Origin of the sequence: Draconibacterium orientale, from assembly GCF_900111425.1 — a bacterium.
Lineage (GTDB): Bacteria > Bacteroidota > Bacteroidia > Bacteroidales > Prolixibacteraceae > Draconibacterium > Draconibacterium orientale.
In genome coordinates, this window is sequence record NZ_FOHT01000036.1 from 1 (window position 1) to 57,671 (window position 57,671).

The window sequence follows — 57,671 nt, forward strand, 5'->3', positions numbered from 1 at the left end:
GCTTCCTTCAGATTACACCTCACGATGGACACCCTTGCCTTCGGCTAATGGTTGGCACTACAAACCCCCATTCAGGACTTTCACCCTATAGCTATTTACCATGCACGGCACACCAAAAAAAAAACCACCCGGTTTCCCGGATGGCTTTTACTATATTCTTTTGCTTTTTATTAAGCGTTCAAAGTATAGCGATCGAAAGCTGTTACTGTTAAGTCAGCATCAGCTTGCTTCAAGTAATCTTTTACAGCCACTTTTCCGTCTTTAACGAAAGCCTGGTTTAAAAGTGTTACATCTTTATACCACTTGTTCAACGAACCTTGAGCAATTTTTTCAAGCATTGCTTCCGGTTTACCTTCTTTGCGGTATTTTTCTTTAGCGAACTCTAATTCCTTATCAATTTCAGCTTGTGGAATAGAAGCTTCGTCAACTGAAACAGGAGCCATAGCAGCTACCTGCATTGCGATATCTTTTCCTACCTGAGTATCAACAGCTTTGTTGAAAGCAACCAGCGTTGACAATTTGTTTCCAGGGTGGATGTAAGGAACTACAGCCTCGTCGGCTAAACATTTATAGTACGAAAGGTCAAGTTTCTCACCTGTTACACCAGTTTGTTCAGTAACTTGTGCTTCGATGGTTGAACCGTCAATCTCAAGGGCTTTCAACGCTTCCAAACTTTCAGGCTTGGCTTCCAATGCTTTTGCAAGAATTTTCTCAGCAAATGCTACAAAGCTTTCGTTTTTGGCAACAAAGTCAGTTTCGCAATTCAATACAACGATTGCACCGAATTTACCGTCTTCAGTTGCTTTTGCAAGAGCTACACCTTCAGCGGCGTCTCTGTCTGCACGTTTGTTAGCAATTAATTTACCTTTTTCGCGGATGATTTCCAGTGCTTTATCGAAGTTACCTTCTGCGTCTTTCAGGGCATTTTTGCAATCCATCATCCCTGCACCTGATACTTTACGCAATTTTACTACGTCTGCTGTTGTAAAAGACATAATTAAAATTTCTTTTAAATGGTTTATATAATCCTGAACCTTTACTTACTCTTCAGAAGCTTCTTGTGCTTTTGCTGCCTTCTTTTTAGGAGCTTCAACAGTTTCGTCTTCTTTATCTTTCTCAATTTTGCGCTCGCTCAAACCAGCTTTAATTGCGTCGCACATCTCACCCACAATAATGCGGATTGATTGAGAAGCGTCGTCGTTAGCAGGAATTACAAAGTCGATATCATCAGGATTTGAGTTGGTATCAACGATAGCAAATACAGGAATTCCTAATTTTTTTGCTTCGCGAACAGCAATTTTTTCTTTCAATACGTCAACCACAAATAATGCAGCTGGCAAACGGGTAAGGTCTGAGATTGAACCCAATACTTTATCCAGTTTCGCACGCTGACGAGTAATTTGAAGTTTTTCGCGTTTTGAAAGGTTATCCCAACTTGTGTCCTTCATCATTTTATCGATGGAGATCATTTTTTTAACCGCTTTACGGATAGTTGGGAAGTTGGTAAGCATACCTCCTGGCCAACGCTCAGTTACGTAAGGCATTCCTACCTCTTTAACTTGCTCGGAAACCAGTTCTTTGGCTTGCTTTTTAGTGGCAACGAATAACACTTTACGACCCGATTTTGCAATTTGTTTGATGGCAGCAGCAGCTTCATCAATTTTTACAACTGTTTTTTGCAGATCGATAATGTGGATACCGTTTTTCTCCATGAAGATATAAGGCTCCATGTTTGGATTCCACTTTCTTTTCAGGTGACCGAAATGTGCACCTGCTTCCAATAATTCTTGAAAATTTGTTTTTGGCATCTGTTTACTTTTTCTATGCTCTAAAAGCAACCGCTGAGTAGTCCGTCAGCCGACGGAATCACAGCCGTTTTAGATCCATATAATTTGATAAATAATAATCTTAACGTTTTGAGAACTGGAAACGTTTTCTTGCTTTTGGTTGTCCAGGTTTTTTACGCTCCACTTCACGTGGATCACGGGTAACAAAACCTGCAGCTTTCAACTGTGGTCTTGACTCCGGATCGATTTCCATTAACGCGCGGGTAACAGCCAAACGGAAAGCTTCTGCCTGACCTTTTGGACCACCACCATCAAGATTTGCTTTAATATCATATTTCTCTGCAACTTCTAAAAGATTTAGTGGCTGCATAGCAATGTATTGCAATGTTTCTGCTGGAAAGTACTCTTTCAGTTCCCTTTTATTAATGGTAATATTTCCTTTACCTTCGCTTACGTAAATACGAGCAACAGCTGTTTTTCTACGTCCGATTGTGTTTACTACTTCCATTATTTAATCGTATTTAAATCAACAACTTTTGGTTTTTGAGCCTCAAATTTGTGCTCGGCACCAACTACTACATGCAAATTTCGGTATAAAGCGCTACCCAATTTGTTTTTAGGCAGCATACCTTTTACGGCTTTCTCAACCAAACGCTCAGGATATTTAGCTAAAATATCTTGAGGAGACTGAGTACGCTGTCCACCCGGGTAACCTGTGTGACGAACATATACTTTGTCCGACATTTTTTTACCGGTTAATGCTACTTTTTCAGCATTAATAACAATTACGTTATCGCCACAATCTACGTGAGCTGTGAAATTTGGCTTGTATTTACCTCTTAACATTTTGGCAACTACACTTGCCAAACGTCCCAATACCATATTTTCGGCATCAACAACTACCCACTCTTTGTTTGCGGTAGCTTTATTTGCCGAAACAGTTTTATAACTAAGTGTGTCCACTTTTCTAATTTTTTATTGTTTAAAACACTTCTGATTTTACTATTCGCCGCCTATTTTGTCTCAACGGAATTTTTTCGACAAACTGCTTTACTTCAAGAAAATCAACTATTTACACTCCTTATTTCTAAGGATAATAATCGGGACTGCAAAAGTATTCTCTTTTTTTGGATTTCCAAAGAAATAACCGTCAAAATTTCAATTAGTTAAATGATTTTCTGACCAATTCAAAGTCCTTTTCCGAAAATGGTTCAAAATTGCCATTCCGTGCATGATTCGCAACAATTTCTTCGGATGAATTTAATGTTAACACTCCGATGTAAAAAAGAAGCCCGGGCGAAATTAATGTCGCTCACAAAATTATATACATTTGTAATTGACAGAAATTTTGTTGCAGCATGAGCAAAAAACCTAAAAAGTTTAAAAAGCATTTTTTCAACTCCTGGATTACTTCGTTAACCAGTATTACGCTTGTGCTTATTCTGCTGGGCATGCTAAGTTTCATTCTTGTTAACAGCAAAAAGCTCTCGGATTATGTGCGCGAAAAAATCGGGTTCACCCTCGTTTTGGCCGACGACTTACGCGAGACTGAAATCATTCGGTTACAAAAAGTTTTAAGTGCCGGCGATTTTGTAAAATCGGTTAATTACACCGATAAAGAATCGGCTGCCAAAGAATTAACAAAAGAATTGGGCGAAGATTTTCAGGGATTCCTGGGCTATAATCCGCTATTTGCTTCGCTTGACATTAAATTAAATGCCGCCTACACACACACCGACAGTCTTCAGGTATTGGAACAGCGGTTTTTGGAATATCCACAGATAACCCAGGTTTATTACCAAAAAAACCTTGTTACGCTAATTAACGAGAATGTGAGAAAAATAAGCCTGGCCCTGCTGATTTTAAGCGGACTGCTTACTTTTATATTCTTTGGCTTAATTAATAACACCATTCGCCTGTTGATTTATTCTCAGCGTTTTACCATAAACACGATGCAAATGGTTGGTGCCAGCAAAGGTTTTATTCGCAAACCATTTTTAATTAAAAGTTTATTCCTCGGTGCACTTGGCGGAATGCTGGCCAACACCATTCTTATTGGCAGTATTTATTTTTACAAACAGGAACTTTACGGACTGATAAATTTTGCCGACCTGCAAACAATCGCGCTCATTGCAGGAATTGTTTTTTTACTGGGCTTTACCATCTCGTTTTTATCAACGTGGCTGGCGCTGGGCAAATTCCTTCGAATGAGATTTGATGAATTATTTTATTAATTATCTTTACCCCACCAATTACAGAAAATAATGGCAAAAAAAAGTAACGAAGTTAAAGAACGAACAGGCTTTGCATTGGGCAAAGAAAACTATAAACTAATGGCAATTGGTTTTGCCGTAATCGTTCTTGGATTTATATTAATGGCCGGTGGCGGAAGTGACGACCCGAATGTTTTTAGCGAAGATATTTTTAGTTTTCGCCGTATTACACTGGCTCCCATCCTGTTGCTTCTTGGGTTTGGGTTTGAGATATACGCCATTATGAAAAAACCAAAAGACGATTAATTCAATTTTTTATGACCGAACTCCAGGCATTACTACTCGGCATCATCCAGGGACTTACCGAATTTCTTCCCGTTAGCTCCAGCGGACATCTTGAAATTGGACACGCGCTTCTGGGAATTAAAGATGAAAACAATTTACTTTTTGTATTAACCGTTCATGTGGCAACCGTACTGAGTACCATTCTTGTTTTCAGGAAAGATATTGCATTGCTGTGTAAAGATCTTTTTGCATTTCAATGGAACGACTCAACCGAATACATCAGCAAATTGCTGTTTTCGTCAATCCCAATAGTAATTGTCGGCTTTCTGTTTCGCGATAAGCTGGAAGCCCTTTTTACCGGCAATTTATTTTTTGTTGGCTGCATGCTGCTTCTTACTGCCTGCTTACTTACACTTACTCAATTTGTTAAAAAAAGCGATGGAAAGATCACCTTTGGTAAAGCATTACTAATTGGCCTTGCCCAAACCCTGGCCGTTTTACCGGGAATTTCGCGAAGTGGATCGACCATTGCAACAGGTCTTCTGTTAAAAGGTAAAAAAGAAGATGTTGCCCGTTTTTCATTTCTTATGGTTTTAATACCCATTTTAGGAGCCGCCTTTCTCGACATTATTACAGGCGAATTAAAGTCAACCAAAGTAGATTTACTCCCCTTACTGATCGGATTTGTAAGTGCTTTTATTTCAGGATGGCTGGCCTGTTCGTGGATGATAAAAATTGTAAAACGCGGTAAATTAATTTATTTTGCAATTTATTGCGCTCTTATTGGGCTAATTGCTATCTTTGCAGCCTGATTTTTCAAAACAGGCTTAATTTACTGGAAGATAGATTCTTAATGCCCGATTTCAAAAAAAAATACGATTTCCCTGGCGGGGAAATTTTACTATTCGACAAAGAACTGGAATGGACATCGTTTGATGTGGTTAACAAGATAAGGTATAACCTGTGCCAAATGATGGGAATAAAAAAGTTAAAAGTTGGCCATGCCGGAACACTTGATCCGCTGGCAAGCGGACTGGTACTTTTGTGCACAGGCAAAGCCACAAAAAAAATTGAGGAACTGCAACTGGGCGAAAAAGAGTACATTGCCACGTTAAAAATCGGTGCAACAACTCCATCATTCGATCTGGAAACTGAGGAAGACAGCCGGGCCGACTATTCGCATGTTACCCGCGAAAGTTTTGAAAAAATACTGCCGCAGTTTATTGGTGAGATCGACCAGATACCACCGGTTTTTTCGGCCGTAAAAGTAAAAGGAAAGCGCGCATTCGATTATGCCCGAAATGGTGAAGATGTAAAACTTAAAGCAAAAAAAATTGTTATAAGAAGCATTGAAATTGAATCATTTAATCTTCCCGAAGTAAAACTAAAGGTTGTTTGTGGCAAAGGAACTTACATCCGATCGCTGGCACGCGACATTGGCGAGGCATTAAATTGCGGTGCCTACTTAACCGGATTAATACGAACAAGAATTGGCGATTACAAAATAGAAGATGCATTTAAAGTCGATTTTTTTCTGGAAAACTTAAATTTAGGTGAAACCAATTGAAAATATCACCGTATAAAGTGATTCTGAATTAAAAAACCAACTGACTGTATTATCTTTGCAGATCGCTTAAAAATGACTATTAATAAATAAATTACAATATGAAGTTATCAAAATTCAAGTACAATTTAGAACAGGAAAAGATTGCTTTGCACCCTGCCGATAACCGTGACGAATCAAAATTAATGGTGCTAAACAGAGCAACACGAACAATTGAACACAAATTGTTTAAAGACCTGCTTGATTATTTTGATGATAAAGATGTGATGGTTTTTAACGATACCAAAGTGTTTCCCGCACGTTTGTATGGTAACAAGGAAAAAACCGGAGCAGAAATCGAAGTTTTTCTTCTTCGCGAATTAAACCGCGAGCAACGTTTGTGGGACGTACTGGTTGATCCGGCACGTAAAATACGTATTGGAAACAAGCTGTATTTTGGCGACGACGACCTACTGGTTGCCGAGGTAATTGACAATACCACATCGCGAGGCCGCACTTTGCGCTTTTTGTTTGATGGCCCGTACGACGAATTTAAGCAAACACTTTACAGCCTTGGAGAAACACCACTTCCAAAATTTATCAACCGCCCGGTACAACCCGAAGATAAAGATCGTTTCCAGACAATTTTTGCAAAACACGAAGGTGCCGTTGCAGCGCCAACAGCAGGTTTGCACTTTAGCCGCGAATTGCTAAAACGTTTGGAAATTAAAGGTGTTGATTTTTCGTACGTTACTTTGCATGTTGGCTTAGGAAACTTCCGCAGCGTAGATGTTGAAGACCTTACCAAACACAAAATGGACTCGGAGCAGATTTGGATTAAAAACGAAGCCTGCGAGATGGTAAACAAAGCAAAACAGGAAAAACGGAATGTATGTGCCGTGGGAACTACGGTAATGCGTACACTTGAAAGCTCGGTATCAACACAAGGATTTTTGAAACCATTTGAAGGATGGACCAATAAATTTATTTTCCCTCCTTACGAGTTTAGCGTAGCAAACAGCATGATTACCAACTTCCACCTTCCTTACTCAACATTGCTGATGATGGTTGCCGCATTTGGCGGATACGATTTTGTGATGGAAGCTTATGATATTGCTACTAAAAACGATTACCGTTTTGGCACTTATGGCGATGCCATGCTGATTATTTGATCGATAACTTTACACAACAATAAAAAAAACCACGGAATTTATTTCGTGGTTTTTTTATTGCATTTCTGAAGCCATTTTGGCGATTCTTCAATTATTCCAATTCGTAGCACAGCAGGTTACCGTCTTCATCGCCTACTACCAGACTCAGCGGTCCTCCATTTTGTAATTGCCCGATTGCAAATTCACTGTTACCGTTCAACGGAAATCCGTCGTACTGTTTTCCCTTTGCATCAAACAAATAAATCTCGTTTTCATTCGTATCGGTTAAACCTATCATTTTTTGAGTGGCTGTAAAAGCATAAAGATTTACCGCTAACAAATTATTGTCAAACTCTTCTTCAAACAGTTTATCCCCATCTTCGTTGAAAACATACAAGCCATCCTTGTCAATAAATACGAACTCTGGCTTTCCATCGCCGTTAATATCATCCACTTTAAACCGATGATCGGATGAAAATTTTCCGGTTTTCTTTTGTGCAAATTTACCATCGAAGAACAGGTAAAAAACATCTCCATCGCGGCTGGTAGTAACCATTTTAGGCACACCTTGCGTGTTTAAAGCCATTTCATTTGCCGATGGTGCAAATTTTGCCGATGAATTAACCCGCATTACTCCCCTGCGGTTTTGGATATAAACCTGGTTTTCGTCGCTAAAAACAATATAATCTTTATTGCTCACCCTGAAAAACGCTATCGGGCTGGTTACCGTTCCGCTGGTTTTATCAAACGACCAACCGCTGATAATTTTCCCTTCGTGACTGTATGCATAAACCCTTTTATCCTGGCAAGCCACAAAATAACGGTATTGGTTATTGTTGTTGTAATCGAACACATTTACACCATTGGTAGCCGGCGATTTTAAAATAATGGGGAAATTGGCGACACTGGTTCCGTTTCTGTCGATCAGGTATATTTTTTCGTTGGTATTAAAGAGATACTGCAATTTGCCGTTGTTGTAATAATCCACCTGGTGAATTTGCCCCATAATCTTTCCGCTTATGGGGGCGCTCCAAATAATTTTACCATCGGCATCAACCAAATGCAGCTGATTATTTACGTCCTGAACAACTATTTCCTTCTTCGCTTTATTGGTATGATTGATTACCAGTTGCGGTTTTAACGCCACTTCGGCTCCCAACCGGCACTGCCATTTTGCACGCACATCGTTTTTCGCCTTTTGCTGATAGCCCAAATTCAGCGCGTTAAAATAAATGTTGTTTTCGCACACCACCTGCCAGCTTATGGCATTAAACTTTCTAAAAACAGCTTCATTCTTCTCCAGCCCCTTGTTTATTTCGGAACTAAACAAATCGTGGCGAAGCGCATAAAGCTTGTTTATGTTGCCATACACATTCAGGTTCGCTTTGCTCTCGGCCGCTCTGCTAATCGTTTCATAATCGGAATCTGTTCGTAATGTTTCTCCCGAATCCATATCGTCGAGGTATTTTTCCAATTCTTCTTTTGAACTGGCAAAAATTAGTTGATCATCACGAAAGGCAGCAAAGCGCGCACGTACAAAATCGAAAGCTCCACCCAGCCAGATGCCTGGCAACGAAGGATAAGGGAATTGGTAAATTCGGTAGTTTTGTTGGTCTGACGAGCGAAATGTGCTCACCAAACTTTCGAGTTCACTATCTTTTCGTTTGGCATAATTCGTCAGCATCCCTTCAAAAACCTCCTGGCTTTCTTTTCCCGACTGGCCATTTAAAATCAACAGCGAGCCCATTTCTGCTTCAGTAGGAACAGTAGTTATGGCTGCCAACACCTTGTCTTTTACCAGGCTTCTAAATTTCTCACGACTGTCGGTACGGAAATTCTGCTCCATCATTTTTATCTTCTCTTCCCGGTTGTAATAAGCCTCGGAATGCACAAAATAGTTTTCCAGGTTCTTAAAAAACAAGTCTCTGTTTGAAAAAGAAAATCCAATATAAAACGATGTTGATTTTGGTAACAAACGATCGGCATTACAACTCACTGCTTCCTGCCCCTGCAAAACCGAGAGGAAATGATTCAGCGAATCGTCGGCTGCGGTAATTCCGTTTAGCGTTAAGCGGTTGTCGTGAAAACTTAAATCGAGCTCACTCCAGCTGGCATAATCTTTTATTTTTAAAACATCGCGTTTGAGATTGATACGGTCGGTTTCGCCAAATTCATTTTCCTGTTGTTTTGTTGTTGAATTCAAAAGATCCGCCCAAAGCTCAGGAAAACGCCTGTGGTTAATGTACCCGGCTAGCTCCGATTGATTGGCAACCGTACGGTTTACCAAATTAAAGTATTGGTTGTCGGTAATTCCCGGCACATCCAGTTGCCTGATACATTTTTCTACCAGAATAACTTCGGGGCTTATAATTACCAGATTTCCGGCAACGCTATAACTCAGTTCATTGTTTCCATCCGAATCAAAAACATCAATTATAGCATAACCGTTATAGTTACGTTTTTGGAACGAGGTTCGCGAAATTCCGGTGAGTTTCTCAATTAAAAGTTCCAGTCCCTCGCGTTCTTTTGCACTTTTTAAATTACCTATGATAACCGGATGCAATACGTTCTTCCCAACAAAATCGAGTGCCAGTACAACCGGTCGTTTTCCGAGCTGCTTCTGAATTTCGGGTTCACTTTCAATTACGCTCTGAATGCCCGAAATCTCGTTTAATAAGTTATTGAACCCGGGAATCCCGGCTAATTCGATTACTACCGGATTATCTGCAGGAATAGCCTTGAGCCCGTCGGCCTCAAGAAACAGCGGCACCGACAAAGGCACAGCTTTATATAACGGCGACTCTTTGGTGAAAGCCACTTCGTCTTTTGCGAAGTACAGAAATCCGGCCACTGCCCCGGCCAAAATAAGGAGTATGATTATGAGGTACCGCTTCATTTTTTAATCTTTTTGTCAAAAGTAATAATTAGGAAACGCTTGGTACTACCTTTTTCGTTTATGAAATTAAACATTGATTGTTAATAATTTAAGGGTAACAAAAAAGGCCGGAAAAACCCGGCCTTCTTATCTTGCTATATAATGTATCTTACAGTGTCTTGGCTACTTCAACTTCATGGTAAGCTTCAATATGGTCGCCAACCTTAATGTCGTTAAATTTCTCGATATTCAAACCGCACTCGTAGCCGTTTTTCACTTCTTTCACGTCTTCTTTAAAACGTTTCAGCGATCCGAGTATTCCGTCGTAAATTACAATTCCATCGCGGATTACACGGGCTTTCGAGTTGCGTGCAATTTTTCCGTCGCGAACAATACAACCTGCAACAGTTCCCACTTTCGTAATTTTAAATACTTCCAGTACCTCAACGGTTCCGGTAACTTCTTCCTTAATTTCAGGAGAAAGCATACCTTCCATTGCCGCTTTAATCTCGTTAATAGCATCGTAAATAATCGAGTACAAACGAATATCGATTTGTTCTCTTTCGGCCATTTTACGTGCATTTAACGACGGACGAACCTGGAAACCAACTACAATCGCTTCTGATGCGGCAGCCAGCGAGATATCAGATTCAGAGATCTGACCAACTGCTTTGTGAATAATGTTGATCTGAATTTCTTCGGTTGATAACTTGATCAATGAATCAGACAGTGCTTCGATAGATCCATCCACGTCACCTTTAACAATCAGGTTCAACTCCTGGAAGTTACCAATTGCAATACGACGACCAATCTCATCAAGTGTAATGTGTTTCTGCGTACGCAAACCTTGCTCGCGTGCCAGTTGCTCGCGTTTGTTGGTAATGCTTCGTGCTTCGCGCTCATTCTCCATAACATTGAACTTGTCGCCCGCTTGTGGTGCTCCGTTCAATCCAAGAATAATTGCTGGCTGTGCAGGTCCAACATCTTTAATGTTTTGGTTACGCTCGTTGAACATTGCTTTTACGTGGCCGTAATACTGACCGGCAATAATAATATCGCCAACGTGCAGTGTTCCGCTTTCAACCAATAATGTTGATACGTAACCTCTACCACGGTCGAGCTCCGATTCAATAATGGTTCCCTGTGCCTTTTTGTTGGCATTTGCTTTCAGCTCGAGCATTTCGGCTTCAAGCAATACTTTTTCAAGAAGATCATCGATACCAATTCCGTTTTTGGCCGAAATATCGTGCGACTGGTATTTACCGCCCCACTCTTCAACCAGGTAATTCATATTGGCCAGTTCTTCTTTTATCTTTTCAGGATTTGCTCCCGGTTTATCGATCTTGTTAATGGCAAAAACAATTGGAACTCCCGCTGCCGATGCGTGGTTGATCGCCTCAATAGTCTGTGGCATCACGTTATCGTCGGCCGCTACAATAATAATTGCAATATCGGTTACCTGAGCACCCCGTGCACGCATTGCGGTAAACGCCTCGTGACCCGGAGTATCAAGGAAAGTAATCATTCTGCCATCTTCCAGGCTTACGTGGTATGCACCAATGTGCTGGGTAATACCACCGGCCTCTCCGGCAATTACGTTTGTACTACGAATATGGTCGAGCAGCGATGTTTTACCGTGGTCAACGTGTCCCATAACAGTTACAATTGGCGGACGAGGCATCAAATCTTCCGGTTTATCTTCCTCTTCCTCAATCGCTTCTGCAATTTCAACGCTAACGAACTCTACCTTGTACCCAAATTCTTCGGCCACTACGGCGAGTGTTTCAGCATCGAGACGCTGGTTGATGGAAACAAACAGCCCCAATGACATACATGACGAAATAATTTCGTTTACGCCAACATTCATCATGGTAGCCAGTTCGGCAACAGTAACAAACTCAGTTACTTTAAGAATGTTCTGGTCCAGCATTTGCTGTTCCATATCTGCCTGCATTCTTTCGCTGGCAGCGGCGCGCTTGTCGCGACGGTGTTTTGCTCCTTTTTTTGTTTTGCCTTTTGTTGTTAAACGGGCAAGTGTATCTTTAATTTGCTTTTGTACGTCCTCTTCGTTAACCTCTTTTTTAAGTGGTCGTTTTTTCTTTCCTGGCACTTGTTTGTTTGCCTGGAATTTTCCTCTCGGACGATCGCCGGGTTTCTGCTGTTGTCTGTCAACACTAACCTTTCCGGTGTCTTTAGAAATACGTTTTCTGCGCTTTTTTCTATCCCCCTGATTTCCGGCTTCCTGTTTCTTTTCAGGAAGATCGATTTTACCAAGGATGGTTGGGCCATTGAGCTTGTTAACTTTTGCTTTTATAAAGCCTGAATTCTCATCCTTGTCTTTATCTTGCCCCTGCCCCTGACGTTCGGCAATTCGCTGTTTCTTGCGCTCCTGGCGCTCTTTCTCGCGCTCTTCTTTTGTTTTTTTGGCAGGGCGTGTTTTCTGATTCATATTGCTCAGATCGATCTTGCCCACTACCTTTATTTTGTCATCCGACTTTGGTGCAGTTGTTTCAATAAGGTCTTCCACTTTTTCTTTTGGTGTACTTTCGGCTTTTGGTGCAGCTTCCTCTTTTTCTGCTTTCGGCGCCGGTTCTTCTTTCTTTTCGGCTGCAGGCGCCTCTTTTACTTCTTCTTTTACAGGAACCTGTTTTTCAGGTTTCTTTTCTTCGGCTTTAACTTCAACCGGCTTTTCTTCAGCAGGTTTCTCTTCAACAGCTTTCTCTTCAACAGGTTTTTCCACCTTCTTTTTCGGTTTGTTTAACTTGTCGAGATCAATCTTGTCGAGCACCTTAACATTCAGCTCCGGCTTTTTAACAACTTCTTCTGCCGGTTTTTCTTCAACCTTTTTCTCTGCAGCAGGCTTTTCAGTTTTTGGTTCTTCTTTCTCCTGACTTTCAGCCTCGGGCTCCATAGAAATTACTTCTTTCTTTGGACGCTGACTCTTCAGGTTCATTTTTTCCGACTCTTTCTTGATGGTAATATCTACTTTGTATTCCTTTTCAAGAAGTTGCACGGCGTCTTCTGCAACTTTAGTATTAGGGTTTGAATCGATTTCGTACCCTTTTTTATGCAAGAACTCAACAATGGTATGAATACCTACGTTGAACTGCCTTGCAAGTTTACTAAGTCTTGTTGTTTTGCCTGCTACCATATAATTCTTTATTTACTTTTCTAATTTGTATGAATAAAAACCAATCTGCGTTGATGGCTATTATTCAAATTCTGAACTAAGGATTTTCAGAACCTCATCGATTGTTTCGTCTTCCAGGTCGGTTCTTTTAATCAATTCAGCACGCGGAATATTTAATACGTTCTTTGCGGTATCGCAACCGATTCCTTTTAATGCATCAATTACCCAGCTTTCAATTTCATCTGCAAACTCATCCAGGTTCACATCTTCGTCGTCTTCTTCCATCTCACGATAAACATCGATCTCGTACCCGGTTAACTGGCTGGCCAAACGAATATTTAAACCGCCTTTACCAATTGCCAGCGAAACCTCTTCCGGCTTCAGATATACTTCCGCTTTTTTATCGTCTTCCAGAATTTTTATCGAATTAATTTTCGCCGGATTCAGCGATCGTTTAATAAACAACTGAAGGTTCGACGAATAATTGATAACATCGATATTTTCGTTACGCAACTCGCGAACGATACCGTGGATTCTCGATCCTTTCATTCCCACACATGCTCCAACAGGGTCGATTCGTTCGTCGTACGATTCAACCGCAACTTTAGCACGCTCGCCCGGTACACGAACAATTTTCTTGATGGTGATTAAGCCGTCGAAGATTTCCGGAATTTCCAACTCGAACAAACGCTCGAGGAAAGCCGGTGCTGTACGCGACAAAATAATTAGCGGGTTGTTATTTCGCAATTCTACTTTATATACAATGGCGCGAACGTTATCGCCTTTACGGAAATAATCGGATGGAATTTGTTCTGATTTTGGAAGGATCAATTCGTTTCCTTCATCGTCAAGAATCAGAATTTCCTTTTTCCACACCTGATAAACTTCACCGGTAACAATATCGCCAATTTTGTTTTTATATTTTCCGTAGATATGGTCTTTCTCCAGCTCCAGAATTTTACTGGCCAGGTTCTGACGCAAATTCAAAATGGCACGGCGCCCAAAATCGGCTAATTTAACCTCGTCGGTAACTTCTTCGCCTACTTCGTAATCGTCGTCAATTTTCAGCGCATCGCTCAAAGTTATTTGCAGGTTCGGATCTTCGATCTCGTCGTCTGCAACAACTTCGCGGTTTCGCCAAATCTCAAAGTCGCCCTTATCAATATTGATAATCACATCGAAGTTCTCATCAGTTCCATACTGACGGATAAGCACGCTACGAAAAACGTCTTCCAGCACGCTCATCATTGTAACCCTGTCAATGTTTTTCAGCTCCTTAAATTCGGCAAAAGTATCTATCAGGTTAATATTTTCCATCTTTCATCGCTTTATTTAAATGAAATAACCGCTTTCGCACTTTTTATTTCGTCGTATTTTAAAATATGTTTTTTTACTACCATTTGCTTTTTCTTGTGCCCCTCCACTTTTTCACGTTTCGAGGTTTCAAGTACTATGCCATCATCACTGTTTTCCAAAAGCAGCCCTTTCAATTTTTCATTGTCGGCTGTTAAAACTTCAATTTCTTTGCCGGTATATTTTTCGTATTGTTGCTTTACTTTAAAACTCTCGGTTAGGCCCGGAGACGAAACCTGCAACGAAAAATCCTCTTCATCCCTGTCGAGATTGTGCTCTACATTACGACTAACAGCAATACATTGTTCGATAGTAATGCCGTTAAATCCGTCAACGTACACATTAATGTCGTTGGCCGAACTTATCGTCACATCAACAATAAACATCTCATCATCAAGACGTTCATTCACCAAATCTATTACTTTTTGTTTTGCTATCATTTCGTTGTATGTAACAAAATAGGGAACCAACGGTCCCCTAAAAATTTCGCTTTTTAGAAAATTCTCGGCAAAAATAGTAATATTATCCAACATTAACAAATATACGCTCCTACATAAAATGCTGATTTTAAAGTAAAAAAATCATCAACCGCATTCTGTGCATAACAAATTCATTTTTACTTGCCTTTGCGTTTTATTTCCTAAAAAAAAGACTGTCATTTGCATTAGCGAAAGTTTTATAGTTTTAATCCAATTGAAAAACAGCACTGTGCAACAAGTCCAGCTTAATAAAAAGAAAATAATAAACGACCCCGTTTTCGGATTTATCAACCTCCAGTCAGACATCATATTCGATCTGCTGGAACATCCTATATTTCAACGGCTTCGCTACATCAAGCAGCTGGGATTATCGTACCTGGTATTTCCGGGAGCTAATCACACACGTTTCGAGCACGCCATTGGCACAGTACATTTAATGCGCCAGGCCATTTCGGTGCTAAAAATAAAGGGGCACGAAATTACCGAAAAAGAAGCCGAAGCTGTTACCATAGCCATTTTATTGCACGATATTGGCCATGCTCCTTTTTCGCATGTGCTGGAAAATACGCTGGTAAATATTTCGCACGAAGAAATTTCGCTGATGCTAATGCAGGAGTTAAACCAACAGTTTAACGGCAAACTTGATTTGGCCATTAAAGTTTTTACCAACAAATACAAGAAACAGTTTTTGCACCAGCTTGTTGCCAGCCAACTGGATATGGACCGACTGGATTACCTGAGCCGTGACAGTTTTTTCACCGGCGTGGTTGAAGGCACCATTGGTATCGATCGCATTATAAAAATGCTAAATGTGCACAACGACCAGCTGGTGGTTGATATAAAAGGAATTTACTCGATTGAAAAATTCCTGATCTCGCGACGACTGATGTATTGGCAGGTTTATTTGCACAAAACGGTTGTGGCTGCCGAATTCCTATTAATAAATGTGTTGAAACGTGCCCGGGAGATCATCACAAACGGTGGCGAATTGTTTGTAACCCCCACCCTGAAAATTTTCTTAACAAACAATTTCACTCCTGAAGATTTTCATGCAAACATTAAAATACAAGGAAAAAATGTACTGCAGTGGTATACGCTGCTCGACGACAACGACATTTTGATCTCCATAAAAGAATGGCAAAATCATCCTGATCCGGTTTTGTCGGAAATGGCAAAAAGTATAAGCAACCGAAAATTGCCGCGTACAAAGTTCAGCGATAAACCTATTTCCCCAACCAAAGAGCAGAAGTATTTAAAGCAAATCGGAAAACAGTTGATTTCCGATCCTGAACTGGCAAAATACTTCCTGATGACAGGTGTTATATCCAACAACGCCTACAGCAAACACTACGAGAATATTTCGGTTTTATACAAGGATGGGACAGTGAAAGAAATCAACGATGCATCGGATATAAACTTGTCTGCACTCGCCAAAACGGTGAAGAAGTATTTTGTGTGTTATCCTAAAGAATTGGACATTTACTAGTTAAAACCTATATTTGCATCGCCAAAAAAACAGATAATGGATTTTAAAGCTACGGATATCGCCTCTTTTTTGAATGGAGAAATTGTTGGTGATGGTGATGCAAGAGTATCAAATGTTTCAAAGATAGAGGACGGAAAACCAGGCACTTTGGCTTTCCTTGCCAATCCGAAATACGAGCACTACATTTATGAAACCAAAGCCTCGGTGGTATTGGTTAATAAAAGTTTTTCTCCAAAAGAAGATATTTCAGCTACCCTGATAAAGGTTGATGATGCCTACCAGGCATTTGCATCGTTACTTGATTTGTATGTACAGGCAAAAGCCAGTATGAAACAGGGAATTGAACAACCTTGCTACATTGCAGAAAGTGCAACGCGTGGTGAAGACGGTTACGTTGGAGCCTTTGCCTACATAGGCAACAATGCTAAAATCGGGAATAACGTAAAAATATACCCGCAGGTACATGTTGGCGACAATGTTAAAATTGGCGACGATTGTATTCTTTACCCGGGCGCAAAAATTTACGACGATTGTGTTATCGGAAACCGCTGTATCATTCACTCTGGTGCGGTGATAGGCTCCGATGGTTTTGGTTTTGCCCCACAGAAGGACGGGACTTACAAAAAGATCCACCAAATTGGTAACGCCGTTTTGGAAGACGATGTGGAAATTGGCGCGAACACTACTATCGACTGTGGCACAATGGAATCTACCATTATCAGAAAAGGCGTAAAACTCGACAACCTCATTCAAATCGCACATAATGTTGAAGTTGGCGAAAACACTGTTATGGCTGCACAAACCGGAGTTTCCGGATCGGCCAAAATAGGTAAAAACTGTATGTTTGGCGGCCAGGTTGGTTTGGGTGGGCACATTACTATTGGCGATAATGTTACGCTTGGTGCCCAGTCGGGCGTTGTTTCAAACCTTAAAAGTAATCAAACTCTTCTTGGCTCTCCGGCCATCGAAATCAGAACGGCCATGCGCGCCTATGTTCTTCTGAAAGACCTTCCGGAAATTCGCCGCGATGTGCTTCAATTAAAGAAAACAATCAATCCAGACAAAAAAAATTAAGAAATATTTCACTTTTCAATGGTTGTAAAACAAAAGACATTAGAAAACTCTTTTAAGATTGAGGGGAAAGGCTTGCATACCGGTGTTAATGTAACAATGAATTTTTTACCTGCACCGGAGAACCATGGTTTTAAATTTAAACGTGTTGACCTGGAACACCAGCCAATTATTGACGCTGATGTAGACCTGGTAATCGACACTTCGCGAGGAACACTGCTTGAAAAAGATGGTGCACGCATAGGAACAATCGAACATGCACTTGCCGCCTTGGTGGGAATGGATCTCGACAACGTTCTTATTGAAGTAAATAACGAAGAAGCTCCGATTATCGACGGAAGCTCGAAATATTTTGTTGAGGCCATTGAGAAAGCGGGCGTTGCTGAACAGGAAGCGGAACGCGATTATTTCGAGATCAGCGAAAAAATCGAGATGTTCGACGAAAAGTCAGGCTCGCACATCATTGCGCTACCCGACAACGACTACAGTTTAAATGTAATGATCTCGTTTCCGTCGGCAGTGCTGAACAATCAATACGCTACGCTCGAGTCAATTAAGGATTTCAAAACAGAAATAGCCGAGTGCAGAACGTTTGTTTTCCTTCGCGAGATTGAATTTCTGCTCAGCCACAACCTTATTAAAGGCGGCGATTTAAATAATGCAATTGTAATTATTGATAAAGAAGTAAGCCAGGACGAACTCGACCGTTTGGCCGATCTTACCAACCATCCGCGTGTTGAAGTAAAACCACAGGGTATTTTAAATAACCTCGACCTTCATTTCGACAACGAATGTGCTCGCCACAAATTGCTTGATGTAGTTGGCGACCTGGCTTTGCTGGGCAAGCGTATCAAAGGCAGAATTATTGCATCGAAGCCAGGACACGGGCCAAACACCATGTTTGCCGCCACCCTGAAAAAGCAGTTAAAAAAAGAGGCTGATGCGGCTCCAAAATGTAATCCGAACGACGAGCCATTAATGGACGTTAACCGAATCCGGGAGCTACTTCCGCATCGTTACCCGTTTTTATTGGTTGACAAAGTAGTTTGCATTCACGAGGATGAAATTATTGGTATTAAAAACGTTACGGTAAACGAGCCTTTCTTCCAGGGGCATTTCCCCGACGAACCGGTAATGCCGGGTGTATTACTGGTTGAAGCTATGGCCCAGTGTGGAGGATTACTCGTGTTAAGCAAGCAGGAAGGGCAATTTTCAACCTACTTTATTCGAATTGACAATGTTAAATTCAGAAAAAAAGTTGTTCCGGGCGACACACTGATTTTTAAATTAAAATTAACTTCGCCGATTAGAAGAGGAATTGCCAACATGAAAGGCACAACATATGTTGGTGATAAAATTGTTGCCGAAGGAGAATTTATGGCGCAGATTGTAAAAAAATAGAAATTAAAAGACAGTTAAAAAGTATAGAATGAAACAACCATTAGCTTATGTCCATCCCGATGCAAAAGTTGCTGATAATGTAGTTATCGAGCCTTTTGTTTCAATTGATCATGATGTTGTAATCGGTGAAGGGACAAGAATTGGTTCGAGCGTAACGATTTTACCCGGAACCCGCATTGGAAAGAATTGCAAGATTTTTCCTGGTGCTGTAATTGGTGCTGCACCTCAGGATTTAAAGTTCCAGGGCGAATATTCAACCGTTGAAATTGGCGACAACAACACCATTCGCGAGTTTGTGACTATTAACAGAGGAACCTCGGCAAAAGGAAAAACTGTTATTGGAAACAACAACCTTTTAATGGCTTATGTACACGTTGCTCACGATTGTAAAGTTGGTAATAACATTATTTTAGTGAACAATGTACAATTGGCCGGCGAGGTACAGGTTGATGACTGGGCCATCCTTGGTGGCATGTCTGCCGTTCACCAGTTTGTAAGAATCGGATCGCACGTTATGATTTCGGGCGGTTCGTTGGTTCGTAAAGACGTTCCTCCTTTTATTAAAGCAGGTCGCGAACCACTTTCATACGTTGGTATTAACTCAATTGGTTTACGCCGCCGCCAGTACAACAACGATAAAATTCGTGAAGTACAGGACATTTACCGTTACATCTACCAAAAAGGATTGAATACGGCACAGGCTGTTGAAATTATTGAGGCAGAAATGGCGGCAACTCCTGAGCGCGATGAAGTTTTACTTTTTGTAAAAGACTCGAAACGTGGTATTATCCGTGGTTATTTCCCGGATTAATTACCATTCAAAAAAATATCAATTAAAAAATGCCACCGGATTTCCGATGGCATTTTTTTATTATTGTTTATTACTATAATTTCCCGTGGTTCCAGCCCTGGGCTTCCAGCGGAATTGACGAGCCACCTGTTGTTTGCAGATTTACGCCTTCCCCCGCCTCTGTCATGTGACCGATAACAGTAAAATCAGGATCATTTTTTATTTTCTCATAATCCTCTAACGGCAGTGTAAACAACAGTTCGTAATCTTCGCCACCGTTCAAAGCTGCCACCAAAGGATTAATATTTAACTCCTCGGCCATTTGTTTGGTTTGGTAATCCATCGGTACTTTATCTTCAAACAAACTGCAACCAACGCCCGAGTTTTTGCACAAATGCATAATTTCCGACGACAAACCATCCGAAATATCGATCATCGAAGTAGGTTTTATTCCCAGTCGTTTAAATGCCGCAATAATATCGCCCCTGGCCTCGGGTTTTAACTGGCGCTCCAGAATATAATCGTAACCATCCAGTTTGGGCCGCATATTCTCGTTCACTTTAAAAACTTCATTTTCGCGCTCCAACAACTGAAGTCCCATATAGGCGCCCCCCAAATCGCCCGACACACACAAAATGTCGTTTGGTTTTGCACCGCTTCGCATTACAATATCGCCTTTTTCAGCTTCGCCAATAGCTGTAATACTCAACGTTAATCCGGTTAACGAACTGGTAGTGTCGCCACCTACCAAATCAACTTTATACTGCTCGCAGGCCAGGTGAATTCCTTCGTACAATTCCTCCAAAGCTTCTACCGAAAATTTACCGGAAACCGCCATGCTTACCGTTACCTGTTTGGGTATAGCATTCATGGCAAAAATGTCCGATAAATTCACCACCACAGCCTTGTAGCCAAGGTGCTTCAACGGAACATACATCAGGTTAAAATGAATCCCTTCAGTTAGCAGATCAGACGATACAACAACTTGTTTTTCTTTAAAATCAAGAATGGCTGCATCGTCGCCAACTCCTTTAACCGTGCTCTCGTTTTTTATCGTTATCGCTTTCGTTAACCGGTCAATTAATCCAAATTCTCCCAGCTCTGAAATATTCGTTTGTTTTCTTTCTTTATTCATTGTTAATAAAAGACAAATTGGTATGTTTTTATACACTTTTCACCTGCAAAAGTACCTATAGTTTTATATCTTTGCAATTTATACGTGAACAGGAACAAAAAAGCGTTGTTATTTAATCGAAATTGCTGTTATTTATGGCATTATGCTTCGGGAATTAAAGGAGTAGAAATACCAGCGAAAACATTCCGGCACCATAAATGAGATGAGTAGCAAGCTTTAAAAGAGACGCAAATTTTTTAATCATTCAAGAGAGAGAAAGAGAGTCAGAAAATGGAAGAACAAGATAAAATATTGAATGACGTAACGCAAGGCGAATACAAATACGGTTTTATTACCAATATTGAAACTGAAATTATCGACAAAGGCCTTAATGAAGACGTAATTCGTTTAATATCTGCCAAAAAGGAAGAACCGGAATTCATGCTGAATTTCAGGCTGGAAGCTTACCGGAAATGGCTGAAAATGAAAATGCCGAACTGGGCTTATTTAAAAGTTCCGCCCATCGATTTTCAAGCAATAAGTTATTACGCGGCCCCAAAAAAAGGCCCAAAATATGAAAGTCTGGACGAGGTTGATCCGGAACTGCTGGACACCTTTAACAAGCTGGGAATTCCGCTTGAAGAGCAGAAACAACTGGCAGGTGTTGCTGTTGATGCTGTAATCGACTCGGTTTCGGTAAAAACAACTTTCAAAGAAACGCTGGCCGAAAAAGGAATCATATTCTGTTCGTTCTCGGAAGCAGTAAAAGATCATCCTGATTTAGTAAAAAAATACCTGGGGCAAGCCGTACCTGTTGCCGACAACTATTTTGCAGCTTTGAATTCAGCTGTATTTAGCGATGGCTCGTTCTGCTACATTCCGAAAGGCGTTCGCTGCCCGATGGAATTGTCAACTTATTTCAGGATAAACGCAGCCAACACCGGGCAGTTTGAGCGTACACTTATTGTGGCCGACGACGACAGTTACGTAAGTTACCTCGAAGGTTGTACCGCACCAATGCGCGACGAAAATCAGTTGCACGCGGCAGTTGTTGAAATTATTGCACTCGATCGAGCTGAGGTAAAATATTCAACCGTACAAAACTGGTATCCCGGAGATAAAAACGGAAAAGGCGGTATTTACAACTTTGTTACAAAACGCGGCATTTGTCGTGGCGTATCGTCAAAAATCAGCTGGACACAGGTTGAAACCGGATCGGCAATCACCTGGAAATACCCAAGTTGTATTTTGATGGGCGACAATTCAATCGGTGAGTTCAACTCGGTGGCAGTTACCAACAACCATCAGCAGGCCGACACCGGATCGAAAATGATCCACATCGGGCGCAACACCAAATCAACAATTGTATCGAAAGGTATTTCGGCCGGTAAAAGTGAAAACTCGTACCGTGGTTTGGTAAAAGTAATGCCAAAAGCCACCAACTCGCGAAACTTCTCGCAGTGTGATTCGTTGCTTTTGAACGACACTTGCGGGGCGCACACTTTCCCGTACATCGAAGTGGGGAATAAATCGTCGGTTGTGGAGCACGAGGCAACAACATCGAAAATTGGTGAAGACCAGATTTTCTATTGTAACCAGCGTGGAATCGACACTGAAACTGCAATTGGAATGATTGTGAACGGTTATGCAAAAGAAGTGCTGAACAAACTTCCGATGGAATTTGCCGTTGAAGCCCAAAAGCTGCTGCAAATTAGTCTTGAAGGTAGTGTAGGATAAACAAATTTTAAATAACTCAGGGCGAGAGTTCAAGCTCTTTCCCGCAACAGTATAGGATTAAAGATGTTAAAAATTAAAGACTTATATGCTTCCGTCGAAGGAATGGAAATCCTGAAGGGAATCAATCTTGAAGTTAAACCCGGCGAAGTTCATGCGATTATGGGACCTAACGGTTCAGGAAAAAGTACACTTGCCAACGTACTTGCCGGCAAAGAAGAATATGAAGTTACACACGGAGAAGTTATTTACGAAGGGGAAGATCTTCTGGAAAAATCTCCTGAAGATCGTGCCAAGGACGGAATCTTTTTAAGTTTCCAATACCCGGTCGAAATTCCTGGCGTACCGATGGTAAACTTCCTGAAAACTTCGGTTAACGCACACCGTAAGCACAAAGGACTAAAAGAACTTACTGCCGGCGAGTTCCTGAAACTGATGCGTGAAAAAATGGATTTGGTTGATATGCATACCAAATTGACCAACCGCTCGGTAAACGAAGGATTCTCGGGTGGCGAGAAAAAGAAAAACGAGATTTTCCAGATGGCACTGCTCGAGCCGAAACTGGCAATACTTGATGAAACCGATTCAGGACTTGATATCGACGCATTAAAAACAGTGGCCAACGGAGTTAACGCGCTAAAATCGCCCGAAAGAGCAACAATTGTAGTAACCCACTACCAGCGCCTGCTCGATTATATTGTACCCGATTTTGTGCATATTCTTTACAAGGGAAAAATTGTGAAAACGGCAGGAAAAGAACTCGCTCTTCATCTGGAAGAAAAAGGGTACGACTGGATTAAATCAGAAAACGGAAATTAACATGAGCGTTTTAGTTGACAGAACAGATTTATCGCTAAAATATACCGCACATTACACCGAAGTAAAAGACGAACTTTTCGCTAACTCGTCCGATATCTTGAACGCTCAACGAAAAAAAGCGTTTCAGAACTTTGTGTTGCAGGGTATACCAACGCGAAAAAATGAAAATTACAAATACACCAACCTGAATCTGGCTTTTACGCCCGATTTTAAATTTATCCACACCAGGGAGGAAAAGAAAGCCGATATGGGCGAGGTTTTTCGTTGCGATGTTCCGCAACTGAATACGAACCTGGCACTGGTTTTTAATGGTTGGTTCTACAAAAACGAGACAGAAAAAGGAGATCTTCCCGAAGGTGTTATTCTCGACAGCCTCGACAGTATTTCGAAAGAAAGACCGGAGCTGCTGGAGAAATATGCCAGCCTGGCCAATGTTGAAGAAGACCCAATGGTAGCGCTGAACACTGCTTTTGCCAAAGATGGTTTTTTCCTTTATGTTCCGAAGAATGTAGTGGTTGAAAATCCAATTCAGATTATCAACCTGTTACAGGACGAAAAAGATACATTCGCTACTCAACGGAATTTTATTTTGGTTGAAGATGGCGCTAAAGTTCAGGTGTTGTTATGCGATCATACGCTAAACCTGAACCAGTACCTGAACAATTCGGTAACCGAAATTTTTGCCGGCAACAATGCAGAGGTGGAGTTTTACACGCTTCAAAATCAGCATAACAAAGCCACAAATATCAATTCGGTATTTATCGATCAGCAGCGCGATTCGCGTGTTACTACACACACTGCATCGCTACACGGAGGATTGATTCGGAACAACCTGAAATTTGCGTTGAACGGCGAAAATGCCGAGGCCAATATGTTTGGAATGGCCTTTATGGACAAAAATCAACATGTTGATAATTTTACCCAGGTCATTCATGCTGCACCGCACTGCGAAAGTAACCAGCTGTATAAAAACGTGCTCCACGAAAAATCATCCGGTGCTTTTGCCGGAAGAATACACGTGGTTCGCGATGCACAAAAAACAAATGCTTTCCAGCGTAACAATAATTTGTTGTTGACCGACGAAGCTACTATGCAAACAAAACCTCAGCTGATTATTGATGCTGACGATGTAAAATGTAGCCACGGTGCAACAGTTGGACAGATTGACGAAGAAGCATTGTTTTACCTGCGTGCCCGAGGAATTAACGAAGACCAGGCACGCCTGATGATGATGAATGCATTTGCCCACGAAGTGGTAAAAGAGATCAAACTGGAGCCACTGCGCGACCGTATCGACGAACTGGTTGACAAACGCCTGAAAGGTGAAGTTTCCCGTTGTCACGATTGTGCTTACCAGTGCGATTGTTAAAATACAAAACAACTTAGCAGGTGACTTGAAGTCACCTGCTAAGTCAAGTTTAATACAAACCAAACTCCCGCGCCAACTCACTATTTACCAAGTCACCATTTCTTTTCCCCAAATAATCTCTAAACGAGGAAAACTCCCAGTCATCCAATCAACTTATAGCTTTTCATTTAATACACTCAATAGATTTGAAAAATATGATCGGGCGCAAAGTTCATAGGCAAATTAAGAATCAGATAAATAGGTATGAATTAAATTTGTATTCCCTTAAAATTACAAAATCTTTTGCATCTTTGCATAACATCGACTGAGCGGATGATTCTGAGTTACCCGCTCAGTAAACAATGAATATATGAATTACGATATCGAAAAAATCAGATCATATTTCCCCATTCTTCAGCAGAAAGTTTACAATAAACCATTGGTCTATCTCGACACGGCTGCATCGGCACAAAAACCGGTTCAGGTACTTTTAAAGCTTGAGCAGCTGCACAACGATTACTATGGCAACATTCATCGGGGTGCGCACTATATGGCCGATAAAGCAACGGTTGAGTACGAAGAGGTACGCGAGAAAGTACAGCATTTTATAAACGCCGCTTCGCGAAAAGAAATAATTTTCACGAAAGGCGCCACCGAAAGTATCAACCTGGTGGCTAGTAGCTTTTGCGAAAAGTATATTTCGGAAGGCGATGAAATCATCGTTTCGGAAATGGAACACCACTCCAATATTGTTCCCTGGCAAATTGCAGCCGGAAAACGAAATGCAAAAATCGTAAAGCTTCCGTTTAACGACACCGGTTTGCTTGAGATAGAACAGTTACCCGAACTGATCACTCCGAAGACAAAACTAATTGCTATTAATCACGTTTCCAATGTATTGGGAACCATAAATCCGATTGCCGAAATTATTAAAACAGCGCACCAACACAATGTGGCTGTTTTGGTTGACGGAGCGCAGGCATCAGCACACCTGAAAATTGATGTGCAAAAATTAGATGTTGACTTTTATGCGTTCTCGGCACATAAAGTTTACGGACCAAACGGAGTGGGTGTTTTATACGGTAAAGAAAAGTGGCTGGAAGAAATGCCTCCTTATCAGGGTGGCGGACAAATGATATCGGAAGTGTCGTTCGACGGAACAACCTTTAACGATTTACCTTATAAGTTTGAAGCTGGAACTCCTAACATTTCGGGTTTGGCTGCTTTTGGGGCGGCAATTGATCTGGTAAACAAAATTGGCGTTGAAAATATTGGCCGCCACGAACACGAGCTGCTGGAATATGCTACCGAAAAACTAAAAGCCATCGATGGATTGAAAATTTACGGTGAAGCACCTCACAAATCAGGAGTGATCTGTTTTAATATCGATGGAATTCACTCGTACGATTTAGGAATGTTGATCGATAAAATGGGAATTGCCATCCGTACCGGCCATCATTGTGCCGATCCGGTTATGCAGCATTTTGGAATAACAGCCTGTGCACGCATTTCATTTGGCATGTACAACACAAAAGAAGAGATCGATATTTTTATGGAGGCGCTGAATAAAGCAATTATGATGCTCTGATTGCACAACTCTGCTAAAAAGAAAATGCCATCCGGAATGAACAAGCAACCGGATGGCATTTTTCATATTGGAAATTCCACTAAAAGTTTCCCTAGTAATTCGATTCTTTAATTTCAAAATAAGACTGTGGGTGCTGACAAGCCGGACACAATTTCGGAGCTGCGGTTCCTTCGTGAATAAAACCACAGTTACGGCATTTCCACACCACTTTATCGCCGCGCTTGAATACTTTCCCTTCTTCAAGATTGTTGTACAAGGTGCGGTAACGGTTTTCATGCGCTTCTTCAACACGGGCAATCAGTTTAAAAGCCATGGCAATTTCTTTAAAACCTTCCTCTTCTGCCACCTTGGCAAATTCAGGATAAAGTTCGGTCCACTCTTCATTTTCACCATCGGCCGATGCTTTCAGGTTTTCCATGGTAGTACCAATTTTACCTGCAGGGTAAGTGGCTGTAATTTCAACCATGTTGCCATCCTCTAAAAATTTAAAGAAACGCTTGGCATGCTCTTTTTCGTTCATTGCTGTTTCTTCAAAAAAAGCGGCTATTTGTTCCAAACCTTCTTTTTTGGCTTGCTTTGCAAAATAATCGTAACGCATACGTGCCTGAGACTCACCGGCAAATGCTTTTAATAAATTCTGTTCGGTTTTTGTACCTGCTAACTTTGTCATTTTTCTCTTGATTTTTTAGTTTTTCTGTTCGCAACCATAAAGATAATGAATTCGCCTTTTGAAACTATATATAAAGTTTGTTTTGAATTAGTCTGAATAAAAGGCATTCCATATTGTCATAAACAAGAAAATTACGATCTTTGCTAACTCTTAAAATGATATTTATGAGCATGGAAGAAATTCAACAGGAGATTATTGAGGAGTTTTCGATATACGAAGACTGGATGGACAAATATGCATACCTGATTGAATTGGGGAACGATTTGGAAGCGCTTGACGCCAAAGATAAAAACGACCAGAACATTATAAAAGGATGCCAGTCGCGGGTGTGGTTGGTAGCCGAATTGAAAGATGGTAAAGTCTATTTCAAAGGCGAGAGCGATGCAGTTATCGTTAAAGGTTTGGTGGCGCTGCTGCTACGCGTTGTTTCGGGCCGTACACCAAAAGAGCTGCTTGAAACAGAGCTGCACTTTATCGATGATCTTGGGCTAAAACAACACCTGTCGCCAACCCGTTCAAACGGTTTGCTTGCCATGGTAAAACAAATTCGTTTATACGCTGTTGCTTATAGCAAGATTGCAGGATAAGGAGGTACAAAATGGACAAAAGAATAGATTTAATAATAAATAACCTGAAAGAGGTTTACGACCCGGAGATTCCGGTTAACGTTTACGACCTGGGCCTGATTTACAATGTTGATATTGATGAAAACAACCAGGCGAATATTTTAATGACACTAACTGCACCGGGCTGTCCGGTGGTTGATGTGTTGGTTGACGATATTACCCAGGCCGCCCAATCGGTTGAAGGTGTAGAAAAAGTTGATGTAGAATTAACCTTCGAACCGCCGTGGGATAAATCGATGATGAGCGAAGAAGCCCGGCTTGAACTCGGATTCTTTTAACGATACAAGGGTTGTATTATTCGTATTACAACCCTTTCTTGTCCGTTTAAAATAGCTATTTTTGCATATTTAATCTATTTTAATTTGATTTTCTATGTATAATTAGCTATCTTCGAAAAAAGGAAGAACTTCAATGGTGAATATTTCAACATATCCGAATATACCAATCGAAACACCGGTTGTACGCGAGTTGATTGGTGAATACCAAGCGCCAAACAGCAAAATAAGCAGCATGGAGAAAGCCGGCGACATTATCCGCCTAAAACGTGGATTATACATTGCCAATCCCCAACTCAACAACAAAGAAATATCACGAGAACTGGTTGCCAACAACCTTTATGGCCCGTCGTATGTAACTTGCGAAAGTGCACTTGCCTATCACGGGCTCACTCCCGAAAGGGTAAATACCATGGTTTCAGCAACCTTAAAAAGAGCTAAAAACTATTCTACTCCACTCGGCATATTTGAATATATAACGGTGCCAGAAGCCTATTTTTCTATCGGAATCAATCAGGTGATAGCCAACGAGGAATATGCATTTTTAATTGCATCGCCCGAGAAAGCGCTGTGCGATTTAATAATTACCACATCGGGTTTACGCTTTCAATCGGTAAAAGCGGCCCGCGAATATTTACTTTATGATTTGCGCATTGATATTAATGAGCGAACCAACTGGAATGTGGAAATTATTACCGATTGTATGCAGTACAACAGAAAAAGACGGGAATTAAACTTTTTGAAAAGAGCTTTGACAAATGACTGATATTTTTAATCAAATGTTGTCGCGTTATTCTATAAAAACGCAGGATGACAGGCTCAATGCCTTGCATGAAACGATGCAACAGGTATGCCTGGCAGGTTTAAATCGGGCTGGGTTCTTTGAAGATGCAGCTTTTTACGGAGGCACTTGCCTCCGTATTTTCCATAAACTACCACGCTTTTCAGAAGACATGGATTTTTCGCTACTGAAAGCAAGGCCCGATTTTTCGATCGAAAATTACTTTGAAGCCATTCAAACTGAATTTTCGGCTGTTGGGAGAACAATAAACATTGAAAAAAAAGAGAAAAAACAAGCTACAGCTATTGAATCGGCGTTCCTAAAAGACAATACCGACATTGTTAATATTCGCTTTAACACAAGCCCCACTGTTAAAATTAAAATTGAAGTGTATAAAAATCCTCCTCAAAACTTTAGCACCGAATACAAACTACTTTTGCTCCCCTTTTCGTTTATGACACGCTGTTACACCCTGCCCTCGTTGTTTGCCGGAAAAATGCATGCGCTGCTTTTCCGCAAATGGAGAAACCGCGTTAAAGGAAGAGACTGGTACGACTTTGAATGGTACATTCGCAATAATATTCCGCTCAATTTTGAACATTTTAAAGCACGCGCCATTCAAAGCGAAGGAGCAGAATTTGAAGATTTAACACATGACCAACTTATTGATTTGCTTAAAAATAAATTTACAACAACAAAAACAGAACAAGTTATTGAAGACGTTCGCCGCTTTGTTACCAATCCACAAAGCATGGAAATTTGGTCTACTGAATATTTTTCTCAGCTGCTTGATTTTCTGCAATTTGAAAAATAAAAAACCGCTTAGGAATATCCCAAACGGCTTTTCTATATCATTTTGCAATAAATGGTTATTCAATCTTCATCGGCTTGTCTACTTTAGCCTTTAACAGTGCAATATCCAACACATCCATAATGGTATTTACAAAGTGGAATTTCAACCCTTTAATGTAAGCCTCCTTAATATCCTCAAGATTTTTCTTGTTCTGCTCCGAAAGAATGATTTCAGTAATTCCGGCACGTTTGGCAGCAAGAATCTTCTCTTTAATACCACCAACCGGAAGTACTTTACCGCGTAATGTGATCTCACCCGTCATTGCCAGGTTTTTCTTCACTTTACGTTGTGTAAATGCCGATGCCAGCGATGTTACCATCGTAACTCCTGCCGACGGACCATCTTTAGGAATAGCGCCCTCAGGAACGTGAACGTGTACATTCCATTTTTCAAAAACGTCAGGATTTACCTCCAGCTCATCAGCATGCGATTTCAGGTATTCGTGTGCCAGCATCGCCGACTCTTTCATTACATCGCCCAGGTTTCCGGTAAGCGTTAAAGCTCCTTTTCCTTTGCTGAGGCTGGTTTCCACAAACAGAATTTCGCCACCAACGGCAGTCCAGGCCAATCCGGTAACTACTCCGGCAAATTCGTTGCCCTGGTATTTTTCTTTCGAATACTCGGTTACACCAAGGTATTCGCGTACGTCGGCTTTCGTGAGTTTTTTATTGTACGATTCCTCGAAAGCAATTTTTTTAGCGATACGACGAATCAGTTTTGCCAGCTTTTTATCCAGCTCTCGCACCCCACTCTCGCGGGTGTAACCATCGATTATCAGCTCAATAATATCTTTCGGAAAAGTGATATCCGATTTCTTTAAACCATGGTTTTCCAACTGTTTTGGAATCAGGTGTCGTTTCGCAATCTCCACCTTTTCCTCTAACAAGTACCCGCTTACTTCAATCAGTTCCAAACGGTCGCGCAACGGCGGTGCAATAGTACTCAACGAGTTGGCCGTAGCTATAAACATCACTTTCGACAAATCGTAATCGTGCTCAATATAGTTATCATGGAATTCTCCGTTTTGCTCCGGATCAAGTACTTCAAGCAGTGCCGAAGCAGGGTCACCATGAAAATGTTTCGACACCTTATCAATCTCATCCAGAATAAACACCGGGTTCGATGATTTTGACTTTTTAATATTCTGAATGATACGTCCCGGCATTGCACCGATGTAAGTTTTACGGTGTCCGCGAATCTCCGACTCGTCGTGTAAACCGCCCAAACTCATTCGGGCATATTTGCGGCCAAGGGCGCGGGCTACCGATTTCCCCAACGATGTTTTTCCAACTCCCGGAGGGCCATATAAACACAGGATCGGCGCTTTCATATCATTTTTCAATTTCAACACAGCCAGGTGCTCCAGCATACGTTCCTTCACTTTTTCCAGTCCGTAGTGGTCTTCGTCCAGCACTTTGCTGGCATGTTTCAAATCAAAATTATCTTTGGTGTATTCGTTCCAGGGCAAATCAAGCAAAGTCTGGCAGAACGTAAACTGCACCGAATATTCTCCGGCTGCCGGATTCAATCGGCCCAGCTTTTCCACCTCGCGATGAAAAAATTCGTCAACATCTTCGTTCCACTTTTTCTCTTTCGCCTTTTCTTTTAGCGCATTAATCTCCTGCTCCACCGGATTTCCGCCCAGCTCATCCTGAATGGTTTTCATTTGCTGGTTTAACATGAACTCGCGCTGTTGCTTGTCCATATCGGTTTTCACCTTTTTCTGAATATCCTGTTTTAACTCCAGCATCTGCACTTCTTTCACCAAAAAACTAATGGCTTGCACACCACGGTCTTTCAGGCTTTCAATTTCCAGCAGCTTTTGTTTGTCATCAACATTAATGTCGGTATTCGAACAAATAAAATTGATCAGGAAAGTAGAGTTCTCAATATTCTTAACCGCAAAAGTGGCTTCGGGCGGCACATTGGCCGAAAACTGCGCAACCTTAATCGACAGGTCTTTCAGCGAACCAACAATGGCATTGAATTCATTGTCATCTTTTGATGTGACATCGGCCAACGGTTCTACGGATGCTTTAAAATAGGGCTCTTCGCTAACCATCTCGTTTATTCGAAAGCGGCGTTTCCCCTGAATGATTACAGAAGTTGATCCGTCGGGCATTTCCAGCACCTTCATAATTTCGGCCACCGTGCCAATTTCGTACAAATCGCCTGCTTCGGGCTTGTCAACCGTATAATCCTTTTGCGCAACGGTACCCAACAATTTGCTTCCCTGGTTTACATCGCGAATAAGCTTTAACGATCGCTCGCGGCCAACGGTAATTGGCAAAACCACACCCGGAAACAATACAGTGTTTCGCAGCGGTAAAATTGGCAGAACCGATGGCACTTCCACATTCTTTAAATCCTTGTCATCGCCATCGGCAATAATTGGTAGAAAGTCTGATTCGCCATCCATCATTCCCGATCCGTATATTGTTTGAAAAGCTGTATTTCTATATTTACCCATATTTCTTATTTATTATAATGACATTCTGTCGCTAAACCGACAGAACAGGCAAAAGATTGCCGGTTTTATGTGCAGGCTACAATAACGCAATTGCCATGCCATTTAAACAGACTGCATACATTGTCGGATTGTTCACCGGAATTGGGGAATTAACCCGACAAAATTGCACTAATGAGTTTGAAGGAACGACATTTCTGAACGTTCAGAAATAAAAAAAGCACTCATCTATCCGACGAATGCTTTTCCTATTATTTGTAAGAAATATTATTTCTTTCTGTTTTCCATGTGTTTACCGTAACGACTCATGAATTTATCAACACGTCCTGCAGTATCCACAAGTTTAGTTTTACCAGTGTAAAACGGGTGCGAAGTGTTAGAAATCTCCAGTTTGTAAACCGGGTATTCAACACCGTCGATAGTCTCAGTCTCTTTTGTATCAACAGTAGAGCGGGTAATAAAAGTATGTCCGTTCGACATATCTTTAAATGCTACCAATCTGTATTCCGATGGATGAATGTCTTTTTTCATTTTTGCTTTATTTTTTATTGAATGGTTACACTCTCTTGTGCAATCCATTCGAAAATTTATATTTCTACTCTAATTTTCGGGCTGCAAAGATATATATTGTTTGCAACTTTCCAAAAACTTATTTCATTTATTTGCTTATCAAACAAGTTGTTAAAACTATGAAATCAATGGTGCTTTTGTCACCTTCTTACTCCGATCGAACATATACCGCATGGTATAATGCGTTTTGGCTTTTTTAGCGCCTGTTGCCTCGTAAATAGCAATAATTTTCGGGTTAAAATCGCCGGCCCACGACAACTCAACTTCTGTGTAATGCCTATGTGATTTCTGTTTCATTATTTGCTCCTGGTGCCAGAAAATTCCAGACTCGATTCCTGCACGCTGGTATTTTGGATCAACCCCCATCAGGAAAATTCGGGTTCGGTTCATCACCTTTTTCTTTTTGTAATAAAAGAACTTCAGAATACCGGCCAGATTGAGCTTTCCGTTCAATTTTATCAGAATCTGGTTGATGTCAGGTATCATGACAAACATAGCAATAGGCTTATCTTCGGCATACGCAAACCAGATCATTTCCGGATCGAGAATTGCTTTCGACTCGGTAAGAAAATCATACAAATCATCTGGATCGAGCGGTTTATAATGCTCGTGGAACGACCACGCCGCGTCGTAAATCGTACAAAAGTCTTTTACAAATTTATCGGTTTGTTTAAAATCGAAATGTTTGAACTGATATTGCGGTTTTTTAGCCACCCAGCCCGCAATTTTCCAGAAACGTTCGGGAAACGGCACCGTGTAATCAAGATGGAAACAATATTGCTCGAAATACACTTCGAATCCAAAACCCCGAAACAGTTTTTCGTAATATTTTGGATTGTAAGGCATGCCAAAACCCTGCGGCATAAAACCATCAACCAGCAGTCCCCAGTTTACGTAGTTTTCGCCAAAGTTAATCGGGCCATCCATAGCTTCCATGCCATTTTCTTTGTTCCAGTCGGCAGCGGCTTTAAAAAGTTTATTGGCTGCTTCCTCATCGTCGATGCACTCAAAAAAACCACAGCCTCCGGTCGGTTGCTCGTAAGTTTTTGCCAGGGTGAAATTGATAAATGCAGCAATCCGGCCAATCAGCTTGCCACTATCGTCAAGCAAAATCCAACGAATAGCTTTTCCATTCCGAAAAGTTTTGTTCTTTTTCGGATCAAAAATTCCTTCAACCATTCCCTGCAAAGGAGCGGCCCAGTTCGGATCATTTTTGTAAATGATGTGCGGTACCTGGTGAAACTGTTTCTTTGTCTTTTTGTCTACGACTTCTAGTAGCTGCATCTCTCAAATTTGTGGCAATATTAGTTTAAAAAACTACAAATTGTACCAATTTTATTCAATAATCGGTGCCCGTACAAATTCTTTCTCCCGATCGAATAAATAACGCAGTGTACAGTGCGTTTGTGTGCGGTCGGCACCAAACGATTTAAACATGGCATTCATCTTGGGGTTAAAGTCTCCGATCCAGCTCATTTCCATATCGTTGTACCATTTTTTGCGCAACATTACTTTCTTCAGATGATGAAAAATTGCCGATTCAATTCCCTTGCCCTGGTAGCCGGGAACTACACCCAAAACAATAACCCGGCACCGCGTTATTGATTTCCGCTTTTTTAAATACAGCAAACGAAGTGCCTGCCATAAATTCAATTTCCCGGTTTTTATTTTTTGTATAATCTGATTCAAATCAAGTATTTGCATAAAAAAGGCTATGGGTTTTCCGTTGTGGTAAGCATACCAGATAAATTCCTCATCGAGAATGATTTTTGCACCCGCCAAAAGATCTTTCAGCAACTGAAACTTAATCGGCTTGTAATTACTATGATTGCCCCATGCTTTTTCATGAATTTCGATAAAATCGCGAATAAACTTGTCCTGGTTTTTAAACGAAAAATGCTCAAACGAATAACCGGGCTTTTCAGCCACCCATTTTGCGATTTTCCAAAACCGATCAGGCAAATCGGGATTGGTAATGTCGAGCGAATAACTGTATTGTTCGTAGTAGGTTTTAAAACCATAGGCAGCAAATAAATCGTTGTAGTACGGCGGATTGTAGTTCATGCCAAAGGTTTGCGGCCGAAATCCGTCTTTTAGCAATCCCCAGAAAAAGAAATTCTCGTCGAAATTTACCGGCCCATCCATGGCCTCCATGCCTTTTCCTTTCAGCCAATCGCGCGCAGTATCAAACAACAGAAATGCTGCTTCTTCATCATTTACACACTCGAAAAAACCACAACATCCTGTAGGCTGATCGTAGCCCGAAGAATAATCATCGTCGTAAAATGCAGCAATCCTACCAATTAGTTTCCCCTTGTTTTTTACGACCCAACGTTGGGCATCGCCTTTTCGGAAACGGCCGTTTTTCCGCGGATCGAACGTATTTTCGATCATCACCCGAAGCTGCGAAATCCAATTGCGATCGTTCTTGTAAATTATTTCCGGTACTTTATGAAAATCATCTACCAGGCGTTTACCGGTAACCTGAATAAGCTCCATGCCTCTCTGGTTTTTGATTGAATAAAGTTCGAAAATAACACTTCGTCTGTAATAATAAAAAAAGGACTTATCCTTTCAGTTGGATAAGTCCCTTTTCTTAAAATTGAATTGAGGTATTTTATATTATTCAATTATTAATCGCGACTGGCCAGTTTTGATAACAGACGCAAAATCTCAAGGTACAACCAGATTAGTGTTACCATTAATCCGAAAGCCCCGTACCACTCCATATATTTTGGAGCGCCTGACTCTGCTGCCCGCTCGATAAACGAAAAATCGAGCACCAGATTTAATGCTGCAATGGCAACAACAACCAGGCTAATTCCGATGCTGAGGTTTGAATTACCGTATAAAAACGACATTTCGGCGCCAAACATTCCGGCAATAAAACTAACAAAATAAACCAGCGCAATACCGGCTGTAGCTGCAACAACTCCCAGCATAAATTTTTGTGTTACCTTAATAATTCCCGAGCGATACAAGAACAACATTACCATAAAAACGGCCAGTGTAAGCATTACGGCACGCAAAACAATATTGGAATATTGTGCCTCAAATATGGCTGATATTCCGCCAAGGAACATCCCTTCGAAAACAGCATAAATTGGTGCTGAAATTCCCGAACTCTGTGGTCGAAAAACCGTCACCAGAACCGTAATAAAACCACCGATTCCGCCAATTGCCAGCCACGGCCCAACGGCTGCCAAACCGCCTTCGATGGTTGTAGCGCCGGCATCAAAAAACTTATTCCAGGTAAAAACCGCACCGGCAATTACCAGCAATAGCATTAATGCGGTTTTATTCACGGTGCCGTTTACAGTCATCACATCCGACTGAATGGTATAATCTCTGCTAAAAGCTTTTTCTTTTAAAACAGGATTTGAAGATTTTGAAAGATTCATCATTTTCTTAAAATTAAACGTTCAATGCCCGGTTATTTTAGATTTTACCGAGACGTGACAACAATAACAAAGAACCTGCCACGAAGTTTCGTTATGACAGCTTTGCAGTTAAAGAAGGTTAATTGTCATAATAATGCCTTGCGAATATCAAGCATCCAGTATCAAGTATCCAGTATCCAGTTGAACGAAGTGAAATCCCGACCGATAGCGCCGGGGCATCCAATATCCAGTATCAACTGCCCCAACCTATTCTTTAAATTGTTCCTGAAAATACTCACTGTTTAATTCTTCGAACAAACTCTCGCCAAGCTTCACCGCATTTTCCGATTCGCTCAGCTGGAATGCTTTTGCCAGCTCGATGCATTGTTCGTTCAGAAATTTCGAGCGGTTTCCCATACCAATTACCGAACGATAAATTGGGGTATATAATTTTTTGTCTTTTGCCAGGGTTGTCAGCTCCTCGAAAAAAGGTTCGAACATCTCGTCGATGGCATTTTTGTCGGCAATTGCCAGCCGGCCAATCAAGTGAACGCCGGTAAAACGCACCAAATGTTTTTTGCCGCGACACCACTCCAGTGCTTTTACAAAAGCAAATTTACTTTTCACCCATAAATTGGTTGAGGCTTGTTCTGCGATTTCTATATTCTCGAAACTTTTGGTCCAGAAATCCATCTGTTCTTCGGTTACCGCTTCCGGATCATCAATCAGTGTTGCCAGAATCATGGTTTCGCGCCACTGTTTGTTCCAGAGTTTAAGCGCCAGCAAATGATCGGCATCGTACGATTGGGCAATTTCGCGCAAATCGAGTAACGACACGCCCCAATTCATTTTGTAAGAAATCCCTCGTTCGTTCATTGCATCAGAAACTTCGCCACTTTGACGCAAACGAATTACTTTTATCAGCTGCTGAAATTTCTTTTCCGTTTCCTGGTTATCGAGAATAAAATCCATGTTTTAAAAAATTAGTTCGGCAAAAATAAAAATTACAATTATTATGGCCGAATAGATAAAGAAAATACGTTTGGGCAAATAGCCCGACAGGGAAATATTTAAACTTTGTTTTACGACTGCTGCCAAATAAATTTTTTCAAACAGATAGGCCACAAACGTTGCCATTGCAATTCCTGCTATTCCCCAGAATTGCACAAAAACAAGGCTCAATACAACATTTAAAATCAGCTCGAATAAAGCTGCTGCCATAATCGGCTTCGATCTTTTTAATCCATTCAAAATAGTTTGAGGAAACATTAATCGACTAATAATCAGCAATAAATAAATATTAAAGATAGTGGCACTTTCCTGAAATTTCACATTAAAAATTACAGGAAACAATGGTTTCGAAACGAGTAACAAAATGGCCGTTAGCGGAAAAAGAAAGTGCATTAACTTTTGTACACTTTGCTTTAACTGTTGTAAGTTTTCAGCTAACAGTTCTTTTTGGGCAAAAACCGGAAGCATTGCATTACTTAATGCATTGGCAAGTAACATAGCTAACGGAAGTTCGCGGGCTCCATAACGAAACACAGCAAAAGTTGCTTCATCAAATCGTGAGGTAACGATAAAACCGTCGATAAACTGCGCCGAGCCACTTAACAAAGTGGCAATAACCAGCGGAAGCCCTAATTGTAAATGCTCGCGAACAAACGATTTCGAAAATACGATTTCGCGATTGGCAAAAAGTGTAATTAACAACCACAAATAGCGCCCAACAAAACTAAACACCAGGCCCTTCATTGCCAGCTGAACACCATACCCCAGCAATACCGGCAAAACAACCAAAACAAATTGCACCGAAAAAGAAACCACCGCATAAATCACAATCGCTTTGTTTCGTTTCGTCAGTAGATAATAATATTCGACAAGGCTTGGTGCAGGACTAACAACAATAAAAATCAGTAGCAAAACAAGCTCAGGAATCGGTTTCCCATTTAACAATACGTTTGAAAAAAAGGATTGAAAAAGGAATAAAAGAGTTGCAGCAAGCACACTAAAACTCTGTATAACAAGCAATGCACTAAAAACATTGGTTTTGTTGTTACTTTTATTCAAACCAATTGGCAGTAATGCTTTTAGCAAACCATTCAACCAGAAAAAACTTACTGCACCGGCTAAAAACACAAAGGTTTCGTACTCACCAATTGCTTTCTGGGTTAAAGTTGTTTTGGCAAAAACAATACCTACCAAAATTAAAGTTGAATAACGTGCCAGCTGAAAGATCTGGAAGGCAGAAATACTATTTATGTATTTTTTCACGGATCGGATTTGAATTTAAAAGTATAAAAATTGCAACACATCCGGCTATAAAAAGCACCAGACTACGCTTACCGAAAAATTGGAAACCGATAAATCTACTATATTTGTTAAAAAACGAACAAAAATGATTCAACTCAAAGGCTGGACCCGCAATACCCTTTTTATTGTCGGACTTCTTTTTATCATTTTTCTGTTGTGGTATTTTAGTGCCATTGTTACCTACATTCTTATTTCGGTGGTGCTATCGTTCGTTGGCCGCCCATTAACCCGCTGGCTGACAAAAATAAAATACAAACGTTTTAAAATCCCCAAAGGCCTGGCTGCTTTTGCAACGCTGGTAAGTTTATGGATTGTTTTTATTTCATTCTTCAGGTTCATTATCCCGCTCTTACTTAGCGAAGTTGAAACCCTGTCGCAAATTGATTTCACCCTCGTTCTCGATTCCATAGAAGAACCCTTATTGAACCTGATGCACTTTTTTAGTAAGGACACCGTGAGTATCGAATCGAAGAATTTTATGGATATTGTTACGGAAAGCCTTGGTGCTGAGATAGATTTTTCGCAGGTATCGAACTGGTTCGGGCTCGTAGCAGGAACAATTGGAGAACTTTTAATCGGCTTCTTTTCCGTTTCGTTTATCACCTTTTTCTTTTTAAAAGAAGAAAGTATGTTCACCACCTTTATCATACTACTGGTTCCTACTCACTTAGAAGAAAAGGTTGCCCACATCCTCAATTCTATTTCCTACCTTTTACGACGCTATTTTATCGGCTTACTGTTAGAAGTTTTTATGGTAATGTTGCTCGATACCATTGGCCTCACCATTGTGGGCATTGAGTTCAATCATGCGGTTGTAATTGGTTTATTCTGCGGAATGTTCAACGTTATTCCTTACCTCGGTCCGTGGATGGGCGCTGCGCTTGGCTTACTTATCGGAGCTGCTTTACATATTAATCTTGATTTTATGAACGAAGTCCTGCCAACTTTGGGATGGATGACCGTAGTTTTTCTTTCCGTTCAGGTAATCGATAATGTTCTTTTTCAACCCCTTATTTATTCCAGCAGCGTAAAAGCACACCCACTCGAAATTTTCCTGGTAATTATGGCTGCCGGAAGTATGGCCGGAATTATCGGAATGATACTGGCTATTCCTGTTTACACTATTATCCGTGTTATTGCTGCCGAATTTTTCGAGAACATGAAACTGGTGAAAAAGCTTACCAAAAACCTCGAAAAAGAGAAAACTGAAGGCTAAAAAAATTCCGTGCCCAATCGATATTAGAAATCAAAAAATCACTTCCCATAAATGTAATCAATCGCATTCCCTAAACATTCTCAGCTATTTAACGTAAAAATTTTCATCATTTTAGAACCTTAAGGTCTTTTTATTGTTAATAGATTAAGTCTGAACAAAAAGGCCTTTATTTTAATACTAAACTTAACAGAATGAGAGAACACTTCTTTTGGGGAGGTTTTATGAAAAAAACGCAAATTTTCATATCCCTGTTCGCATTTGTTACCTTTATTTTGCTTTCAACTAATCTGTATGCCGATTCCGCCGAATCTGTTGTTACTGAAGGGCATTCACACGAAGATGTAAAACGTGGCGAACGCTTTTTCAAAGGTTTATTACCCTTCGATCGTGAATATTCGTCCTGCGTTTCCTGTCATAACCTGAACCGTGTTGACACACTGAACTGGAATCCCTCGGCAATGGACATTGCAATAAAATACGCCGATAAGGATTTTGAATCGTTTCAATCCTCGGTAATGAATCCGGTTGGCATAAAAATGGAAGCTTCGCATGTTAATTTCGATATTTCGGAAGAAGACCTGAAAACGGTAAAAGTTTATTTAGACAATTTGGCGCACACCGGAGTTCCTCCGGCAAAACCAACGCATTACAACCTCATTCTGTTCCTGTTTTTAGGATTGCTGATTACCTGGGCAGTGGTTGAACTGATCTTCATCCGAAAGATTAAATTGAAATTCATTCCTTTAATAATATTGCTTGGTGCTTTTGGCTGGCAGGTAAAAATGATTGTTACCGATGCTATTAAATTGGGCCGTCAGGAAAATTATGCCCCCGATCAACCCATTAAATTCTCGCATAAGGTACACGCCGGCGAAAACGGAATTGATTGTATGTACTGCCACACAACGGCCGAGCAAAGTAAATCGGCAGGTATTCCCGCCACAGATCTTTGTATGAACTGCCATATTCTGATTCGTGAAGGAACAAACAGCGGCAAATTTGAAATTGCCAAAGTAGTTGATGCTGCAGAAAACGGGCACTCTATCGAGTGGAAACGAATTCACAACCTGCCCGATCATGTTTATTTCAGTCATGCGGTGCACGTTGGCTCCGGAAAACTCGACTGTATGCAATGTCACGGTCCGGTTGAAGAAATGGATATTATGCAGCAACACAGCGATTTGTCGATGGGATGGTGTGTAAACTGCCATCGCGATACCGAGGTAGATTTTGGAAATAATGGCTATTACGAACATTACGTGAAACTGCACGAAGAAATGAAATCCGGAGCTATCGACTCGGTAAAAGCAGTTGATATTGGCGCCAATGATTGTATGCGCTGCCACTATTAATCATTCAAGTTTAAAGCAGAATCAAACAAACTATGACAAAATATTGGAGAAGTTTAGACGAGTTAAATAATCCGGCGGAGTTTAAGCAAAACGAAATTAAACTGGAACTGGATGCTAAACGTGCCGTAATTAAAAAGGCTTCCGGCTCATCGCGTCGCGATTTTCTGAAAGTTTTTGGGTTTAGTGTAGCAACCGCAGCGGTTGTTGCCAGCTGTAAACGGCCTGTCGACAAAGCCATTCCCTACCTGGTAAAACCGGAAGAAGTAACTCCCGGAATGGCTAACTATTACGCCTCAAGCTATTTTGAAGCCAACGAATATTGCAGTGTTTTAGTGAAAGTGCGCGATGGACGCCCTATAAAAATTGAGGGTAACGACTTATCACCTGTTTCGCAAAAAGGTACTTCGGCGCGGGTGCAGGCTTCGGTTTTGGATTTGTATGATGACGCCCGTTTTAAAACGCCACTAAAAAGAGGCGAGGCAACCAACTGGGAAGAAGTAGACGGCTACATAATCAAAAAATTGGAGCAGCTAAATAACGACAACAAGAAAGTTGTTCTGCTCACGTCGAGTATAATTTCTCCAACAACAAAAAAAGTAATTGCACGCTTTCAGGAAAAATACGCAAATGTAGAGTGGGTAAAATACGATGCGGTTTCGGCAAGTGGAATTTTGGAAGCCAACCAACAGAGTTTTGGAACGGCATTGATTCCTGATTACCGATTTGAACGTGCAAAAGTGATTGCCAGTTTTGGTGCCGACTTTTTAGGTACCTGGCTTTCATCAACTGAATATACAAAAGGATACGCAGCCGGAAGGAAAGTGCTGGACAAAGGCGATGAAATGAGTCGTCATTATCAATTCGAATCAGGAATGACTTTGACCGGATCAAACGCCGATGTTCGCGTTCCGATAAAACCGTCGGAAGAAAAGACGATTTTAACAGCGCTGTATTATCAGTTATTGCAGGCAAAAGGATTTATGACCATTGCCGGTCCGGGCAGTCCGGTTGATGTAGAAGAATTGGCTGAAGACCTGCTGGCAAACGAAGGGGAATCACTTGTAATTTCGGGAAGCAACGATGTAAATATCCAACTGATCGTAAATGCCATTAATAATCTTTTGGGAAATTATGGTTCAACGATTTTATTCGACAGACCATTATATACACATCAGGCGATAGATGCCGATTTTGAAAAAGTAATCAGCGGATTAAAAAATAAAGAAATTGCCGGAGTCCTTTGCTGGGGTGTAAACCCGGTGTACAATCATCCAAACGGTGAGGAAATAAAGGCACTGATCTCTGGCGCTGAACTCTCGGTTTCGTTCTCCGACCGGAAAGACGAAACAACAGCAGCCTGCCATTGGGTGTGCCCTGCCCCACACTACCTTGAAGCGTGGAATGATGCAGAACCTAAAAAGGGAGTATTCAGTTTGTCGCAGCCAACTATTTCAAAACTGTTCGACAGCCGTCAGGTTCAGGAAACGCTGTTAAAATGGAGCGGCGAAGAACAACCCAACTATTACGAAATTTTAAAAGCAAACTGGGAAGAGAACTTCACCGGCTTGCAATCAAAATATTCCAATTCCCGATTATTCTGGAACGATGCTCTGCAGAAAGGAGTATTTCAAACTGAGATAACTGCTGAGACCCCAAGTTATAGCGAAAATGGATTAGAAAATGCCTTACAACTTGGCGACCAACAATCGCAGGGATGGGAAATTGTTTTCTACCAGAATGTGGCATTAAAAGACGGAAATTCTGCCAACAATCCGTGGTTACAGGAATTGCCCGATCCCATTGCAAAAATCAGCTGGGATAATTTTGCTGCTGTGCCGGTAAAATGGGCCGAAGAGAATGGCGTTCAAAATGAATCGGTGATTACCATAAACGGTATTGAAATGCCGGTATTTGTGCAGCCCGGACAAGCTCCTGAAACCATTTCGGTAGCATTGGGTTATGGCCGCGAAGTTGCCGGAAAAGTTGGCGACGGTGTGGGTAAAAATATGTATGCACTGACATCGATTCAAAACAATGCCAAACAACTTTGGCTAAGTGGTGCCGATGTACAGACAACGGAAAAAACTTTCGAACTGGCTTTATCGCAAACGCACCACTCGATGGAAGGCCGGCCAATTGTTCGTGAAACCAATTTCGATAAATGGCAACTCGATCCGGCTTCGGGTAACGAAATCCGTAAAGAACATTTGGAACACCACGTTTCCTTATATCCTGAACAGGAATTTAAAGGGCATCATTGGGCAATGGCAGTCGATCTGGGAAGCTGCGTAGGATGTGGAAACTGTTCCATCTCTTGCCAGGCCGAGAACAACGTTCAGGTAATTGGAAAAGAACAGGTGCGTAATCGCCGGATCATGCACTGGATTCGTGTGGATCGTTATTTCTCAAACGATGCAGAAAATCCGGATGTATATCACCAGCCGGTAATGTGTCAGCATTGCGACAATGCACCGTGCGAAAATGTTTGTCCGGTTTCGGCAACACCTCACAGCGAAGAAGGTTTGAATCAAATGGCCTACAACCGCTGTGTGGGAACCAAATATTGTGTGAACAACTGTCCGTATAAAGTGCGTCGTTTTAACTGGTTTCAGTATGTGCAAAATCCGGAGTTTGATTACGCATCAAACAGCGATTTGGGACGTATGGTTCTTAACCCTGATGTTACCGTTCGTTCGCGAGGAGTGGTAGAAAAATGTTCGTTCTGTGTACAGCGTATTCAGGAGAAAAAAGCAGAGGCAAAAGTTGACGGAAGAATGTTAAAAGACGGAGAAGTACAACCGGCCTGTGTTCAGTCGTGCCCGGCCGATGCGCTGGTTTTTGGCGATCTGAACGATGAGAACAGCAAAATAAACAAGCTGTTTAAAAACGAGCGGAATTACCATTTGCTGGAAGAATTGCACACCCTGCCATCGGTAGGATATTTAACGAAGGTTAGAAATAAGAAGAGTTAAAAAATATTGAGATACGATTGATCAACATCAAAAACTGAGGACGTCATTCCGAACTTGTTTCGGAATCTGTTTTAAAAGATGCTGAAACAAGTTCAGCATGACGGCAACCACTTTACGAAGTTGACAATTAAGTAAGAAACAAAAAAGCATAAACGCCTATGTTTAATTCAGCCGTAAGGGGAAAGCTAATTGATGGCGACAAGTCATATAGCCAGATATCGAAGGAGATATTAGCGCCCATCCACGCCAAAACGCCACTGTGGTGGTATGCAGCCATGCTGGTGAGTTTAGGCATGTTCGGATTTGGTTTGTATTGTAAATACATTACCATTTCAACCGGAATTGGTACCTGGGGAGTCAACAACTCGGTAGCCTGGGGTTGGGCCATCATCAACTTTGTTTGGTGGATCGGAATCGGACATGCCGGAACCGCATTTTCCATTTTCCTGCTCATTTTACGGCAAAAATGGAGAACCGCCATTAACCGCGCCGCCGAGGCAATGACAGTTGTTGCCGTGTTCTGTGCCAGCCTTTTCCCGCTGTTGCATATGGGCCGCCCGTGGTTGTTTTTCTTTATTTTCCCGTATCCGAATACACGTGGTCCGCTGTGGGTGAATTTTAACTCACCGCTTTTCTGGGACTTTGTGGCCATTTCGGCCTACCTGCTTATATCAGCAAGTTTCTGGTATTTCGGTATGGTGCCTGATTTTGCCACCATTCGCGACACGGCGAAATCGAAAATAAAAAAGGCTGTTTACGGATTTTTTGCTTTTGGCTGGACCGGATCGAGCCGCGAGTGGCTGCGTTTTGAAGGACTGAGTTTTGTGCTTGGCGGAATTGCTGCTGTTTTGGTGGTTTCGGTACACTCGATTGTATCGACCGACTTTGCGGTTTCAGTGCAAGCTGGATGGCACACCACCATTTTCCCGCCTTACTTTGTGATTGGAGCAATTTTCTCAGGATTCGCGATGGTGCTTACCCTTGTAATTACGATGCGCGGCTTATACAATATGAATGATTTCATTACCGACCGACACGTTGATGCGGTTTGCCGCATCCTGATATTCATTTCTCTGATTATGGGAACGGCCTACATGACCGAAATCTTTATTGCCTGGTATTCGGCTTCAGAATACGAAACGTATATGTTCTTTAAAAACCGTTTGTTTGGTGATTATGCCTTTCAGTTTTGGGCCATGTTTACGGCCAACGCTGTGATTCCGCAGTTGTTCTGGTTTAAAGCGGTACGCAAACGCATGTGGATCGTATTCATTATTTCCATCATCATTAATATCGGGATGTGGTTCGAGCGTTTTAACATTGTGGTTACCACGCTTAGCCGCGATTACCTGCCGGCTGCCTGGGCCAACTACTCGCCCACTTATGTTGAAATAGGATTTTTTGTCGGTACGCTCGGAATGTTTTTGGCCGGAGTTCTGTTGTTCTTCCGCTACATTCCAATGATTGCCATTTCAGAATTAAAGAGTGTGGCAAAATTCGACAAACCAAATAACGGACAACTAAAAGCAAAGAGTCATGAGTAAAAAATATATCCTTGGCGTTTTTGACGACGAAGCTACTTTGGTTGACGCTTTTGAGAAATTAAAAGACAAAGGAGTAATGCCGGTTGAGGTTTACACTCCCTACCCGGTACACGAAATACTGGAAGGAATGCCCATAAAAACACGCATTACACACGCAGCTTTCTTTTACGGATTATTTGCCGCGTTGGGTATCCTCGGATTTCTGACTTATGCAGCAGTAATCGACTGGCCCTTACGTTACGGCGGAAAACCGTTTAATGCTTTCCCGTCGTTTATTGTGGTTACTATCGTGGCTACTATTCTCGCTATAACGTTGCTTACGCTTTTTACTTTTTCGGCACGGGCGAAAGTATTCCCCGGCAAAAAAGCAGAGATCTTTCACGAGCGCGCTACCGACGATAAGTTTGTTATGGTTTTTGATGAGGAAGGTATTGCGAACGAAAGTGAATCGCTAAAAGCAATTCTAACTGAACATGGTAAAATTGAATAAATAGATTTTGAACTATGAGCATTGAGAAGAACAGATATAAAATGAAAGATAGACCTATAAAGCAAAGCGTAACTTTTGCCTTGATACTTTTAACTTTTGCCTTGATTTCATCCTGCGACTACAACCGCCGAACAACCGGCTGGCAGTATTTCGATGACATGGTTACCTCGCCGGCCTACGAGAGCTACACGCCCAATCCGAATTTTGCCGACGGTAAAACCATGCAACCGCCTGTTCCGGGAACAATTCCACGAGGAACAGTTCCTTACGCTTATGAGAAAAGCGACGAAGACCGGGCGCTGGCTGCTGCCACACTGGTTAACAACCTGGAACCAAGTAAAGAAAACCTGCAACGCGGCGAAAGAATGTATGGCATTTATTGTATGCAGTGCCACGGCGAGAAAGGCGACGGACAAGGATCGTTGTATGTAAGCAAAAAATACACTTATCCACCGGCCAGTTTGTTAAGCGAAAAAATGATGGACAATCCCGAAGCCGATATTTACCACGTTATTACAGTGGGCTTTGGAATTATGGGCGAGCACGGTTCGATGATAAAACCAGACGACCGCTGGAAAATAGCAATGTACGTTAAAGAAGTACTACAAAATTGAAAAAAATAAAATGAGAAGTACTCTACATACAAAAATATCAGAACAGTTTTGAAGCAGTACAGAGCGTAACATGTTTCGCTCCGGCTCAAATTAAAACATGCTCCCCTTTTGAGGGGAGCTCCCGACAGGGAGAGGGGTAAACTAGTAACAGATTGAAAAAGAACTAAAGCAACAGATATGGAAGACCGATTAACACTTTCCAATAAGTTTAAAATGCTTACCTACGCGCTAATGGCCGTTGGTGTAGTTTCGTTTGCACTGGGTTTTGTTTTCGATGCCGAGCGCACCTGGGCAAACTACCTTTTAAACAACTACTATTTTGTGTCGCTGGCCATTGGCGCCGCCTTTTTTGCCGCCATCCAGTACATTACACAATCGGGCTGGTCGGCCATGTTTAAACGAGTGCCCGAGGCGATGGTTGCGTATCTTCCGTTTGCTGCGGTGTTCTTCCTGATTCTGTATTTTGGAATGCATTCGGTTTTTGAATGGACACACCACGAGGTGGTATCGCACGATCATATTTTGCAGCACAAATCGCCTTATTTGAATGTGCCCTTCTTTTTCGCACGCATTATTGTATTTTTTGCTGCATGGATCATTCTTTCGAAAGTATTGCGCAAATTTTCGCTAAAAGAAGACGAAGTTGGCGGCATGCTGTATTTCGAAAAATCGGAGTTCTATTCAAAGATCTTCATTTTTGTGTTGGCATTCTCATTCAGCCTGTTTTCGGTTGATATGTTGATGTCGCTCGAGCCGCACTGGTTCAGCACTATGTTTGCCGGAAAAAGCTTTATGGCAGGAGTTTTACATGCCTCTTCGATAATTGCACTGATTGTAATTATACTGTCAAAACAAGGGAAATTCCCGCTGCTAAACCACAGTCACCTGCACGATTTTACCCGGTATATTTTTATGTCGAGTATTGTTTGGGGCTACTTCAATTTTGCCGAATTCATGTTAATCTGGTACGGCAACATTCCTGAAGAAACATCGTGGTTTGTACACCGCTGGCACGGTGTTTACAAAATTCTGTTCTTCGCCAATATAGTAATTAACTGGGCCATTCCGTTCTTGGTACTGATGCCACGCAAAAGTTCGAGAAGCAAACTATTTATGATACCGGTAATTATTCTGTTGATAATCGGACAATACACCGAATTGTACTACATCATCTGGCCGGCAACGGTCCACGAAGCGAAGTTTGGCCTGCTAGAAATCGGGACTTTCCTCGGTTATGCCGGATTATTTTCGTGGGTAGTAGGAACTACGCTTACAAAAGCCAGTCTGGTTCCGAAAAATCATCCTTATCTGGAAGAAAGTATTCAGCACCATTTCTAAGGAATTATCTTCAGTATTTTAATTATTAGTTTTAGGAAGTATTCCAAAGGATTTCTCAATGCGATTTTCTCCTTTTGGAGCACACCCCAGGTTTCACAACTGAAGATTTATTGCTTTGGCAGTAGGCCCGAAGTCATCTTTATGAGCTATCCTGAATTCCGGTTCATCCCTGAAAAGTACCCATTCGCCGATATTTATTTCAAAAGCCTTTATTTTCAGGCTTACTTTATGCATATTTAAATCCAAACCTGTAATTTGCAGAAGTTAAATCTTACTACTCAATAAAAACAATATGGAATTATTCGAAGCACGCAATGTAAACAAGGTTTTTGCCAGCACTCAGGCCTTAACCGATGTTAGCATTTCGGTGAAAGAACAAAGTATTTTTGGTTTGCTTGGCCCCAACGGTGCGGGCAAAACCACCCTCATCCGCATTATTAACCAGATTACCGCCCCCGACAGTGGCGAGATTTTTCTGAACGGTAGAAAAATGAACCGCACAGACATTTCGCACATTGGCTACCTGCCCGAAGAACGCGGACTGTACAAAAAAATGAAGATCGGCGAGCAGGCCATCTACCTGGCTCAGCTGAAAGGAATGTCGCACCGCGATGCAAGCAGAAACCTGAAACACTGGTTCGAGAAATTCGACATTATGCCCTGGTGGAATAAAAAGGTGGAAGAGCTGTCGAAAGGAATGCAGCAAAAGGTTCAGTTTATTACTACCGTTGTTCATCAGCCCAAACTGCTGATTTTTGATGAGCCTTTTAGTGGTTTCGACCCGATAAATGCCAATCTGCTGAAAAAGGAAATTCTGAACCTGAAAGCAGAAGGTGCAACTATAATTTTCTCCACCCACAACATGGGATCGGTTGAAGAATTGTGCGACCACATTGCGCTGATCAACAAATCGAAAAAAATTGAAGACGGGCCAACCGACGAGATTCGCATGAAATACAAATCGAATACGTTCGACATTAAATACCGGGGCGAATTCAATAATATCCACCTGGCTTTGGGTTCCGATTATAAAATCATCAGTCACGATGAGTCGGGAAAAGCGAAAACGCTGAAAGTGCAGTACCTGAACGGAAAATCGAATAACGAATTGTTACAGGCCATTATGCCGGCCGCCGAAATTATCTCGTTTGAGGAACTTATCCCGAGCATGAACGACGTATTTATTAAAGCCGTTGAAGAGTCGAACAAAAACTAAAACAGCCAACATGAACAACACATTACTGATTTTAAAACAAGAATACCTGAAACGGGTAAAAAAGAAATCGTTCATCATATTAACCATCCTAATGCCGTTTTTAATAGCCGGCGTTTACGGACTGGTCATCTATTTCTCGATAAAAGACGATACTGAAGAACGCACCATCGCGGTGTACGATGCTACCAATTTATTTCTTGGCGAATTCAGCGAAGAAGGAACAACCAGCTACCATTTTATTCCAAAAGAAGAATTTACGGAATTGAAAACCAACCTGAAAGGCAGTGGTTATTATGGCCTTCTGTATATTCCATCCGATATTTATTCGAACAACCAGGCGCAGCTTTTCTCCGAGAAACAGTTGCCGTTTGAATTGACCGAACAAATTGAGCGCAAACTCAGCCGTTTTATCGAAAACGACAAGCGCCAAAAAGTAATTGCCGATTCGGGCATCCCCGATTTGGAAGAGCGCCTGAGCAAAACACGCACCAGCGTAAACCTTAGCACGCTAAAAGTATCGCAATCGGGCGAAACAAAGAAAAGTTCGTCGGTAGTAGCTTTTATTGCCAGTTACGCCATGGGGCTGCTCATATATTTCTTTGTATTTATGTACGGAGCCATGGTTATGCGCAGCGTAATGGAAGAAAAGAAAAGCCGCATTATCGAGGTAATTATTTCATCGGTAAAACCCAGCCAGCTAATGGCCGGTAAAATTATAGGTACCGCATTGGTTGGCCTCACGCAGGTTGCCATTTGGCTTGGGTTAGGAGGTATTGGACTGATAGTGGTACAAAGTTTCTTTTTCTCGCCCGAAACAGCACAGCAAATGAGCCAAAGTATTATGGAATCGCAGGGGCAAATGAACCCGGCAGCCATGCAAACAGCGCAGTCGAACCAGGTTATGGAAGTGATGGAAATGATCGGCAACCTGAACATTCCACTCATTTTGTTTTCCTTTGTGTTCTATTTTCTGGCCGGTTATTTATTGTACAGCGCTTTATTGGGTGCTGTTGGTGCCGCTGTCGATAACGACGAAGACTCCCAACAAATGGTATTCCCGGTAACTTTCCCGCTTATCCTTTCAATTATGCTGCTCTTCCCTATTGCCAAAAATCCTGAAGGTCCGCTGGCATTCTGGTGCTCTATAATACCATTTACCTCACCGGTGGCCATGATGGCTCGTGTACCTTACGACCTGCCCATTTGGGAGCTTTTACTTTCAATGGGATTACTTGTGCTTACAACCATCGTATGCATTATGGCAGCTGCAAAAATTTATCGCATCGGGTTGCTGATGTATGGTAAAAAGGTAAATATTAAAGAGCTGATTAAGTGGCTTCGGTACAAAGGCTAGTAACGAAAATAATGAGTCGTGCTAAAAAGTTAGCAACAACGTCATTCTGAATTTATTTCAGAATCTATAGAACCTGGTTTCTAATTCTTAAAAGATCCTGAAACAAGTTCAGGATGACGAAACAAAATCTTTTTTGACAGCCGTACAAATCCCGGTTTTCTTAACAAAGCAGACAAAAACATGATTTTTTTCACATCTACTATTTAGAATAAATAAAAATTACATATATTGCGATCATTATGAAAAACACCGGTAACAATATGATGATGTGTTGTTGTTTCCTGAAAAACGGGAAAGGTGTTGTAGTGTTTTAAGTTGAGCTAAATTGCATGATTATACAAGGCCTTTCCGTGAACGGAAGGGCCTTTTTTTTGTTTAATGAATAGTTACCGAAATAACTCAATAATTAAAAAGAATGAAAGCAAAGAACATTTTAGAGACCATTGGCAACACGCCACATGTAAAAATTAACCGCCTCTATCCGGAGGATTACGAAGTATGGGTAAAAGTTGAGAAAACAAATCCCGGTGGGAGTATAAAAGACCGTATTGCCCTGGCTATGGTTGAAGATGCCGAGAAGAAAGGGATACTAAAAGAAGGTTCGGTTATTATTGAACCTACATCGGGAAATACCGGAATCGGATTGGCACTGGTAGCAGCTGTAAAAGGTTATCGTTTAATTCTTACCATGCCCGAATCAATGTCGTTGGAAAGAAGAAGAGCATTGAAAGTGTTTGGTGCCGAACTGGAGTTAACTCCAAAAGAAAAAGGAATGAAAGGTGCCATTGCCAGAGCTGAAGAACTGGCCAGCGAGCTGGGTAATGCCTGGATACCTCAACAATTTAACAATCCGGCAAACGTTGCCGTACACCGCGATATTACCGCACAGGAAATTTTGAAGGATTTCCCCGAAGGTTTCGATTACCTGATTACCGGCGTTGGTACCGGAGGTCACATTACGGGCGTTGCCGAGGTTTTGAAAGCAAAATTTCCAAACCTGAAAGTTTTTGCTGTTGAACCGGATTCAAGCCCGGTAATTGGCGGAAAAGATCCCGGTCCGCATGCAATTCAGGGAATTGGTGCCGGTTTTATTCCGAACAACCTGAATACAGAACTTCTTGACGGAACAGTAGAAATCAGTAAAGACGAAGCTTTCGAGTATGCACAAAAAGCTGCACGCGAAGAAGGTTTGTTTGTTGGTATTTCGTCGGGAGCATCGTTGGCAGCCGTTGCCAAAAAGATAAAAGAACTTCCGAAAGGATCGCGGATTCTTACGTTCTCGTACGACCACGGCGAACGCTACTTATCAATTGAAGGTTTGTATTAAAACTAACGTCAATATACAGGAAGGGAATCATTCGAATGGGTGGTTCCCTTTTTCTTTTTCTGGATTCGAAACACCATCAAGCAAATCTATCAAACAAAAGTTTCCAATTGTTTGTTCTTTCTTCGTATCTTATTAAAAACTAAGAATGAAAGGATTAACTATGTTTTTAATCGGACTTATTGCAGGAATAATTTTAACAATCGTTCTTTTGATTGTGATTCTACCCAAACAGATGTTTGTTGTAAACGAAAGTAAATTGGGCTTTGATGAAACCGTTGCTGCCATTGAACAGTCGGCAAAAGACAATAACTGGAGCATGCCGCACTTATACGATCTGCAGGCAACCATGAAAAAACATGGTTTTGAGGTAAAACCCGTAAAAGTATTTTCGCTGTGTAAACCCGATCATGCTTACCAGATATTAAGCAGCGACCAGGAGCGTGTTGTTTCGGCCCTTATGCCATGCCGTGTTGCGGTTTACGAACGCAACGGCAAAACCTATGTATCGATGCTAAACTCCGGCCTGTTCTCGAAATTTATGGGGAACAAAGTTAAAACCGTTATGGGAGCTGCCAGCGAAGAAAATAAACAAATACTGGCTCCCGTTATCAAGTAAGAAAAACTAAAAACAATAAAAACTACCATGAAAAAACTATTGTATTTATTCATCCTGGTTGTATTTGCAGCCTGTAATTCAGGAACACAAAAAACCACTGAAGTTGCCCAACCCGAACAAATTGTAGAATCCACCATTGCTATTGGCGGATTGCATTGCGATGCCTGCGTGGCTTCGGTAGAAAAAGGTGTAAATTCCCTGAGTGGGATTGAATCGGTAAAAGTGACACTCGCCGATTCAACTGCCATTGTTACCTACAACGCATCGGCCGTGTCGATCGACGAAATTGAAAAAAGCATTGAAAAGCGCGGATACACGATAAAAGCCGTAAAATAAGCTTCAACAACAGTTAAACTACTACTATTCACAATGTTCTGGTGATAACTGCCTGAAGTTTTCGGCATAATATTTGTAAAATTCCGTACATTGCAAAAAAGCCATAGAAACAATGAAGGAAAATTTTAAAAACGGAAAACCGGAATTAAAGGAAACAGGGGCTATATGGAGCGTTAAAGTTGACATTCCAACTGCCGTTTCTCACGATTCCATCAGGCTTTACAAAAAAGCCCGGGAATTGAAACTGAAAGTAATTTTGAATTAAATAAAAAGCTTTGACCACGATTGGTTCAAAGCTTTTTTTTTATAAGTCTATTTTCAATTCATTCAGTCGCTTCTTTAACCTCTGCTCTCAACTAAAGCAGTTACAATTTTCGTGCGCAACAACCATCAGCGCTGAATAGCTTTCGCTCTGCAACTGCGAACTTGTGACCTGCACCCCCTCTCTCGCTGAACTTCCGTTTCCTTTTCTTAACTTCGCCACTAAAATTTTAGTAACATGGGCAACTGGTCAGAAGAACTTCACAATAAAATAGACGAACAATTACAAGGCGGCAGAGAGAAAGACCTGCGCTTTTTTCGTATCGATGAGTTTAAACGCAACATCTCGCGTGTTGATGAATTTTCGAATTCGTGTCCGGCATGTAAGAAAGAACAAATTGATATAACCAAAGCGGTAAACAACATCGCCCAGGCTGTAAACCACGTTGGCAAACCACGCCGCAATTACGACCGGCTAATCACCCGCCTCTCCAAACACATGCAAAAGGAGCACGGTTTTTACGCGCCCTACTATTTTACCTACCTTATTTCATTCTTTGGAATTATTGGCGGCTCTGTTCTGGGCTACCTGTTGATGCAACTAAATGCCGACATCAAACTCGAACTTTTCCTTATTGGTTTTGCCATCGGGCTGTTGCCCACCTACATCTGGGGCTATTTAAAAGACAAAAAAATAAGAAAAGAGAAGCGGCTGATGTAAATTTAGTCAACAAAAAACGGTTTTTTACTGTTACCTTTCCAACACTCTCGTTACTGATACCACGGAAATTGTAATCAAGAAATAGAAAATTTAGCGAAAAACAACTGCACAATGAAAAACACTGTTTTATTTGTACTGGCAGCAATTGTTCTGTTTGCCTGTAACGAACAACAACCAAAATTAGATTATCCGGTGACTAAAAAAGGAGAAGTAAAAGACACCTACTTTGGTGTTGAAGTGGCCGACCCCTACCGTTGGCTCGAAGATGACCACTCGGACGAAACTGCCGAATGGGTGAAGGCCGAAAACAAAGTAACTTACAGCTACCTGAACCAGATTCCGTACCGCGAAGAGTTAAAAGAAAAACTTTCGTCGATATGGAATTACGAAAAAGTGGGCGCACCGTTTAAAGAAGGCGACTGGACCTATTTTTACAAAAACGACGGCCTGCAAAACCAATACGTAGTTTACCGTTATAAAACCGGTGAAGATGAATCAACAGCCGAAGTTTTTCTCGATCCGAATACGTTTGCCGAGGACGGAACAACATCGCTGGATGCCCTGAGGTTTTCGGAAAACGGAAAAATTGCCGCCTACTCGATTTCGGAAGGTGGCAGCGACTGGCGCAAGATTATCATTATGGATACCGACTCCAAAACGCAAATTGGCGATACGCTGATTGATGTGAAATTTACCGGTATTGCGTGGAAAGGCGACGAAGGTTTTTTCTACTCGAGCTACGACAAACCGGAAGGCAGCGAATTATCGGCAAAAACCGATCAGCATAAATTATACTACCACAAACTGGGCACTGCTCAAAACGAAGACGAGCTGATATTTGGAGGAACACCCGAAGAAAAACACCGTTATGTTGGCGGTGGAGTTACCGACGATAATCGTTACCTGGTAATTACTGCCAGTGTTTCTACATCGGGAAACAAACTGTTTATTAAAGACCTTACCAAGCCCAACAGCAAACTAATTACTGTAATTGGCACCGACGAAAGCGACACCTACGTAATCGACAATGTAGGCACCAAACTATACCTGGTTACCAATTTAAATGCACCTAACCAACGCGTGGTTACCACCGATGTTAGTAATCCAACTCCCGAAAACTGGGTAGATTTTATTCCTGAGACCGAAAACGTACTCAGCCCGTCAACCGGATGTGGCTATTTCTTTGCCGAATACATGATCGATGCCGTATCAAAAGTATTTCAGTACGATTACGACGGCAAAATGATTCGCGAAGTGGAATTACCGGGAGTGGGTTCGGTTGCAGGTTTTGGTGCCAAGAAAAAGGCTACCGAAATGTATTACACCTTCACCAACTACATTACGCCGGGAAACATTTATCAATACGACTTTGAGACCGGCAAATCAGAACTGTACCGCAAACCGGCTATCGATTTTAATCCAAACGATTTCGAAAGCAAACAGGTTTTCTACGCTTCGAAAGACGGCACTAAAATTCCGATGATTATTACCTATAAAAAGGGTACGGAATTGAATGGTAAAAACCCAACGATACTTTACGGTTACGGTGGTTTTAATGTAAGCCTTCCGCCAAGTTTCTCGGTTACCAATGCAGTTTGGTTAGCGCAAGGTGGCGTGTATGCCGTGGCCAATTTGCGCGGTGGCGGCGAGTACGGTAAAAAGTGGCACGACGCCGGAACCAAAATGCAAAAGCAAAATGTTTTCGACGATTTTATTGCCGCTGCCGAATACCTGATTACAGAAAACTATACATCAAGCGATTACCTGGCCATCCGAGGCGGATCGAACGGCGGATTGCTGGTTGGTGCTGTAATGACACAACGTCCCGAGTTGATGAAAGTAGCACTTCCGGCAGTTGGCGTACTGGATATGTTACGTTACCATACCTTTACTGCTGGTGCAGGTTGGGCTTACGACTACGGCACAGCCGAAGACAGCAAAGAAATGTTTGAATACCTGAAAGCTTATTCTCCGGTGCACAATGTAAAAGCGGGTGTTGAATATCCGGCAACACTCGTAACTACCGGCGACCACGACGACCGTGTTGTTCCGGCTCACAGCTTTAAATTTGCTGCCGAATTGCAGGCCAAACAAGCAGGCAACAACCCGGTTCTAATCCGCATTGAGACTGATGCCGGACACGGAGCAGGAACACCGGTAAGCAAAACCATCGAGCAATATGCCGATATTTATGGCTTCACATTGTGGAATATGGGCATTAAAACACTGGCTGAATAAAAAAGTGGATTTCTGAATGAAAATATGAATAACCCCATCCTTTAGGGTGGGGATTAACAACTTCAGGTTTACCACAGGATTAAAAGGGAATTTTGTAATTTTTAATTTACAAAATTCCCTTTTAATCCTTATTTACATCCATATTCTGGCCCCGCCATAAATGACGGCATTAATCAGAATTATTACCAGGAAACGATTATCCCGAAAAAATTAATTCCAGGCAAGTCCAAATTTTCAATCAAGAAATACTACTTTTGGATTCCCGGTAGCACGATTTGTTACCGGGAATTTTTATGTTGAAGGACGATGCAATTTCTGGTTATTGAGGGAAATATAGGAGCCGGTAAATCAACACTTTCGCGTATGATTGCCGAAGATTACAACGCTAAACTGGTGATGGAACAGTTTGCCGACAATCCATTTCTGCCAAAGTTTTATAAAGACAAGGAACGCTATTCATTTCCGCTGGAACTTTCGTTTTTAGCCGACCGCTACAACCAGATCAAAAACGAAGTACTCAACCTCGATCTTTTTCACTCGTTTATGGTGGCCGACTACTATTTTGCCAAAACCGCAATTTTTGCCGAAAACACCCTGAAAAAAGATGAATACCATCTGTTCCGGCAAATCTTCAACATTATTTTCGAATCGATGCCCAAACCCGATTTATACGTTTACCTCCATTCGGATGTGAACCGGCTGATGAAAAATATAAAAATGCGCGGGCGCGATTATGAACAAAATATGGATCCTGATTACCTCGATAAAATTGGTAACGGATACTTTAATTTTTTTAAACAAATTTCCTCCTTCCCCATCCTGATTATTGACATTAATGGCATCGATTTTGTAAAAAATCCTGACCATTATCAGCAATTAAAATCAGCTATTTTTAATGGCGATTACAAACCGGGAATAAACCGTTTGATATTGTGATAAAAACATGGAGCACAGCTTTTAAATAATGAAAAGCTTTTTACTTTTGTCTGCTCGAATGTGAATGTTTAATTTTAGTATAAATAATGTCTGTTATGAGAAGAATCAACTTTAAACCTATCGCCTTGTTTGTTGGTGTAGCGGTTTTACTGTCTGGATGTTCCGGACTAAACAAAATGAAAAATAATGCCGATCAAATCAACTTCAAAGTTACCCCCGAGGTGCTTGAAGCACACGCCAGCGAAGTTGCCGTTGCCATCGACACCCGTTTCCCCGCCAAATACTTCAATAAAAAAGTTACACTAACGGCTACACCCGTGCTAAAATACGATGGTGGCGAAACGGCCTACAATCCTGTTTCAGTACAGGGCGAAAGCGTTGAAGCCAACAACAAAGTAATTAGCTACACCGGTGGAAGTGTAAATTACAAAGATGCTGTTGCCTACGATAAAGCCATGGCAAAATCAGAGCTTTACGTAAATATTAAAGCAACGCAAGGTGCAAAATCGGTTGATTTCGAGCCAATAAAAGTTGCCGATGGTGTTATCGCTACCAGCGAAAAAGTGATTATGATCCCGAAAGCGATTTTAGGTGTTGAGCGCGAAGCTAACAACAGTGGAAAATACGATCCGAACATTGATGCTTTCATGCGTATCGTTCCTGACGAAATGACTGCCGACATCAAATACCTGATCAATCGCTCAAACATTCGCAGAGACGAAATTTCGAAAAGTGAAGTTACTGCATTGGAAGACTACACTAAAAAAGCAAACGAAGACGAAAGAATTGATTTGAAAGATGTTGAAGTTTCAGCTTATGCATCACCTGATGGTACAATCGATCTGAACCTTGACCTTGCTGCAAAACGTAAAGAAACTTCTTCGGCATTTTTGGCCAAAAAATTAAAAGAAGCCGGTATTGACGTTAAGCTAAAAACAAAATACACTCCTGAAGACTGGGACGGTTTTAAAACCTTGTTGGAGCAGTCGAACATTAAAGACAAAGAACTGATCCTGCGTGTACTTTCAATGTACAACG

52 protein-coding genes (1 of these 52 running past the window's edge) are annotated in these 57,671 nt (G+C 41.4%); 34 read left to right on the plus strand and 18 right to left on the minus strand.

Going from position 1 to position 57,671, the window contains the following annotated elements; all coding sequences use genetic code 11:
- Window positions 1-170: 170 nt before the first annotated feature.
- The 4 genes from tsf to rplM form a co-directional block, all read right to left on the minus strand.
- Window positions 171-995: a translation elongation factor Ts gene (gene tsf, locus BMW53_RS17005; protein WP_038556341.1), complete on the minus strand. Its 825-nt coding sequence runs from the start codon at window positions 993-995 to the stop codon at window positions 171-173.
- Window positions 996-1,040: 45 nt separating this feature from the next.
- On the minus strand, window positions 1,041-1,808 hold the full coding sequence (gene rpsB, locus BMW53_RS17010) for a 30S ribosomal protein S2 (RefSeq protein ID WP_038556343.1): 768 nt from the start codon (window positions 1,806-1,808) through the stop codon (window positions 1,041-1,043).
- Between the two features lie 100 nt (window positions 1,809-1,908).
- Window positions 1,909-2,295 carry a 30S ribosomal protein S9 gene (rpsI, locus tag BMW53_RS17015; RefSeq protein WP_038556345.1) on the minus strand — a complete coding sequence of 129 codons (387 nt, stop codon included), beginning with the start codon at window positions 2,293-2,295 and terminating at the stop codon, window positions 1,909-1,911.
- On the minus strand, window positions 2,295-2,750 hold the full coding sequence (gene rplM, locus BMW53_RS17020) for a 50S ribosomal protein L13 (RefSeq protein ID WP_038556347.1): 456 nt from the start codon (window positions 2,748-2,750) through the stop codon (window positions 2,295-2,297). Before rplM ends, rpsI begins: the two co-directional genes overlap by 1 nt.
- Window positions 2,751-3,145: 395 nt before the next feature.
- Here rplM and BMW53_RS17025 point away from each other — a divergent pair, with 395 nt between their 5' ends.
- The 5 genes from BMW53_RS17025 to queA all read left to right on the plus strand — a co-directional run bounded on the left by BMW53_RS17025 (window position 3,146) and on the right by queA (window position 7,000).
- A complete protein-coding gene (locus BMW53_RS17025) occupies window positions 3,146-4,021 on the plus strand; it encodes a cell division protein FtsX (protein WP_038556349.1) in 876 nt (291 codons plus the stop codon).
- Window positions 4,022-4,051: 30 nt separating this feature from the next.
- Window positions 4,052-4,306, plus strand: a complete 255-nt coding sequence (locus BMW53_RS17030) for a DUF3098 domain-containing protein (protein ID WP_038556351.1) — start codon at window positions 4,052-4,054, stop codon at window positions 4,304-4,306.
- 11 nt (window positions 4,307-4,317) lie between these two features.
- The gene (locus BMW53_RS17035) at window positions 4,318-5,097 is read left to right on the plus strand and encodes an undecaprenyl-diphosphate phosphatase (protein ID WP_038556353.1); all 780 of its coding nucleotides are present in this window, start codon (window positions 4,318-4,320) and stop codon (window positions 5,095-5,097) included.
- A 41-nt stretch (window positions 5,098-5,138) separates the two neighbouring features.
- Complete coding sequence (gene truB / locus BMW53_RS17040; RefSeq protein WP_038556355.1) at window positions 5,139-5,852, plus strand: tRNA pseudouridine(55) synthase TruB; 714 nt, start codon at window positions 5,139-5,141, stop codon at window positions 5,850-5,852.
- Window positions 5,853-5,950: 98 nt separating this feature from the next.
- Window positions 5,951-7,000, plus strand: coding sequence for a tRNA preQ1(34) S-adenosylmethionine ribosyltransferase-isomerase QueA (gene queA / locus BMW53_RS17045; RefSeq protein ID WP_038556357.1), 1,050 nt, complete (start codon window positions 5,951-5,953; stop codon window positions 6,998-7,000).
- 91 nt (window positions 7,001-7,091) lie between these two features.
- Here queA and BMW53_RS17050 read toward each other — a convergent pair whose 3' ends face one another.
- The 4 genes from BMW53_RS17050 to rimP all read right to left on the minus strand — a co-directional run bounded on the left by BMW53_RS17050 (window position 7,092) and on the right by rimP (window position 14,777).
- The gene (locus BMW53_RS17050) at window positions 7,092-9,875 is read right to left on the minus strand and encodes a PQQ-binding-like beta-propeller repeat protein (RefSeq protein WP_074781043.1); all 2,784 of its coding nucleotides are present in this window, start codon (window positions 9,873-9,875) and stop codon (window positions 7,092-7,094) included.
- A 148-nt stretch (window positions 9,876-10,023) separates the two neighbouring features.
- Entirely contained in the window at window positions 10,024-13,005 is a 2,982-nt protein-coding gene (gene infB, locus BMW53_RS17055) for a translation initiation factor IF-2 (RefSeq protein WP_038556363.1), read from the minus strand.
- A 60-nt stretch (window positions 13,006-13,065) separates the two neighbouring features.
- A complete protein-coding gene (nusA, locus tag BMW53_RS17060; protein WP_038556365.1) occupies window positions 13,066-14,301 on the minus strand; it encodes a transcription termination factor NusA in 1,236 nt (411 codons plus the stop codon).
- Between the two features lie 11 nt (window positions 14,302-14,312).
- Window positions 14,313-14,777, minus strand: a complete 465-nt coding sequence (gene rimP, locus BMW53_RS17065; RefSeq protein ID WP_175463517.1) for a ribosome assembly cofactor RimP — start codon at window positions 14,775-14,777, stop codon at window positions 14,313-14,315.
- A gap of 268 nt (window positions 14,778-15,045) precedes the next feature.
- Here rimP and BMW53_RS17070 point away from each other — a divergent pair, with 268 nt between their 5' ends.
- From BMW53_RS17070 to lpxA, 4 genes are read left to right on the plus strand one after another with little or no spacing between them, the layout of a single operon-like run.
- Window positions 15,046-16,302, plus strand: coding sequence for an HD domain-containing protein (locus BMW53_RS17070; protein ID WP_038563908.1), 1,257 nt, complete (start codon window positions 15,046-15,048; stop codon window positions 16,300-16,302).
- 36 nt (window positions 16,303-16,338) lie between these two features.
- Window positions 16,339-17,376: a UDP-3-O-(3-hydroxymyristoyl)glucosamine N-acyltransferase gene (gene lpxD, locus BMW53_RS17075; RefSeq protein WP_038556367.1), complete on the plus strand. Its 1,038-nt coding sequence runs from the start codon at window positions 16,339-16,341 to the stop codon at window positions 17,374-17,376.
- Between the two features lie 18 nt (window positions 17,377-17,394).
- The gene (locus BMW53_RS17080) at window positions 17,395-18,774 is read left to right on the plus strand and encodes a bifunctional UDP-3-O-[3-hydroxymyristoyl] N-acetylglucosamine deacetylase/3-hydroxyacyl-ACP dehydratase (RefSeq protein ID WP_038556369.1); all 1,380 of its coding nucleotides are present in this window, start codon (window positions 17,395-17,397) and stop codon (window positions 18,772-18,774) included.
- Between the two features lie 28 nt (window positions 18,775-18,802).
- Window positions 18,803-19,585: an acyl-ACP--UDP-N-acetylglucosamine O-acyltransferase gene (gene lpxA / locus BMW53_RS17085; RefSeq protein WP_038556371.1), complete on the plus strand. Its 783-nt coding sequence runs from the start codon at window positions 18,803-18,805 to the stop codon at window positions 19,583-19,585.
- Window positions 19,586-19,658: 73 nt separating this feature from the next.
- Here lpxA and thiL read toward each other — a convergent pair whose 3' ends face one another.
- Window positions 19,659-20,699: a thiamine-phosphate kinase gene (gene thiL / locus BMW53_RS17090; protein WP_038556373.1), complete on the minus strand. Its 1,041-nt coding sequence runs from the start codon at window positions 20,697-20,699 to the stop codon at window positions 19,659-19,661.
- Window positions 20,700-20,969: 270 nt separating this feature from the next.
- On the opposite strand from thiL, the gene sufB reads away from it, so the two are divergent.
- From sufB to BMW53_RS17110, 4 genes are all read left to right on the plus strand, one after another.
- Window positions 20,970-22,415 (plus strand): Fe-S cluster assembly protein SufB, encoded by a 1,446-nt coding sequence (gene sufB, locus BMW53_RS17095; protein ID WP_038556375.1) that lies wholly within the window; start codon window positions 20,970-20,972, stop codon window positions 22,413-22,415.
- 63 nt (window positions 22,416-22,478) lie between these two features.
- Window positions 22,479-23,231: a Fe-S cluster assembly ATPase SufC gene (gene sufC / locus BMW53_RS17100; protein WP_038556377.1), complete on the plus strand. Its 753-nt coding sequence runs from the start codon at window positions 22,479-22,481 to the stop codon at window positions 23,229-23,231.
- A 1-nt stretch (window position 23,232) separates the two neighbouring features.
- Entirely contained in the window at window positions 23,233-24,600 is a 1,368-nt protein-coding gene (gene sufD / locus BMW53_RS17105) for a Fe-S cluster assembly protein SufD (protein ID WP_038556379.1), read from the plus strand.
- A 349-nt stretch (window positions 24,601-24,949) separates the two neighbouring features.
- The gene (locus BMW53_RS17110; protein ID WP_038556381.1) at window positions 24,950-26,167 is read left to right on the plus strand and encodes an aminotransferase class V-fold PLP-dependent enzyme; all 1,218 of its coding nucleotides are present in this window, start codon (window positions 24,950-24,952) and stop codon (window positions 26,165-26,167) included.
- 91 nt (window positions 26,168-26,258) lie between these two features.
- On the opposite strand, the gene rbr is transcribed toward BMW53_RS17110, so the two are convergent.
- Complete coding sequence (gene rbr / locus BMW53_RS17115) at window positions 26,259-26,837, minus strand: rubrerythrin (RefSeq protein WP_074781045.1); 579 nt, start codon at window positions 26,835-26,837, stop codon at window positions 26,259-26,261.
- Between the two features lie 164 nt (window positions 26,838-27,001).
- Between rbr and BMW53_RS17120 the strand changes: the two genes are divergently transcribed.
- The 4 genes from BMW53_RS17120 (at window position 27,002) to BMW53_RS17135 (ending at window position 29,333) form a co-directional block, all read left to right on the plus strand.
- Complete coding sequence (locus BMW53_RS17120; RefSeq protein ID WP_038556383.1) at window positions 27,002-27,424, plus strand: SufE family protein; 423 nt, start codon at window positions 27,002-27,004, stop codon at window positions 27,422-27,424.
- Between the two features lie 11 nt (window positions 27,425-27,435).
- On the plus strand, window positions 27,436-27,741 hold the full coding sequence (locus tag BMW53_RS17125) for a metal-sulfur cluster assembly factor (protein ID WP_038556385.1): 306 nt from the start codon (window positions 27,436-27,438) through the stop codon (window positions 27,739-27,741).
- 133 nt (window positions 27,742-27,874) lie between these two features.
- Complete coding sequence (locus BMW53_RS17130; RefSeq protein WP_051567621.1) at window positions 27,875-28,504, plus strand: type IV toxin-antitoxin system AbiEi family antitoxin domain-containing protein; 630 nt, start codon at window positions 27,875-27,877, stop codon at window positions 28,502-28,504.
- Complete coding sequence (locus tag BMW53_RS17135) at window positions 28,497-29,333, plus strand: nucleotidyl transferase AbiEii/AbiGii toxin family protein (protein ID WP_038556387.1); 837 nt, start codon at window positions 28,497-28,499, stop codon at window positions 29,331-29,333. Before BMW53_RS17130 ends, BMW53_RS17135 begins: the two co-directional genes overlap by 8 nt.
- Window positions 29,334-29,388: 55 nt before the next feature.
- On the opposite strand, the gene lon is transcribed toward BMW53_RS17135, so the two are convergent.
- From lon to BMW53_RS17170, 7 genes are all read right to left on the minus strand, one after another.
- A complete protein-coding gene (gene lon, locus BMW53_RS17140; protein WP_038556389.1) occupies window positions 29,389-31,842 on the minus strand; it encodes an endopeptidase La in 2,454 nt (817 codons plus the stop codon).
- Window positions 31,843-32,106: 264 nt separating this feature from the next.
- Window positions 32,107-32,370 (minus strand): type B 50S ribosomal protein L31, encoded by a 264-nt coding sequence (locus tag BMW53_RS17145; protein WP_038563913.1) that lies wholly within the window; start codon window positions 32,368-32,370, stop codon window positions 32,107-32,109.
- A gap of 156 nt (window positions 32,371-32,526) precedes the next feature.
- Window positions 32,527-33,693, minus strand: a complete 1,167-nt coding sequence (locus BMW53_RS17150; RefSeq protein ID WP_038556391.1) for a hypothetical protein — start codon at window positions 33,691-33,693, stop codon at window positions 32,527-32,529.
- A gap of 51 nt (window positions 33,694-33,744) precedes the next feature.
- Window positions 33,745-34,908, minus strand: coding sequence for a GNAT family N-acetyltransferase (locus BMW53_RS17155; protein ID WP_038556393.1), 1,164 nt, complete (start codon window positions 34,906-34,908; stop codon window positions 33,745-33,747).
- A 134-nt stretch (window positions 34,909-35,042) separates the two neighbouring features.
- A complete protein-coding gene (locus BMW53_RS17160; protein WP_038556395.1) occupies window positions 35,043-35,813 on the minus strand; it encodes a Bax inhibitor-1/YccA family protein in 771 nt (256 codons plus the stop codon).
- Window positions 35,814-36,056: 243 nt separating this feature from the next.
- Window positions 36,057-36,761: a DNA alkylation repair protein gene (locus BMW53_RS17165; protein WP_038556397.1), complete on the minus strand. Its 705-nt coding sequence runs from the start codon at window positions 36,759-36,761 to the stop codon at window positions 36,057-36,059.
- A 3-nt stretch (window positions 36,762-36,764) separates the two neighbouring features.
- Window positions 36,765-38,063: an oligosaccharide flippase family protein gene (locus BMW53_RS17170; protein ID WP_038556399.1), complete on the minus strand. Its 1,299-nt coding sequence runs from the start codon at window positions 38,061-38,063 to the stop codon at window positions 36,765-36,767.
- Window positions 38,064-38,187: 124 nt separating this feature from the next.
- Here BMW53_RS17170 and BMW53_RS17175 point away from each other — a divergent pair, with 124 nt between their 5' ends.
- The 7 genes from BMW53_RS17175 to BMW53_RS17205 all read left to right on the plus strand — a co-directional run bounded on the left by BMW53_RS17175 (window position 38,188) and on the right by BMW53_RS17205 (window position 47,628).
- On the plus strand, window positions 38,188-39,318 hold the full coding sequence (locus tag BMW53_RS17175) for an AI-2E family transporter (protein WP_051567622.1): 1,131 nt from the start codon (window positions 38,188-38,190) through the stop codon (window positions 39,316-39,318).
- Between the two features lie 191 nt (window positions 39,319-39,509).
- Window positions 39,510-40,670 (plus strand): cytochrome c3 family protein, encoded by a 1,161-nt coding sequence (locus BMW53_RS17180; protein WP_051567623.1) that lies wholly within the window; start codon window positions 39,510-39,512, stop codon window positions 40,668-40,670.
- A gap of 32 nt (window positions 40,671-40,702) precedes the next feature.
- Window positions 40,703-43,642 (plus strand): TAT-variant-translocated molybdopterin oxidoreductase, encoded by a 2,940-nt coding sequence (locus BMW53_RS17185; protein WP_051567624.1) that lies wholly within the window; start codon window positions 40,703-40,705, stop codon window positions 43,640-43,642.
- A gap of 158 nt (window positions 43,643-43,800) precedes the next feature.
- On the plus strand, window positions 43,801-45,186 hold the full coding sequence (nrfD, locus tag BMW53_RS17190) for an NrfD/PsrC family molybdoenzyme membrane anchor subunit (RefSeq protein WP_038556403.1): 1,386 nt from the start codon (window positions 43,801-43,803) through the stop codon (window positions 45,184-45,186).
- Window positions 45,179-45,676 (plus strand): DUF3341 domain-containing protein, encoded by a 498-nt coding sequence (locus tag BMW53_RS17195; RefSeq protein ID WP_038556404.1) that lies wholly within the window; start codon window positions 45,179-45,181, stop codon window positions 45,674-45,676. The genes nrfD and BMW53_RS17195 overlap by 8 nt, the downstream gene beginning before the upstream one ends.
- Window positions 45,677-45,717: 41 nt before the next feature.
- A complete protein-coding gene (locus BMW53_RS17200) occupies window positions 45,718-46,290 on the plus strand; it encodes a c-type cytochrome (protein WP_051567625.1) in 573 nt (190 codons plus the stop codon).
- 177 nt (window positions 46,291-46,467) lie between these two features.
- Window positions 46,468-47,628 (plus strand): hypothetical protein, encoded by a 1,161-nt coding sequence (locus tag BMW53_RS17205; RefSeq protein WP_038556406.1) that lies wholly within the window; start codon window positions 46,468-46,470, stop codon window positions 47,626-47,628.
- A gap of 93 nt (window positions 47,629-47,721) precedes the next feature.
- Here BMW53_RS17205 and BMW53_RS21015 read toward each other — a convergent pair whose 3' ends face one another.
- Window positions 47,722-47,862, minus strand: coding sequence for a hypothetical protein (locus BMW53_RS21015; RefSeq protein WP_157470747.1), 141 nt, complete (start codon window positions 47,860-47,862; stop codon window positions 47,722-47,724).
- Window positions 47,863-47,920: 58 nt separating this feature from the next.
- On the opposite strand from BMW53_RS21015, the gene BMW53_RS17210 reads away from it, so the two are divergent.
- The 10 genes from BMW53_RS17210 to BMW53_RS17250 all read left to right on the plus strand — a co-directional run.
- Complete coding sequence (locus BMW53_RS17210; protein WP_038556408.1) at window positions 47,921-48,844, plus strand: ABC transporter ATP-binding protein; 924 nt, start codon at window positions 47,921-47,923, stop codon at window positions 48,842-48,844.
- 10 nt (window positions 48,845-48,854) lie between these two features.
- Window positions 48,855-50,198, plus strand: a complete 1,344-nt coding sequence (locus BMW53_RS17215; protein WP_038556410.1) for an ABC transporter permease — start codon at window positions 48,855-48,857, stop codon at window positions 50,196-50,198.
- Window positions 50,199-50,613: 415 nt separating this feature from the next.
- Window positions 50,614-51,525, plus strand: coding sequence for a cysteine synthase A (cysK, locus tag BMW53_RS17220; protein WP_038556412.1), 912 nt, complete (start codon window positions 50,614-50,616; stop codon window positions 51,523-51,525).
- 145 nt (window positions 51,526-51,670) lie between these two features.
- Complete coding sequence (locus BMW53_RS17225; protein WP_038556414.1) at window positions 51,671-52,141, plus strand: DUF302 domain-containing protein; 471 nt, start codon at window positions 51,671-51,673, stop codon at window positions 52,139-52,141.
- A 27-nt stretch (window positions 52,142-52,168) separates the two neighbouring features.
- Window positions 52,169-52,477, plus strand: coding sequence for a heavy-metal-associated domain-containing protein (locus tag BMW53_RS17230; protein WP_051567626.1), 309 nt, complete (start codon window positions 52,169-52,171; stop codon window positions 52,475-52,477).
- Between the two features lie 112 nt (window positions 52,478-52,589).
- Complete coding sequence (locus tag BMW53_RS21020) at window positions 52,590-52,742, plus strand: hypothetical protein (RefSeq protein WP_157470750.1); 153 nt, start codon at window positions 52,590-52,592, stop codon at window positions 52,740-52,742.
- Window positions 52,743-52,976: 234 nt separating this feature from the next.
- Window positions 52,977-53,459 (plus strand): SoxR reducing system RseC family protein, encoded by a 483-nt coding sequence (locus tag BMW53_RS17235; RefSeq protein WP_038556415.1) that lies wholly within the window; start codon window positions 52,977-52,979, stop codon window positions 53,457-53,459.
- 111 nt (window positions 53,460-53,570) lie between these two features.
- Window positions 53,571-55,697, plus strand: coding sequence for a prolyl oligopeptidase family serine peptidase (locus tag BMW53_RS17240; protein ID WP_038556417.1), 2,127 nt, complete (start codon window positions 53,571-53,573; stop codon window positions 55,695-55,697).
- 306 nt (window positions 55,698-56,003) lie between these two features.
- Window positions 56,004-56,633 carry a deoxynucleoside kinase gene (locus BMW53_RS17245; protein WP_051567627.1) on the plus strand — a complete coding sequence of 210 codons (630 nt, stop codon included), beginning with the start codon at window positions 56,004-56,006 and terminating at the stop codon, window positions 56,631-56,633.
- Between the two features lie 95 nt (window positions 56,634-56,728).
- A protein-coding gene (locus BMW53_RS17250) for a tetratricopeptide repeat protein (protein ID WP_038556419.1) crosses the window boundary here: on the plus strand, window positions 56,729-57,671 show its 5' portion. 809 nt of this gene lie beyond the right edge of the window; only the first 943 of its 1,752 coding nucleotides appear in the window; the start codon lies at window positions 56,729-56,731; its stop codon lies beyond the right edge, outside the window.

Bases quoted from the DNA above. Each gene is read 5' to 3' on its own strand.
- tsf (WP_038556341.1), bottom strand. From the start codon at position 995: ATGTCTTTTACAACAGCAGACGTAGTAAAATTGCGTAAAGTATCAGGT.
- rpsB (WP_038556343.1), bottom strand. From the start codon at position 1,808: ATGCCAAAAACAAATTTTCAAGAATTATTGGAAGCAGGTGCACATTTC.
- rpsI (WP_038556345.1), bottom strand. From the start codon at position 2,295: ATGGAAGTAGTAAACACAATCGGACGTAGAAAAACAGCTGTTGCTCGT.
- BMW53_RS17025 (WP_038556349.1), top strand. From the start codon at position 3,146: ATGAGCAAAAAACCTAAAAAGTTTAAAAAGCATTTTTTCAACTCCTGG.
- BMW53_RS17030 (WP_038556351.1), top strand. From the start codon at position 4,052: ATGGCAAAAAAAAGTAACGAAGTTAAAGAACGAACAGGCTTTGCATTG.
- BMW53_RS17035 (WP_038556353.1), top strand. From the start codon at position 4,318: ATGACCGAACTCCAGGCATTACTACTCGGCATCATCCAGGGACTTACC.
- truB (WP_038556355.1), top strand. From the start codon at position 5,139: ATGCCCGATTTCAAAAAAAAATACGATTTCCCTGGCGGGGAAATTTTA.
- queA (WP_038556357.1), top strand. From the start codon at position 5,951: ATGAAGTTATCAAAATTCAAGTACAATTTAGAACAGGAAAAGATTGCT.
- BMW53_RS17050 (WP_074781043.1), bottom strand. From the start codon at position 9,875: ATGAAGCGGTACCTCATAATCATACTCCTTATTTTGGCCGGGGCAGTG.
- infB (WP_038556363.1), bottom strand. From the start codon at position 13,005: ATGGTAGCAGGCAAAACAACAAGACTTAGTAAACTTGCAAGGCAGTTC.
- nusA (WP_038556365.1), bottom strand. From the start codon at position 14,301: ATGGAAAATATTAACCTGATAGATACTTTTGCCGAATTTAAGGAGCTG.
- rimP (WP_175463517.1), bottom strand. From the start codon at position 14,777: ATGATAGCAAAACAAAAAGTAATAGATTTGGTGAATGAACGTCTTGAT.
- lpxD (WP_038556367.1), top strand. From the start codon at position 16,339: ATGGATTTTAAAGCTACGGATATCGCCTCTTTTTTGAATGGAGAAATT.
- BMW53_RS17080 (WP_038556369.1), top strand. From the start codon at position 17,395: ATGGTTGTAAAACAAAAGACATTAGAAAACTCTTTTAAGATTGAGGGG.
- lpxA (WP_038556371.1), top strand. From the start codon at position 18,803: ATGAAACAACCATTAGCTTATGTCCATCCCGATGCAAAAGTTGCTGAT.
- thiL (WP_038556373.1), bottom strand. From the start codon at position 20,699: ATGAATAAAGAAAGAAAACAAACGAATATTTCAGAGCTGGGAGAATTT.
- sufB (WP_038556375.1), top strand. From the start codon at position 20,970: ATGGAAGAACAAGATAAAATATTGAATGACGTAACGCAAGGCGAATAC.
- sufC (WP_038556377.1), top strand. From the start codon at position 22,479: ATGTTAAAAATTAAAGACTTATATGCTTCCGTCGAAGGAATGGAAATC.
- sufD (WP_038556379.1), top strand. From the start codon at position 23,233: ATGAGCGTTTTAGTTGACAGAACAGATTTATCGCTAAAATATACCGCA.
- BMW53_RS17110 (WP_038556381.1), top strand. From the start codon at position 24,950: ATGAATTACGATATCGAAAAAATCAGATCATATTTCCCCATTCTTCAG.
- rbr (WP_074781045.1), bottom strand. From the start codon at position 26,837: ATGACAAAGTTAGCAGGTACAAAAACCGAACAGAATTTATTAAAAGCA.
- BMW53_RS17120 (WP_038556383.1), top strand. From the start codon at position 27,002: ATGAGCATGGAAGAAATTCAACAGGAGATTATTGAGGAGTTTTCGATA.
- BMW53_RS17125 (WP_038556385.1), top strand. From the start codon at position 27,436: ATGGACAAAAGAATAGATTTAATAATAAATAACCTGAAAGAGGTTTAC.
- BMW53_RS17130 (WP_051567621.1), top strand. From the start codon at position 27,875: ATGGTGAATATTTCAACATATCCGAATATACCAATCGAAACACCGGTT.
- BMW53_RS17135 (WP_038556387.1), top strand. From the start codon at position 28,497: ATGACTGATATTTTTAATCAAATGTTGTCGCGTTATTCTATAAAAACG.
- lon (WP_038556389.1), bottom strand. From the start codon at position 31,842: ATGGGTAAATATAGAAATACAGCTTTTCAAACAATATACGGATCGGGA.
- BMW53_RS17145 (WP_038563913.1), bottom strand. From the start codon at position 32,370: ATGAAAAAAGACATTCATCCATCGGAATACAGATTGGTAGCATTTAAA.
- BMW53_RS17150 (WP_038556391.1), bottom strand. From the start codon at position 33,693: ATGCAGCTACTAGAAGTCGTAGACAAAAAGACAAAGAAACAGTTTCAC.
- BMW53_RS17155 (WP_038556393.1), bottom strand. From the start codon at position 34,908: ATGGAGCTTATTCAGGTTACCGGTAAACGCCTGGTAGATGATTTTCAT.
- BMW53_RS17160 (WP_038556395.1), bottom strand. From the start codon at position 35,813: ATGATGAATCTTTCAAAATCTTCAAATCCTGTTTTAAAAGAAAAAGCT.
- BMW53_RS17165 (WP_038556397.1), bottom strand. From the start codon at position 36,761: ATGGATTTTATTCTCGATAACCAGGAAACGGAAAAGAAATTTCAGCAG.
- BMW53_RS17175 (WP_051567622.1), top strand. From the start codon at position 38,188: ATGATTCAACTCAAAGGCTGGACCCGCAATACCCTTTTTATTGTCGGA.
- BMW53_RS17180 (WP_051567623.1), top strand. From the start codon at position 39,510: ATGAGAGAACACTTCTTTTGGGGAGGTTTTATGAAAAAAACGCAAATT.
- BMW53_RS17185 (WP_051567624.1), top strand. From the start codon at position 40,703: ATGACAAAATATTGGAGAAGTTTAGACGAGTTAAATAATCCGGCGGAG.
- nrfD (WP_038556403.1), top strand. From the start codon at position 43,801: ATGTTTAATTCAGCCGTAAGGGGAAAGCTAATTGATGGCGACAAGTCA.
- BMW53_RS17195 (WP_038556404.1), top strand. From the start codon at position 45,179: ATGAGTAAAAAATATATCCTTGGCGTTTTTGACGACGAAGCTACTTTG.
- BMW53_RS17200 (WP_051567625.1), top strand. From the start codon at position 45,718: ATGAAAGATAGACCTATAAAGCAAAGCGTAACTTTTGCCTTGATACTT.
- BMW53_RS17205 (WP_038556406.1), top strand. From the start codon at position 46,468: ATGGAAGACCGATTAACACTTTCCAATAAGTTTAAAATGCTTACCTAC.
- BMW53_RS21015 (WP_157470747.1), bottom strand. From the start codon at position 47,862: ATGCATAAAGTAAGCCTGAAAATAAAGGCTTTTGAAATAAATATCGGC.
- BMW53_RS17210 (WP_038556408.1), top strand. From the start codon at position 47,921: ATGGAATTATTCGAAGCACGCAATGTAAACAAGGTTTTTGCCAGCACT.
- BMW53_RS17215 (WP_038556410.1), top strand. From the start codon at position 48,855: ATGAACAACACATTACTGATTTTAAAACAAGAATACCTGAAACGGGTA.
- cysK (WP_038556412.1), top strand. From the start codon at position 50,614: ATGAAAGCAAAGAACATTTTAGAGACCATTGGCAACACGCCACATGTA.
- BMW53_RS17225 (WP_038556414.1), top strand. From the start codon at position 51,671: ATGAAAGGATTAACTATGTTTTTAATCGGACTTATTGCAGGAATAATT.
- BMW53_RS17230 (WP_051567626.1), top strand. From the start codon at position 52,169: ATGAAAAAACTATTGTATTTATTCATCCTGGTTGTATTTGCAGCCTGT.
- BMW53_RS21020 (WP_157470750.1), top strand. From the start codon at position 52,590: ATGAAGGAAAATTTTAAAAACGGAAAACCGGAATTAAAGGAAACAGGG.
- BMW53_RS17235 (WP_038556415.1), top strand. From the start codon at position 52,977: ATGGGCAACTGGTCAGAAGAACTTCACAATAAAATAGACGAACAATTA.
- BMW53_RS17240 (WP_038556417.1), top strand. From the start codon at position 53,571: ATGAAAAACACTGTTTTATTTGTACTGGCAGCAATTGTTCTGTTTGCC.
- BMW53_RS17245 (WP_051567627.1), top strand. From the start codon at position 56,004: ATGCAATTTCTGGTTATTGAGGGAAATATAGGAGCCGGTAAATCAACA.